This is a genomic window from Cupriavidus sp. HY129 (assembly GCF_059492215.1).
The window spans coordinates 854,769-911,074 of record NZ_CP083254.1 but is presented as its reverse complement, the minus strand read 5'-3'; the positions used below and the strand labels follow the sequence as shown (position 1 = coordinate 911,074).

The window sequence follows — 56,306 nt, the reverse complement described above, 5'->3', positions numbered from 1 at the left end:
CGACTACACCGGCCTGCCGTTACACATGATCGGCAAGCAGCTTGCCGCGGCCGCGAAGAAGGGACTGCTCGACGCCGACCCTACCGTGATCAAGCCGACTGAACTGGGCCGACGCTTCCTCAATGACCTGCAGGAAATGTTCCTGAAGGATTGAGGTTGCCCACATAGAAGGCTCGACGAGAGCGTCAAGCCAGAATGAAAAACGCCACGCGAATGCCGCGTGGCGTTTTCTTTTGCCGATGTATCGAGGTAGCGAGGTATCCGGTGAGCTTAGTACGCCGTCGCCATATCGTTGGCCACTCGCGCGCGATCACCGACGCGCAGGTTGCCGATATTGCTTTGCGTCACCGTCGCCACGCGACCATCGTCCAGTCGGACATTGACGCGATACGCAGTGCTGGTATTCGACCCGGCCCGCTTCTCGATCTGATTGCCCGCCACCGCGCCACCCACCGCGCCGACGATCGTTGCCACGGTCTGGCCAGAACCGCCACCAATCTGGTGTCCAAGCAAACCGCCCGCCGCACCACCAATCACGGTGCCCAGAATGCCCGAACTGCCCTGCGTGCTCTGGATCGGCTCGATCGATTCCACGCGGCCCACGAACACCGAACCGGCAGGCGCCTGATAGGTGTTGGTTCCCGGCTGTTGATAGCCAGTCGGCGGCGGCGCCGTGCTGTAGTTGCCGTAACCGCCATAGCCCGGCTGCGCACAACCGGCCAGTCCGGCCACCAGCGCCAGAGCACCGGCAGCACCAAGAACCTGCCACGGTTTACGTTGTTCTTGCATGAAGTATTCTCCTCAAATCGCCTGTACAAACAGCGAACCTGCAGTATGAGACTGCATTCGCGCCTCTCTTAGGAGGCGCGATGGGCTGACAAGGTTCCGCTGTCTCGGACAACTCGAAGGACGGCTCCAAAACAGCGAACCCACTCCATCATGATACTGCCAGCCCGCGCATCCCTGTATAATGCGCGGCCGGGCATACGCGCTGTCACGCTACAATGCCCGCAAATCTTCCAGACACCGGAAGCGTGGCCGAGTGGTTTAAGGCAGCAGTCTTGAAAACTGCCGATGGGGTGACCCATCCGTGAGTTCGAATCTCACCGCTTCCGCCAGACTCCTCCGTGCGCGAACAGTCGGACGGTCAGACTGCCCTCGGCACATGCCCGCCTCCCGGGCGGCTCCGCCGAATCAGGCCCCCAGGCAGGACTTCGCGATAATGCCCAACTGGACCTCGGCGGCACCGCCGAAGATCGTGTAGGCCCGTGCATTGAGGAAGTCAGGCAGCAAACACGCGCGCAACACCTCGTCTTCGGAAGGCTCCTCATCGTGGGCGTCGTCCGCGCGCCATCGCAAGCTTTCGGCGCCAACAACCGTCGTCCCCATTTCGCTGATTGCCTGCCGCAGCCTGCTGGCGCGGAGCTTCAGGACCGACGCCACCGGACCGGGGCTCTCACCCGGCGCCACCGAGCACATTGTCTTCAATTCGAGCATCTCGAAGGCGTCGAGATCGGCGCGCACCTCTCCGAACCGGAGCCGCCGCAAGGTCGTGACAGTGGTATCGCCATCACACTGTGCCTCTCCTGCCAGCACATCGCCGACCCGCTTGAGTTGCGAGCGCAGGCGAGGACTGAAGATGCCAGCCCCGCGCTCGAACTCGAGCAGATAGCGCGCGCACTGCCAGCCTTCGTTCTCCGCGCCGATGCGGTTGACGACGGGCACGCGCACGTTGTCGAAGAACACTTCGTTGACGTCATGGTCGCCACCTATGGTTGGAATCGGGCGAACCGAGATCCCGGGCGTCTCCATGTCGATAAGAATGAAGCTGATGCCCTCCTGCCGCCGCCCTTCGGTGCTGGTGCGCACGAGTGCGAACATGCGATTCGCGTGGTGGGCGTGGGTCGTCCACAACTTGCTGCCGTTGATGACGTAGTGGTCACCATCGCGCACGGCGCGGGTTCGCAGCGATGCCAGATCGGAGCCGGCGCCCGGCTCCGAGAACCCCTGGCACCAGTAGTCCTGCCCGGAAAGGATGCGCGACAGGTATGTCTGCTTTTGCGCCTCGGTGCCGTATCGCAATATCACCGGCCCGACCAGCCTCACCCCCATCGGGTGGACAAGCGGCGCGCCAGCGAGTGCGCATTCCGTCTCGAAGATAAATCGTTCGATAGCACTCCATCCCGTGCCGCCCCACTCCCTGGGCCACAGCGGGACGAGCCACCCACGCTCACGCAGACGTGCCTGCCACGGGCCCGAGATTTCCGGCTCCGGATACATCGCCGTCGTGAGTTGCTGCCCCCGACGCAGTTCCGCAGGCAGATGCTCGCGCAGGAAAGCGCGTACGGTGTCCCGAAACTCGACAAGTTCGGGTGTCAACAGCAGATCCATCAGTGCGCCTCCGCATATGCCGCCACAGCGTGGCCAATTGTCGCCGGGTCGAGCAAAGTCTGGCTCATGCGCCAGTCGCCGGTGTACATGTCATTCCCCAATTGCATCGAATGCCAGTCGGCATGGCCATCCTGCAACCGGAAGCGCGTCAGCAGTCGGAACAACGCTGCTACGTGAAGCTCCTCCGAAACGCCCATCCCCCCATGCAACTGCACGGCCTGGGCGGCAACATAGCGTGCGGCACGGCCCGTACAGGACTGAGCTAGCGATGCCGCATCGCGCGCCAGTCGCCGGTCCGCAGCGATGCGAAGCGCGGCCAGTTCGCAAGCGGCACCCGCTTCCTCGCAGCAGACCGCCATTTCCGCAAGCCCGTGCTGTACCGATTGCAGGGCGGAGAGCGGCCGACCGAACTGTTCACGCTGCGTGACGTGAGACACGGTTGCTTCCAGTGCCGCTCGCATCGCGCCAGCAGCTTCCCCGCAGGAAGCGACCAACGCCTCTGCAACGATCGTCATGAAGCCCTCGGCAATCTCCTGCTCGGAAGCGTTTTGGCCCAGGCGGGCGTCATCCGGCAGATAAACCTCGTCGAGCACGAGGTCTGCCGCGCGGCTGCCGTCCGCGACCAGGCATGCGCGCGACGTCTTGCCCTCGGCATCCGACGGAACGATGAACAAGCCGGTTCGGGGATGTGCGCCCTCAGCATGAATCGAGGCGCTGACCACCAAAGCATCGGCATCCGCCCCACCCACAACCAATGACTTCTTCCCACGCAGCGTCCATCGCTCGCCGCGCGGATCCCATCTCGCCGTGGTCGCCGGCATCGCCCATGGGTCTTCACGCCCCGGCTCCGTATGAGCCATCGCAAGACAGCGGTCGCCTGTGATCAGCGGCGCCAGCCAGGTATCGCGCTGCTGCATACTTCCCAGTGTCGCGATGAGCTTGCCAGCCATCAGCACGCCACTCCGATAACCGGGCGCTGCCACGCGATACCTGCCGAACGCCCGCATGAGCAACCCCACCTCGATCGGGCCACCGCCGAAGCCGCCATCGGCTTCGGCAAATGGCAGAGCGAGCCAGCCCATTTCCGCGAACGCTGGCCAGTACGCGCGCGCATCCCTGGCCTGCCGGATGTCGTCGGCATTGCCCGCCAGCCAATGCAGCGCACTGCTCTCGAGCAACGTCTGCGTTTCCGTGAATGTCAGCTGCATGACTCAATCCGCCTGCGCGCCAGAAGCCTTGGCGACCTTCGCCCATTTCACGGCATCCTGCTTGACGAAGCCTGCGAACTGCGTGGGCGTGTTGCCGATGATGTCGAGGCCGAGATCACGGAATTGCTGGATCAGCGCCGGGTCCTTGAGCGATTCCTGGACGGCCACGTAGACCCGTTGCACCGCCTCGGGCGACGTGCCCGCCGGCGCCAGCAGCCCCAGCCATGGCATGGCTTCATAGCCGGGCAGACCCGATTCAGCCACGGTGGGAACGTTCGGCAATGTGGCCGATCGCTTCGCCGTGGTCACCGCCAGCGCGCGCACGCTGCCGGCCTTGATGAACGGCGCCGAGGACGCATAGGCGTCCACCATGACCTGGACGTTCCCGCCTACCAGATCCGTCAGCGCCGGGGCGCTGCCCTTGTACGGGATATGCGTCATGTCCACGCCAGCCATCGACTTGAACAGTTCGGCCTCCAGGTGCGTGGACGTGCCGGTGCCGGCGGAGCTGTAGCTGAGTGCCTTGCCGCTCGTCTTCATATAGGCGATCAAGTCCTTCACGCTATGCACGGGCACCGCGGCGTTGACCTCCAGCACGTGGACGACCGAAGCCACTAGCGTGATCGGCGCAAAGTCCCGAACCGGATCGTAGTTGACGTTCTTGTAGATGCTCGGCGCGATGCCCAGCGACGACGCGGCCATCAGCAACGTGTAGCCGTCCGGCGCCTGCTTTGCAACGTAGTCCGACGCAATGACGGTACCGGCGCCAGGCTTGTTCTCGATCACGATTGGCTGGCCAAGCTGCTTGCGCATGCGCTCGCCCAGCGCGCGCGTCATGATGTCGGCGGCACCGCCGGGTGGAAATGGAACGATGATGCGCACTGGCTTGCTCGGATAGGCATCCGCCGCCGCCACGGGCGTGGCGGCAACGGCAGCAAGCATCACCATCGACCCTGCAATCATGCGTTTGATCATGACAGTCTCCTCTTGTAGTTTCGTAGTTTCCGATGAACGTTTCGAATCGCCGGAACGGACTAGCGCGCTGCAGGAAGCACCAGCGCGTCAAGCATCGCCACACCTTGACCACGCTCGCGCACCGTCAGCGGATTGATCTCCGCTTCCCCGGCGGTCTCCCCGAGCGCCACGAACGCATGCCCGAACGCCGCGATCGCCTCGCAAGCACCGTCGAGATCCCGAAGTGGCGTGTTGCGATAGCCATCGAGCAGCGGGAATGCCTTCAACTCTTGCAGCATCTCGCGTGCGCCCGTGGCATCCACCGGTAACAGCCGATGTGTCACGTCCCGGTAGAGTTCGGTAAGCGTGCCGCCCAGCCCCACGGTCAAGGCGGGTCCGAACACGGGGTCTCGCACTGCGCCGACGATCAACTCCACGCCCTGCGCAGCCATCCGTTGCACGATCACGCCGTCGATGCGCGCGGTTGGCACATGACGCTGCACGTTATCCATCACGACGTGAAACGCCTCGCGTACCGCACCGGCGTTTGTGAGCCGTAACTGAACGCCGCCCGCCTCGGTCTTATGCGGCACATCGGCGCTCAGCACCTTCAGCGCCACCGGGAATCCGAGTTCCGCCGCGGCTGCGGCCGCGTCGTCCGCGCTCGTCGCAATGCGCTCGTCGATCGTCGGCACACCGTGCGATGCGAACCACGCGCGCGCTTCGTACTCATTGCCGGGCAGCGATGTCGCGGCTATCGTCGAACCGGCACGTGAAGCGCTGGGCTGCGCCAGCGCGCGCCATGCCTTGCGGGCGCGACGCTCATGCCAGTGGAGAAACGGCGCGAGCGTCTGCATCGTCATGCCGATATCGGTCATGACCGGAATGCCCGCATCGCGCAGAAATTCACGCCGCGTCGAACGGCCAGTGTCGACAGCGACGATAAGCCTGCCGTGCTCCGCCACGACGGTGGCGAGATCGTCGGCCATCCGGTCCAGCAGGTAGCCTGGCGCGTACACGATGATGGTATCGATGGCATCGGAGCTTGCCAGCGCCCCGAGCGCGGTGCGAACGAACCCGGGATCATTGACGACGTTGCCGGTGACGTCGATCGGGTTCGACACCATGCCGTAGTCCGGAATACCAGCCCGCAACGTATCCTGAAGTGCCGCCGGCAGTGTCGGCACCTCGAGCCCGGCGCCGATGCATTTGTCCGCCAGAATCGCCCCCACCGCCCCGGAAATGCTGACGATCGCGACGCGCCGGCCAGCGGAGCGCTGGCGATAACGCGCCAGTTCGGCGATATGCGCCATCTGCGCGAAGTCCTGGCACTCGATCACATTGAGCTGAGAGAATGCGGCACGATAGATCGCCTGGTTGCCGGCCAACGCGGACGTGTGCGAGCGCACGGCTTCGCGCCCCTTGTCTGTTTCGCCAGCCTTATAGATGATCAGCGGCTTGTCCGCCTCCGCGCACGCCGACGCCGCTTCGATGAACCTCGCGCCGTCGCGCAGCTCTTCGATATAGCCGATCACGACATCCGTCTGCGGGTCCTGGGCCAGGTACTCGAGGTACGTCGAGTAGTCCACGCAAGCCTCGTTGCCCGTGTTGATGAATTGGCTGAAGGGCACACCCAGCTCGCGGGCGATGGCGAACACCGCCGCGCAGACATTGCCACTCTGCGTCAACAGGCTCACGCGACCCCGCTCCGTCTGTACCGGCGCGGTCTTGAATACCGATGCAAAGGCCGTATAGGCGTGCGTGTTGAGGTTGGCGAAGCCCATGCAGTTCGGGCCTGCCACCAACATGCCGCTGTCCCTCACATAGGCTTCCATGACGTCCTGCAGGGCCGCGCCGTTTTCTCCGGCTTCGGCGAAGCCTGCCGCATAGACGATCGCCGCGCGGATGCCGCGCGCGTGGCAGCGCTTAAGCATCGCGGTCACATCCTCGGCCGCGATCGCGAGCACCGCCAGGTCGATGCCTTCCGGCAGGTCTTCCACCTGTCGATAGCAGCGCAGGCCGAATACGCTCTCGTACTTGGGATTGACCGGGTAGACGGCACCGGCGTAGCCGAATCGAACCAGCAGGTCTATCGGCATACCGCCGATGCGGCCCGGATTGTCGCTGGCGCCGATGATCGCGATGGAGGCGGGATTCAACAGGGGTTCGAGCATATGCGCCATGTCAGCGGGTTCCTTGCTTGTCGGCGTCCACGGCGACGTTCTTGACGATGGCCTTGGCAAGGCCGGCATCCCGCGCGCGCAGGAACCCCTCCCCGAGATGGGAGAGCTGATGGGTGTCGAAGTGCGCCGACAGCGCCGAACGAAGACCCTGCGCGTCCAGCGTGCGGTTCAGGGAGCGCTTGATCAGATGCAGGCCGAACGGCGGCGCCTTGGCGATACGGGCGGCCAGCGCATCGGTTTGCGCTTCGAGTTCGCCTTCCGCGACCACGCGATTCACCATGCCAATGCGCAACGCTTCAGCTGCATCGATCCGATCCCCGGTGAAGAGCATTTCCTTGGCTTTCCTGAGCCCCATGACCCACGGATGAATCAGCACCTCGGTGGCCGCCGCGCCGAGCGAGTGGCCGACCGGATCGGAGAAGTACGCCGACTCGGAGGCAACCACCAGATCGCACATATTGGCGATCATGAAGCCGCCGGAGACGCAGGCGCCCTGCACTTGCGCGATGGTCGGCTTTGGGAAATCCCAGATGCGCATGCAGTAGTTGAAGTACCGCTCGCTTTCGTACGCCCAGCGCTCCTCCACCGTGAAGTTGGCGCGTTTCTCCTGCGCTTCCTTGAGATCGTGCCCGGCAGAGAAGTGCGCACCGCGACCGCCGATCACCACCACGCGCACCGAGTCGTCGGTGGCCGCTTCGGACATCGCGTGATCCAGTTCGTCCAGCATCCGCTGGCTTTGCGCATTGCGGGCGCTTTCGCGCGCCAGCCAGACGCGACGCACGGCGTCGCGCTGTTCGATTTCGATGGTGGTGTAAGGCATCCCGGCTCCTCTGTTCGATGTGGTTTGACGTCTTGGCTGTGTCGAGTGATTCCAATCGAGTGTAAAAGCAGGTATTTTCACAATACAAACACAAGCAACGGTTTTGACCACTATATGGACACCACGAAAACCCGAAGCACGAACGAGGGAGAGACAGAAATGCGCGATGAGACGGCGGGAAGGAAGACCGCGGGCGCGCAAACATTGCGCCGGGGGCTGGAAATCCTGAGGCTGCTGGCCCGCCATCAGGAAGAAGGCGCGACGTTGGCGGATATCGTCACGGAAAGCGGCCTGGAGCGGCCGACGGCATATCGGCTGCTCTGCTCGCTCGAGGAGGAACGCTTCGTCGAGCGCAACATCCACAGCAAGCGCTATCGGCTCGGTATCGACGCTATGCAGCTTGGTGCCGCCGCCGCGGAGAAGGCACCGATCGTCGATCTGGTCGCGCCTCTGATGAAGAAGCTGGCTCGCGTGTCGGGCGACACGGTCTTCCTGGTGGTGCCACAAGGAGACTTCACGGTCTGCCTGCACCGCGAGGAAGGGCCGTTCCCCGTGCGCGTGTTCACGACGGTGCCGGGCCAACGCCGGCTACTTGGCATCGGCGCTGGCGGCCTCGCGCTGATGTCGGCAATGTCGGACGACGCGATCCGCGAGGTTCACAAGCGCAAGCACGCACTTTATGCCGAAGCCGGAATGCCGATCTCGCGACTACTGGCGGCAGCGGCCAGAAGCCGACGCAAGGACTATGCGGAGATCGTGGATACCATCACCGAAGGCGTCTCCGGCGTGGGATGCGCGTTCCAATTGCCGTTTGGCGCGTCGGCGGCCATCAGCTTCGGCGCGATCAGCAGCCGCATGACCGCAAGCCGCCGAGACGAACTCGGCGCGTTGATGGTGCGGGAGCTATCGACGATGAACCCGGCTGGATAGCGCTACGGCGTCCGGCCCATCACCGTCGACGCATCAATATCGCGCAGCGTCGGCCTGCCGAGCAAGGCCATTGCGGCTTCCAGTTCGGTTTGCAGCAGCGTCAGCATATGGACCACGCCCGGCATCCCGCCGACCGCCAGCGCGTGCAGCACCGGCTGGCCAAGCAGTACCGCGGAGGCACCCAGCGCGATCGCCTTGACGATATCGGTACCGCGCCGCACGCCGCCATCGAGCAGGATCGGCACGGCACCAGCCACGGCGGCGGCAACAGCGGGCAGCACGTCGATCGTGGCGGGAAGCGTGTCGAGCACGCGGCCACCGTGATTCGACACGATGATGCCCGACACCCCCGCATTCAGCGCGGCAGGCACGTCGGCCGGATTGAGCAAGCCCTTGACGAGTACCGGCAACGCGGTCTGTCCGCATAGCCACTCGATGTCAGACCAGGTCGGTGCATGGGCCAACATACCGCGAAAGACCGGACTCCCCACGCTTGCGCGAATCGGCTCGTTTGCGGCAAACCCAGCAAGATTGACCGCACTGACACCATCGGGCAATCGAAACCCCGCGCGCTGCTCGACATTGCGGATGCCGCTGACAGAAGCGTCAATCGTCACCACCAGCGCCTTGTAGCCCGCCTGCTCTGCCCTGCGAACCAGCGCAAGCGTGTCCTCGCGCCGTGGCTGCATGTAGAGCTGGAACCAGAGTGGCGCGGTGGATGCGCGCGCGACCTCTTCCAGCGTGACGCTGGCCTGGGTGCTGACCGTCATCCAGGTGCGGGTGAGGGACGCCCCCTGAACCGTCGCCAGTTCACCGTCGGGATGGACGAGCTTGTGATACGCGGTTGGGGCAATCAGGATCGGATAGTCGAGCGTCTCGCCGAACAGTTCGGACCGGGCCGATGCCTGCGACATGTCGACAAGCGCGCGAGGCATCAGCCTGATGCGCTCGAATGCGGCGCCGTTCTCGCGCTGCGTTACCGCATCCGCCGCCGCGCCCGCGATGTAGGCGCGAATCGCCGGGTCCACCCTTTCGTGAAAGCGATACTCGTAGTCACGCAGCGAAACAGTGTCGGCGGGGATCTGCATGGGAGTCAAAGCTCTGCCCAGCGCCTGAGCAGGTTGTGATAGTGGTTGACCAGCGCGAGCACGGCGTCCTTGTCGTCGCCGAGTTGTCTGCGGACTTCCATGATCGTCAGATCGAGTTCGTAGAGCATTGTCCGCTGGCCGTCGTCCTTGACCATCGATTGCGCCCAGAAGAACGAAGCCCAGCGAGCGCCGCGCGTGACCGGGGTCACGGCGTGCAGCGACGACGCAGGATAGACCACCATGTGCCCGGCCGGCAGCTTCACCGTATGGCTACCGTACAGGTCCTTGATCACGAGTTCTCCGCCGTCGTATTCGTCGGGATCGGTCAGGAAGAGCGTGCTGGATACATCGGCGCGGATGCGCATCCCGCCGGTGCCCGGCACGGTACGGATGGCATTGTCCACGTGCGTGCCGAATGTCATGCCGCCTTCATAGCGATTGAACATTGGCGGCAAGACACGCAGAGGCAACGCGGCGGAGTGATACGAGGCATTGCGACCCAGCGCGGTCAGGATGAACTCGCCAAGCTCTTGTGCCACCTCGCTATCGACGGGAATCTGCAGATTGAGCTTGGACTGGGCCGCGAGATCGCCCGCAGTAGCGCGACCGTCGACCCAGTTCGAACTTTCCAGCCGTTGCCTGCAGTACCGGACTTCCTCCGGTGTGAGGACATTGGGTATCTGAATGAGCATGGCAGTTCAAGGTTTGGCGGAGCGGCGCACGTACGCCGGAAAGCGTATGGTAGCCGCTCCGTAAAGCCCGCGACTTGCGTTAGAACGTCATGCCGACGTTAAACAGGAACGTCCGGCCGGAGGTGGGCACGGCACGCACCGCGTTGAACGACGACTGATAGTTCAGGCGATTCGTCAGGTTGTAGGCATTGAGCGACGCGCGGAACTTGCCCTGTTTATAGCCGATCATCGCATCGAGCGAGAAGTTATCGGGCATACGCGCGGTGTTCGCCGTGTCCGCCCAATAGGCCGACGCGTACTGGAGACCGCCACCCACTGTGAGCCGGCCCGGCAACGGCAGGATCGTGTGCGGAATGTCATAGCTGGTCCAGAGCGTCACATTGTGGCGCGAGACGCCAGGGGCGACATTGCCAATCGAGGTAGGCGCCGTGGCCGAGGTGACGATGCCGTCCAGGTAGGCATATGCCATCGTGGCCGACCAGTTGTTCGTAATCCGCCCGCTCAGGCCAATTTCCGCGCCGCGGATGCGCCGGCCTTCACCGGAATCCGAGAAACCGTTGGTGATGTCTCCGGTGATCGGGTCAACCGTGTACGCGTTGTACTTCTTGGTCTGGAAGATCGCACCGGTCACGCCCAGGCGCTTTTCGAGGAAATCCAGCTTGGCGCCCACTTCGATTGTGTCGGCACGCTCTGGCTCGGTGTTGACACCGTTCTGCGGCACCTCGGACTGCACGCCGCCGACCGCCACCGCGATATCGGTCCCGACCGGACGATAGGTGCGCGAGAACGACGTGTAGAACATGTAGTCCTTGGTCGGCTCCCAGATCGCGCTGATAGCCGGGCTCAGCTTCTTCGAATCGGATACGCCACCGACCGAGGACGCATTGGTCGAGTACTCGCTGCGGAAGTAGTCCCAGCGCAGGCTGCCCATCAACGAGAACTGGTCGTTGAACCAGACGCGGTCGTTGGCGAATACGCCAACGTCGATCGAGTTCGCATCGCGCGTGGTGCCGCCATAACTGACCGTCGCACCCGGGCTGTTATAGAAAATCGGGTTCATGACAGTCTGGTTGTTCATGCGGCCCGTCCAGGTGCCCATGTCGCGATGGTCACGCTGGTAGATCGTATCCAGGCCAACCATGGCCTTGTGACGGAAGCTACCGGTATGAAACTCGCCCTTGGCGCTCAGCACGTTCTGAATGCCCCAACCGCGCTGCAGATAGGTGGAACCGCCGCCCGCGCCGTACGCCAGACTCACGTTGCCGCCCGCCAGCAACCGCTGCAGGCTCGCGTAGTTGAGCGACGCCGGGTTGGTGGAAGAGAAATCACGCTCGTAGAAGCTGAAGCGCGTGTCGTTGTTGATGGTAATGCCGTTGTCGAGCCGTTTCATGAACGACGACGAGACGATATGGGCGTCGGTGATGTCCCGGTCGGTATTACGGACGTAGGACGTCGACGACGCGTAACCCGGTACGTTGTACTCAGGCAGCGGACGGAAGATGCCATCCGCACCCTGCGCCAGCGGCACGCCGTAGTCCGGCGCGCCACTGCGGTGCAGGTAGGAGTAATTCAGGTGCCATTCCGTGCTGGTGCCCAGACCGGTGCCGAAATCGATGGCGAAACCACGACGGTCGTCATCGACATGGTCGCGATCCGCGACACGGCCATTCTGGAACACGCCGTTGATACGGACAGCGGACGTATCGTTCAGGCGGATATTGCTGTCGACCGTCGTGCGGTACGTCGACGCCGAACCAACGCCCTGGTCGATGCTGGTGCTCGTGTTCAGGTTCGCCCGCTTGGTCGACTGGTTGATCAGACCACCGATATTGCCCACGCCGAAGGTCTCACCCGACGGTCCCTTGATCACTTCCACGCTTTCGGTGTTGAAGCTGTCGCGCTTGTATGCACCGAAGTCCCGCAGACCATCGACATAGATGTCGCCCTTGGCGGAAAGGCCGCGAATGCGGAACTGGTCGCCGTTCTGCCCGCCGTTGCCCTCACCCGTGGAAATCGTAATGCCCGGCACGTTCTTCAGGATCTGCTCGAGGGAAGTGGCCTGCTGCTGCTCGATGACCTCCTTGGGCACGACGTTGATCGTCTTGGGCGTTTCCTTGATGGTCTCCGGCAGACGCGAGATCCCTGTCGGTGCGTCATTGGTGTTTGGAACACCCTTGCCCGTTACCGTGACGGACGGCAGCACATTTCTGTCGTCGGCCGATCCAGCCGAACGCTGACCTTCAGGCGCGGTTTGCGCATGTGCGACCAGTGGAACAGCGGACACGGAGATTGCCAGACCGGCTGAGGCCGCGCCAGAAACCAGCACGCGGATGGCACTCGATAGGATTTTTTGCTGCACGGAAGACTCCAGCATGAATGACTTGAAATGACGTTCAGTGCTGCCGCGCCAGTCGAAGTCAGGCCGCGATCCAGCTTCGATCGCGACCACCTCATTGCGGGAATGCGGTGTTGCAAGGCAAAGGGATACCCGCTTGCGTCCGGGTGGGACGCAAGAACGTTTTCAATCTTGTGGAATGGCGGGTCACGGCCAGCCGGAACGACTGGCGCTGGCCTTGGCCCTTGTCAGGCGGGTGTTCGCATTTGCGATTGGATCAAGTGACGGCAGGAAGCACAGACCTGTAAATGTAAATTATTCGCATTTACATTGTCAACCATCAAGCACTCTGGTTGACCTTAGATGTAGACATTTGAAGCCTGAACCGAACGCCGCGCGGCGTCCTTCACCGAACGGCTTCCTGCGTCCCACCCGGACCTCGTCGTGGTCCGGGCGGTTCAAGCCACATCAAATCAATACTGCTGCCAGACGCCCCCGGCGAAGGTCCAGCCGCCGCCGCTGCGATACCAGTGTCCTGGCACCCAGAAAGCGCTGTCGCGCCGCGCTTCCCAATGGCCGGCGACCCATTCATGCCGGCTGCCTGACCACCGCCAGTACCCGCCAATCCAGACATGCCCTGGACCGGGCGGTGGCGGCATGACTTCCACGCGTGGCATTGGCGGCGGCACGTTCACGACGATTGGCGCCACACGGGCCTGCTGCACCAGCTCCACCCAGCGCCCGGGATGGAACACCCATTCGCCATGCTCGTCACTCCAGTGCGCGCGCTGGTACACCATGTTCACGCGCGCCTGCTCCCAATGCCCGCCGTTCCATGCATAGCGGCCGCCCTTCCAGACCCAGTGTCCGGGAATCCAGTAGGCGTCGACATAGGGGGCCGGAGGAATCTCCTCGACGATCGGCGCCGGCGGCGCCTGGGTAATGTGTTGCACTTCGACGCGCTCGACATGACGCGGCGGCTCGACGACACAACCGCTCAGGCCGGCGGCCGCAACGCAAACGGCCGAGAGCAGAACAGTGCCGGGAAGTGAAAGACGAGAAGACATCGGGGCGATCCTCCAGAGTTATGTGCCCATAACGGGAGGCGCCGAAACCACGATGACAGACTTACAAACGGTTGCATCGATGTCAGGCCGCACACCGAAGCCTGAAAGCAAAAAGCCCCGCCATCAAGGCGGGGCAAGCACTTCCATGGAGCTACCTGAATTGACCCCCCACAGATTGCGGAGCCGGGTGTGTGCGGCAAGCACACGGCGATCACTCGGCCGTGATCTTGCCCTGCTCGATCACGGTCTTCCACCGCTTGAGCTCCTGCGTCTCGAAGTCCGCGAATTGCTCGGGAGAGTTCCCCACGACCTCGAAGCCCTGCTCATTGAGCTTCTGCTGCATCTTCGCGTCCTTGAGCGCCGTCACGATGGCGCCATGCAGGCGCGATTTCACATCGGCGGGCAGCCCCTTCGGCGCTGCCACCCCTTGCCACGAGTACACCTCCACGTCCTTCACACCGCCCTCGGCCATGGTCGGCACGTTCGGCAGCACGGCCGACCGCTTGTCTGACGTCACGGCCAGCGCGCGCAGTTTGCCCGAGCGAATGTGCTGAAGCACCGCGTTGATGTTCTGGAAGGACACGTCCACCTGGCCGGCCAGCAGATCCGAGATCGCAGGCGCGCCGCCCTTGTACGGCACATGCAGGCCATCCGTGCCGCTCTTCTGCCAGAACAGCGCCGCGGTCAAATGGTCGGACGAACCGGCCCCCGACGTCGCGAAGCTGACCTTGCCCGGGTTCTTCTTCATGTAGGCCACCAGTTCTTGCAGCGTCTTGGCCGGGAAGTTCGGGTTGGCGACCAGCACATTGGGGGCGCGCACTGCCACGGTGAGCAGGTCGAAATCCTTGGCCGGGTCGTACTGCAGGTTCTTCTGCAGGAACGGATTGACGGCATAGACGCCGATCGACGCCACCATCATCGTGTAGCCATCAGCGGGTGCACGCTTGACGAACGTCGCGCCGATCGCGCCGGTAGCGCCCGGCCGGTTGTCGATCACGAACGGCTGACCAAGCTTCTCGTTGAGCGGGGCCGCCAGCATCCGCGCAATGGTGTCGGTGGAACCGCCAGCCGGGAACGGCACGACCACCGTAACGGCTTTCTGCGGCCACGCGGTTGTCCCGGTGGTGTTAGCCAGCGCGGTGGTGCTTACGATCGCCCCGGCGGCAAATGCGAGGGCCACGCCAAGGCAGCGGCGCAGCAACGTGGACGGGAGGGACACGCGCCGCGTGCCCCCTTGCGCCACAATGGGCGAGAGTGTCTGGAACATCGTTTGTCTCCTGCTTTGACGAAAAGCGTTTGGCTTGTTGTTATCTGTTTGTCGTGGCGAAACACCCACTGCCCCCGCCACGTTGCATGGCGCGTCAGCGCACCATGCAGGGCATCTTGTTGTTGAACTTCCAGCCCGGGATCAGGAACTGCATCGCGATCGCATCGTCACGCGCGCCGAGTCCCTTTTCCTGATAGAGGCGGTTGGCGCGCGCGAGCGCATCCATATCCAGCTCCACGCCCAGGCCAGGTGTCTTCGGTACCTGCACCAGGCCGCCTTCGATCCTGAGCGGGTTGCGTGTGAGGTGCTCGCCGTCCTGCCAGATCCAGTGCGTGTCGATTGCCGTCACGCGGCCCGGCGCGGCGGCGGCCACATGCGTGAACATCGCCAGCGAAATATCGAAGTGATTGTTCGAGTGCGAGCCCCAGGTCAGTCCCCACTCCGCGCACATCTGCGCCACGCGGACCGAGCCCTGCATGGTCCAGAAGTGCGGATCGGCCAGCGGAATGTCGACCGAATGCAGGCGCACCGCGTGACCCATCTGACGCCAGTCGGTGGCGATCATGTTGGTGGCCGTAGGTAATCCGGTGGCGGTGCGGAACTCGGCCATGATCTCGCGGCCCGAGTAGCCGTCCTCGGCGCCACAGGGGTCCTCCGCATAGGCCAGCACGCCATGCTTGTCGCGGCAGAGGCGGATCGCATCGGCCAGCAGCCAGCCGCCGTTCGGGTCGAGCGTGACGCGCGCTTTCGGAAAACGCTCATGCAGCGCGAGGATCGCCTCCATTTCCTCGTCACCGCTCAGCACGCCACCCTTGAGCTTGAAATCGTTGAAGCCGTAGCGTTCGTACGCGGCCTCGGCCAGTCGCACCACGCCTTTCGCATCCATCGCCACTTCATTGCGCAGGCGGAACCATTCGTTGTCCGCATCCGGCTCGGTGCGATAGTCAAGCGTCGTACGCTGGCGATCACCGACGTAGAACAGGTAGCCCAGCATCTCCACCGCGTCGCGCTGCTGGCCTTCGCCGAGCAGGGCCGCCACGGGCACCTGGAGGTGCTTGCCGAGCAGATCGAGCAGCGCGGCTTCGAGCGCGGTCACAGCATGAATCGTGATGCGCAGGTCGAAGGTCTGCAGACCACGTCCCCCGGCATCGCGGCTCGCGAACGTGGCTCGAACCTTGTTCAGCATCGCCTGATACTGGCCGATAGGTTGACCAACCACGAGCGGGCGCGCGTCCTCGAGCGTCTTGCGAATGCCCTCGCCGCCCGGCACTTCGCCAACGCCGGTATTGCCTGCGCTGTCGCGCAGGATCACGATGTTGCGGGTGAAGTACGGGCCGTGGGCCCCCGACAGGTTCATCAGCATGCTGTCGTGGCCGGCGACGGGGACAACGGTCAGGTCAGTGACGACAGGCGTGGCACCAGCGGCGCCTTGAAGGGAAGCGGCATTCATGTCGGTTGTCTCCGGGCCAGCGCTGCCACAACGTGAGGGTAGCTGCAAGCACCTGTGTGTTATCGGTCGTCGTATGACTTATGACGAAGTATAATGAGCGCATCACTACACGGTCAACAACCAGTGATCGCCACTGGCCAAGATCCAAGATATCTGCCCGCCATGTCCAATGCCCCGCTGACTTCGCCCGCTCCCCTGCGCCGCCGTGGCCGCACGCTCGCCGAAGAGGTGGTCGGCAGCCTGACCGAGAACATCCAGCAGGGCCAGCTCAAACCGGGCGACAAACTCCCGACCGAATCCGAAATCATGGCCAGGCTCGGCGTGAGCCGCACGGTGGTGCGCGAGGCGCTGTCGCGGCTGCAGGCCAGCGGCATGGTGGAGACGCGCCACGGCATCGGCACTTTTGTCCTGAATCGCCCTGCGGAAACGCAATCGCCGTTCCGCATCGACCCTTCGGCCATTGTCACGGCGATGGATGTGCTGGCAATGCTGGAATTCCGCGTCAGCCTGGAAGCCGAAGCCGCCAGCCTGGCCGCCACGCGCCGCAGTGACGACCAACTACGGGCAATTCGCCGGGCACTCGACGACATCAAGCACAGCGCGCTGGAGGGCAGCGATGCGGTAGGCGCCGATTTCGAATTTCACCTGTCTATCGCACGCGCCACGGGCAACCGATACTTCAAGGACATCATGGGCCACCTCGGCACGATGGTGATCCCGCGCAGCCGGCTGCAAGTCAGCCAGCCCGAGCGCGAGCAGTATCTGGAACGCGTGAACTTCGAGCACGAAAGCATCTACGACGCCATCGAGCGACGCGACCCGGAAGCCGCCAAGGCTGCCATGCGGATGCACCTAACCAATAGCCGGGAGCGTTTGCGCAAGGCATCTGCAATGGCGGGATCGACGGCCTAAGGCACGCCCGCTATATGTTGCCCGCGGGGGAATCCCTACGGGCGACGCGGTTGCGGCATGCCGCGCCATGTCATATGATGTCTTACGACAAAATCACTTCCAGCCTGATGTGACGGCCACGCTGGCCGCCATGCCAATCCCTCCTCACCCGCAGGACCCAAGATCATGACGATTACCGGCGAAATGCTGATCGGCGCGAGCGCCGTGCGCGGCACAGAAGAGACGTTTTACGGGATCAACCCGGCCACCGGCGAGCAACTCGAACCGGCATTCCACAGCGGCAATGCCAACGACGTCGAGCGCGCCTGCGTGCTGGCGGAGGCGGCCTTCGATGCCTATCGCGCCACCTCGCCCGAACAACGCGCCCGCTTCCTGGAGTCGATTGCCGACGCCATCGAAGCTATTGGCGACGAACTGATCCAGCGCGCGCACGCCGAAACGGCACTGCCGCTCGCCCGCCTCCAGGGCGAGCGCGGCCGAACCACCGGTCAGTTGCGCCTGTTCGCCCGGGTGCTACGCGACGGCCGCTGGCAGGATGCCACGCTCGACAGCGCCCTGCCCGAGCGCGCCCCGCCGCGCCCCGACCTGCGGATGCAGAAGATCGCGGTCGGTCCCGTGGCCGTGTTCGGCGCCAGCAACTTCCCGCTGGCTTTCTCGGTGGCTGGCGGCGACACCGCGTCTGCTCTGGCCGCCGGTTGCCCGGTTGTTGCCAAGGCCCACCCCGCTCACCCCGGCACGTCCGAACTGGTTGGCCGCGCCATCCAGAAGGCCGTGGCCGACAGCGGTCTGCCTGAAGGCGTGTTCTCGCTCGTGATGGGTGTAGGTAATGCGATCGGCACGTCGCTGGTTGCCCACCCTGCCATCCAGGCGGTCGGGTTCACCGGATCGCGCACCGGTGGGCTGGCCTTGGTGAACGTGGCCAACACGCGCCCGCAGCCGATCCCGGTCTATGCCGAGATGAGCAGCATCAACCCCGTATACCTGCTGCCCGAAGCCTTGGCCGCGCGCGGCGAACAGATTGCCCGCGACCTGATCGACTCGCTGGTGCTCGGCGTCGGCCAGTTCTGCACAAACCCCGGCCTGCTGCTGGCCATCGAAGGTCCGGCCCTTGAGGCATTCCGCGCGACTGCCCTCGCCGCGCTGACCGGCAAACCCGCCGCCACCATGCTGACGCCGGGCATCCATCAGGCGTTCGAACGTGGCGTCACGCAACTCTCCGATATCGCCGGGCTCTCGCGTGCGGCCTGCGGACTGGATGCGACGGGCCCGAACCAGGCGCGCCCGGTATTCTTCGAGACCTCGGCGGAGCAGTTCATTGCCGACCACCGCATGCACGTCGAAGTCTTCGGCCCGTCCACGGTACTGGTCACCTGCAAGGATGCCGAGGCACTGCTCGCCGTGACGCGCATCCTGGAAGGCCAGCTCACCGCCACGGTGCAGGCGGATGCCGGCGACCACGCACTGGCGGCCCGCCTGCTCCCCGCGCTGGAGCGCAAGGTCGGTCGTGTGCTGTTCAATGGTTTTCCGACCGGCGTGGAAGTGTCGTTCGCGATGGTCCACGGTGGCCCGTTCCCGGCGACGTCGGACACGCGTACAACCTCGGTGGGCGCTAGCGCGATCGACCGGTTCCTGCGTCCGGTGTGCTACCAGAACGTGCCGGCGGACCTGCTGCCGCAAGCCGTGCAGGACGGCAACCCGCTAAACCTGTGGCGACTGAAGGATGGCGAACTCGGCCGCGCCTGATCTGGCGACTTCGCAATAAAAAACGGCTGCTCACGCAGCCGTTTTTTATTTCCCGAGAAAGGCCTTCCGTTACGGGAGGCCTTCCTCATTGATGCCGACGGGGCTCAGACCTTCGCCGACACCCACTCCGTCACGCCAGCCAGCGCCTTCGGCAGATTTGCCGGATCGGTGCCGCCTGCCTGGGCCATGTCCGGACGGCCACCGCCCTTGCCGCCCACTTGCTGGGCAACGAAGTTGACCAGTTCGCCGGCCTTGACCTTCGACGTAGCATCGGCGGTCACACCCGCGATCAGGCTCACCTTGCCGTCAGCCACAGCTGCCAGCACGATGGCCGCGCTCTGCAGCTTGTCCTTGAGCTTGTCCATCGTTTCGCGCAGCGTCTTCACGTCGGCGCCGTCGAGCTGGGCAGCCAGCACCTTCAGGCCCTTGACGTCCACGGCCTGCGCCGCAAGCTCATCGCCTTGCGACGAAGCCAGCTTGCTCTTGAGCTTTTCCAGTTCCTTCTCGAGCGCGCGAACCTGGTCCTGCACCTGGCCGATGCGCGGCACCAGTTCCGAAGGTTGCGCGCGCAGCGCGGCGGCGGCTTCGTTGAGACGTGCGTCGAGCGATTGCAGGTAGTGCAGCGCGTTGTCGCCGGTGATCGCCTCCACGCGGCGGATGCCAGCGGCCACGCCAGCTTCCACGACGATCTTGAACAGGCCGATATCGCCGGTGCGGGTCACGTGCGTGCCGCCGCACAGTTCCTTCGACGTACCGATTGACAGCACACGCACATCGTCAGCGTACTTCTCGCCGAACAGTGCCATCGCGCCGCTCTTGACCGCGTCGTCGAACGGCATGACCTGTGCCACGGTCGGCGCATTGCTCAGGATCTCGGCATTGACGATCTCTTCGATCTGGCGGATCTGCGCATCGGTCAGCGGCGCGTTGTGCGAGAAGTCGAAGCGGGTCTTGTCCGGATCGACCAGCGAGCCCTTCTGCTGCACGTGGGTGCCCAGCACTTCGCGCAGCGCCTTGTGCATCAGGTGGGTGGCCGAGTGGTTGCGCACGGTGCGCGCGCGGCGGACCGCGTCGACCTGTGCCGCCACGGTATCGCCCACCTTGAGCGCACCATTGGCCAGCGTGCCCTGATGACCGAACACGTCGGACTGGATCTTGGTGGTATCCGCCACGGCGAACACGGCCGGGCCCGACACCAGCGTGCCCTGATCGCCCACCTGACCGCCCGACTCGGCGTAGAACGGCGTGTTGTCCAGCACAACCACACCGCTCTGGCCCGGCTGCATCGTGTCGACCGATGCGCCATCAACGTACAACGCGGTCACACGCACGCCTTCCATCGAAAGCGAGTCGTAGCCGTGGAACACGGTCTTCTCGCCCGAGTATTCGAGGCCTGCGGCCATCTTGAACTTGCCGGCCGCACGGGCCTGTTCGCGCTGGCGGGTCATCGCTGCGTCGAACGCCGCTTCGTCCACCGTGATCTCCTGCTCGCGCGCCACGTCCTGCGTCAGGTCGAGCGGGAAGCCGAACGTATCGTGCAGCTTGAACGCCAGTTCACCGTCGAGCACCTTGCCGCCCTTGGCCTTCAGGTCCGCCACGGCGGCGTCGAGGATCGACATGCCGTTTTCGATGGTTTCGAAGAAGCGTTCTTCCTCGGCCTTCAGCACTTCCACCACGCGCGACTGGGCTTCGGCCAGTTCCGGATAGGCTTCGCCCATCTGCGCGACGAGGTCGCCCACGAGCTTGTGGAAGAACGGCGTCTTCTGACCGAGCTTGTATCCATGACGAATCGCGCGACGCACGATACGGCGCAGCACATAGCCACGGCCTTCGTTGCCCGGAATCACACCGTCGACGATCAGGAACGAGCAGGCGCGGATGTGGTCGGCGATGACCTTCAGCGAATTCTGGTTCAGGTCCGCGATATGCGTTTCACGGCCAGCGCCCTTGATCAGTGCCTGGAACAGATCGATCTCATAGTTGCTATGCACGTGCTGCAGCACGGCGGCAATACGCTCCAGGCCCATGCCGGTGTCCACGCACGGCTTGGGCAGCGGCGTCATGGTGCCCTGCTCGTCGCGGTTGAACTGCATGAACACCAGGTTCCAGATCTCGATGTAGCGGTCGCCGTCTTCTTCCGGCGATCCCGGGGGGCCGCCCCACACGTCCGGGCCGTGGTCGTAGAAGATTTCCGAGCACGGGCCGCACGGGCCGGTATCGGCCATCTGCCAGAAGTTGTCCGACGCGTAGCGCGCGCCCTTGTTGTCGCCGATACGCACGATGCGGTCGGCCGGCACGCCCACTTCCTTGGCCCAGATGTCGTAAGCCTCGTCGTCCTCGGCGTAGACCGTGACCCAGAGCTTATCGGCGGGGAGCTGGTAGACCTTGGTCAGCAGTTCCCACGCGTACTGGATGGCCTCGCGCTTGAAGTAGTCGCCGAACGAGAAATTGCCCAGCATTTCGAAGAACGTGTGGTGACGTGCCGTGTAACCCACATTCTCGAGGTCGTTGTGCTTGCCGCCGGCGCGCACCGAGCGCTGCGACGACGTGGCGCGTACGTAGGGACGCTTGTCAGTGCCGAGGAACACGTCCTTGAACTGCACCATGCCCGAATTGGTAAACAGCAGCGTCGGGTCGTTCGCCGGCACCAGGCTGGACGAGCGGACCACCGTGTGGCCCTTCGACTCGAAGAACTGAAGGAACTTGCTGCGAATGTCGGAGACTTTCATGTTGTGCGGGCGCAGCCGGCGTCGAGGCACGGCGCAGTCAGTCAGGTTGGATTTGCAAACCGTTGATTATACGGGGAAGGCCCGTCCCGGGGCAGTGGTGGGCAGGTGTCCGTCGGCAAGCGCCCTGACAGGCAGACGGCTGTCCGATTATCGCCCAACGATCTTCCTTCGGGATTCCGCGCAGGGACATCGCCCGACTGCCCCGGTGATAGAGTGCTGGCTCTTTCGAACCTGCCTGCCGCCATCGCCATGGGAGCTTTAAGCCATCTTCGCGTCCTCGACCTGACCCGCGTGCTCGCGGGCCCGTGGTGCGCCCAGAATCTTGCCGATTTCGGCGCCGACGTGATCAAGATCGAGCGCCCCGGCGCCGGTGACGACACGCGCATCTGGGGCCCACCCTGGCTCAAGACCCCCGAGGGCGAAGACACGGCCGAGGCCGCCTACTATCTGGCGGCCAACCGCAACAAGCGTTCGGTGACGTGCGACATCAGCACGCCGGAGGGGCAGCAACTCGTGCGCGACCTGGCCGCGCAGAGCGATGTGGTGCTCGAAAACTACAAGGTCGGACAACTCAAGAAGTATGGCCTCGATTATGAATCGCTCAAAGCGATCAAGCCGGACCTGATCTACTGCTCGGTCACTGGTTTCGGCCAGACCGGCCCCTACGCCCAGCGCCCGGGCTACGATTTCATTATCCAGGGCATGGGCGGCTTCATGAGCATCACCGGCGAGCGCGACGACCTGCCCGGCGGCGGCCCGCAGAAAGCCGGCGTGGCGATCTCTGACCTCATGACGGGACAGTACGCCACCATCGCCGTGCTGGCCGCGCTGGCCCACCGCGACCGTACCGGCGAAGGCCAGTACATCGACATGGCGCTGCTGGACGTGCAGGTGTCGATGCTGGCAAACATGAACACCAATTACCTGGCCAGCGGCGTCCCGCCGAAGCGCTGGGGCAACGCGCACCCGAACATCGTCCCTTACCAGACGTTCCAGGCCGCCGATGGATGGCTCATCGTCGCGGTGGGCAACGACGGCCAATTCCGCAAGTTCGTCACCGCCGGCGGCCGCCCCGAGCTGGCCGACGACCCGCGCTTCGCCACCAATCCGCAGCGCGTGGCGCACCGCGACGTGCTGGTACCGATCCTGGCCGAGATGGTGGCGCCGCGCACGCGTGAACAGTGGATTCTGGACCTGGAGCGCGCCAGCGTGCCGTGCGGGCCGATCAACACGCTCGACGAGGTCTTCGAGAACGAGCAGGTGGTGGCGCGTGGCCTGCGCGTGGACCTGCCCCACCCCTCGGCCGGCACGGTCAAGCTGGTGGGCAGCCCGATGAAGATGAGCGCCACGCCGACCGAGGCGCTGCGCCATCCGCCGTTGCTCGGGGAGCACACGGATGTGGTGCTTGGCGAGACACTCGGCTACAGTGCCGAACACATCGCCGCCCTGCGCAACAAGGGCGTGGTCTGACCTTCCCCGCCCACGCTTTCCGCCATTGACTTGACCGCACCCGCTCCGGCGGGTGCGCGCAGCCGGTGATCATGACGTTTCCCCAACCCTGAGGAGAATGCATGCTGACCGACGCCCTGCTCGCGTTCCTGCACTTCACGGCGATTTTCGTCCTTGTCACGCTGATGGCCGCAGAGGCCGTCGTGCTGCGCCCGGACATGCCGCCTTCCGCCGTGCGCCGCCTGTCCCAATACGACTTCTTCTATTTCCTGTCGGCGATGGCAGTGCTGGCCACCGGACTGTTACGCCTGTTCTATGGCGCCAAGGGTGTGGACTTCTATCTGCACAACCCGTGGTTCCACGCCAAGATCACCGTGTTCGTGCTGATCGCGCTGGCCACGCTGCCACCGACGTTTGCCTTTGCGCGGTGGCGCAAGCAGTCGCTGAAGCTGCCCGAGTTCGTGCCGACTCCGGCCGAAATCAAGAAGGTGCGCCGCTGGGTCATGATCGAAGCCCATGCGTTCATCCTGCTACCGCTTTGCGCGGTGATGATGGCGCGCGGCATCGGCATCCACTGAGACCTCGATGGGCCGCGCCCTGCCGCGGCCTCTGGCCAGTCGCACCCGCGCTGGTCATTCGCTTTCCTCCTGTTTATCCACTGACTTATGTTGAAGACCCTGCTCTCCGCCGCGATGGGCGCCGCTATGGCCGCCACGCTGGCCTTTGCCGCGCCGGCCAGTGCCGCCAGCAACTGGCCCACCAAGCCGATCCGCTTCGTCGTGCCCTACCCGGCCGGCGGCCCGCTCGACACCGTAGCGCGCGCCATCGGCGAGAAGCTGCGCGATAGCCTCGGTCAGCCCGTGGTGGTGGAGAACCGGCCCGGCGCGGGCGGAAATCTTGGCGCGGACTTCGTGGCCAAGCAGCCCGCCGACGGCTACACGATCGTGATGGGCGCAGTGGCCACCCATGCGATCAACCCGACGCTGTTCGCCAAGATGCCGTATGACCCGGTCAAGGATTTCACGCCGATCACGCTCGTGGCCGACGTGCCGAACGTACTCGTGATGCACCCTGGCAAGGCCGCCGAACTGCACATCAATAACGTGCGCGATCTGGTCGAATACGCACGCAAGCATCCGGGCAAGCTCGACTACGCGTCGGGTGGCAACGGCAGCGCCGGACACCTGTCGGGCGAGCTGTTCAAGAGCATGGCGCACGTCAGCATGGTTCATATCCCGTACAACGGCGCGGCGCCCGCGCAAATGTCGGTGCTGTCGGGCCAAACCGACCTGATCTTCGACAACCTCGCGTCGGCGTCGGCCAACATCAAGGCGGGCAAGCTCAAGGCGTTCGCGGTCACCACGGCCAGCCGCGCGGCTGCATTCCCGGAACTGCCGACGATTGCCGAAGCCGGCAAGGGACTGGGCCTGGAGACCTTCGATATCTCCACGTGGTTCGGCGTGCTCGCACCGGCCGGCACCCCGCGCGACATCGTCGATCGGCTCAATCGCGACATCGTGGCGATCCTGAAGACCGACGACATGAAGGCGAAGCTGGCACGCATCGGCGCGCAGCCGGCGCCGACCACGCCTGACCAGTTCGCCACCCTGATCCAGCGCGAACTGAGGAAGTACAGCCAGATCGTCAAGGTTTCCGGCGCGAAGGTCGACTGACCTGGTCCAGCCCCGGCCGTGCCCGGTGACGCCGGCGCCAGCGATGGTTAGTGCCATCGCCAGCGCCCGCCGCCACCGGGCGCGGCAGCAGCAATCCCACCTGCACGATGCGGGGCCCGTCCATGCGGGTCACCGTCAGCCGCAAGCCGGCGATCTCCAACGCATCCCCCTCTACCGGCGGCGACCGGAACACCGCCAGCATCGCCTGTTCGAGCGTGCTCAACTGCTCGTGCGGCAGCAGCGCCCGGGTGCCATACAGCGCGGCGACATCCGCCAGACTCGCCTGTCCCGCAAGCAGAAAATCGTAGGTCACCTGGTCCCAGGCAGGCGGCGGTCCTGATGTCAGGAACAGTCGAGAAAGCACCGGCAGAACACCGCCGGGCGCCAGCACCGAGGCGATATCGCCAGCACGCAGGATGGCGCGGTCGAGCGGCACCAGCGCCCCGTCACGCGCCACGGTCATCAGGCGGCTGCGCATTGGCAATTCGAGTTGGTCCGCGCGCAAGCTGTCTACCGGCGAATTTGCCGCCACCTCGAACTGCATCAACTCCAGTGCTGGCGCCTGGGTGCCGCGCATCCGCTCACGCGATAGCGGTTCGTTGTAGAGCGGCCGCAGCACGCGCGCCAGCCGTGCGGCCAGGGCGACCGTGGTGCCCTGGCACAGCAGGCTGGCCAGCACCACCGCGAACGCCACGCGAAACAGCAACCCGGAATCCTTCATGCCCTGCAGCATCGGGAACAGCGACAGCACGATCGGCACCGCGCCGCGCAACCCCATCCACGCCACGAAACCCTTCTCGCGCGCGTTGAACCGGAACGGCAGCAACGAGATCCAGACGGCCACGGGCCGCGCCACGCACATCAGAAACAACGCCACGGCCGCGGCGGGCAGCGCGATGTCCCAGATCCGGTGCGGAGACACCAGCAGGCCAAGCAGCAGGAACATCGCCGACTGCGCCAGCCAGGCCATGCCGTCCATTGCGCGCATCGTGTCGCCGCTGACCGCGTGTTCCCGGTTGCCGACGATCATCCCGGTCAGGTAGACCGCCAGGAAGCCACTGCCGCCGGCAGTCTGCACGATCGCCCAGACCATACAGCCCCCCGAACAGACCAGAATGGCCTGCAGGCCCTCAGCCACGTTGACGCGCTCCATCACATTGGCCAGACAGTAGCCCAGCGCCGCGCCGAGCACCCCACCCACCCCGAACTGCACTACCAGCCGCGTCACCAGCGCACCTGGCGACAGCCCCTGCGGCGCGGTGATCCACTCGATCAACGTCAGGGTCAGGAAGATTGCCATGGGATCGTTGATGCCCGACTCGATCTCGAGCACGCTGGCCACGCGCTCCGTGAGCCGCACGCCGCTACCGTTGAGCAGGGAGAAGACAGCGGCGGCATCGGTCGAGCCAACGATGGCGCCGAGCAACAGCCCGAGCTTCCAGTCGATCCCGAGCAACCAGGAAGCAAACGCGCCGACCAGCACCGCCGTGATGACCACCCCCAGCGTGGCCAGCGACAAGGACGGCCGCAGCGCCACGCGGAAGGTGGCAAGGCGCGTGCGCAACCCCCCATCGAGCAGGATCACGGCCAGCGCGATATTGCCCACCAGGAAGCTGAGCCAGGTGTTGGAGAAGCGGATGCCGCCGGGGCCATCGACCCCGGCCGCCATGCCCACGCCCAGGAAGACCAGCAGGAACGGGACACCGAAGCGCGACGAGAAAACCCCGAGCAGGATGCCCGCCGTCATCACGACGGCGCCGAGCAGAATGGCGTGATCGATGCTTTCCATCCCGTGGCTCCCCGTACCGTCTTAGCGCCGATATACCGACCGGTTCTGTCGATGATAGTGCACGCCGAGGCCGACTCAACGCCCTGCTGCCAGACGTCCAATCTCCCGTTCGCCTCGTGATTTCCCTTGCATCGTCAACGACTTACGTCCGCCTTTCGAACAGCTTTCGGACGTATGCCTAGGGACATACCCTGAGGATGCACCCAAATGCAGACATATGAAAGGTAGCTGAAAGGATGCACTTTTAACTTCCACCCTGCCCGCGACGGGGAGTGTCGCCGGGCCGTGGGTGACGTGCACCCGCGACCCAGTTGACAGGCCGGTTTTCCGGCACGTCGCGTCAAGTTCAAGCAAGTCAATCGAGGAGAATCATTTTGCGCATACGCAGCCAAAAGGACTTTGCCTCCGGCCTGATGTTCATTCTGGTCGGTCTGGGCTTTTCCTTCGTCGCCCGTGGCTATTCCATGGGAACAGCCGCCAAGATGGGACCGGGCTACTTCCCGTTCTGGCTCGGCATCGTGCTCGCCCTGCTGGGCGCGCTGGTACTGTGGGGTTCGCTGTCGTCCAAGGCGGCACAAGACAGCCTGGAACGCTGGGACATCAAGATCCTGCTGTGGATCCTGGGTGCGGTCGTGCTGTTCGGCCTGCTGCTCAAGCCGCTCGGCATGGTGCTGTCGGTCGTGGTGCTGGTGCTGGTTTCCTCGATGGCCAGCCATGAATTCAGCTGGAAGGGTGCCGTTTTGAACGCGATCATCCTCGTGCTGATCAGCATGGGCGCCTTTGTGTACGGCATCAACCTGCAGATGCCGGTGTGGCCGGCTTTCCTGGCAAGCTAAGGAGACGGGCCTCATGGAACTGTTAGACAACCTCGGACTGGGCTTTGCAACCGCCCTGTCACTGCAAAACCTCGCGTACGCATTCCTGGGCTGCGTGCTCGGGACGCTGATCGGCGTGCTGCCGGGCCTCGGGCCTCTGGCAACCATCGCCATGCTGCTGCCGGTGACGTACACGCTGCCGCCGGTGGCCGCGCTGATCATGCTGGCCGGTATCTACTACGGCGCACAGTACGGCGGTTCGACCACCGCTATTCTGGTGAACCTGCCGGGCGAATCGTCGTCGGTGGTGACCACGATCGACGGCTATCAGATGGCACGTCGTGGCCGCGCTGGTGTGGCGCTGGCTACTGCTGGCCTTGGTTCGTTCTTCGCTGGCTGCGTGGCTACCCTGATCCTGGCCGCGTTTGCCGCGCCGCTGTCGGAACTGGCGTTCAAGTTCGGTCCCGCCGAGTACTTCTCGCTGATGGTGCTGGGCCTGATCGGCGCCGTGGTGCTGGCTTCGGGCTCGCTGGTGAAGGCCATCTCGATGATCGTGCTGGGCCTGTTGCTGGGTCTGGTCGGTACCGACGTGAACTCGGGCGCTGCGCGCTTCTCGTTCGACGTGCCTGAACTGACCGACGGCCTGAACTTCGTGTCGGTGGCGATGGGTGTGTTCGGCTTCGCGGAAATCATCGCGAACCTGGAACAGAAGGAAGCCCGCGAAACCTTCACGGACAGCGTGACGAACCTGTTCCCGACCAAGGAAGACTTCAAGCGCATGATTCCGGCGGTGCTGCGTGGCACGGCGCTGGGTTCGGCACTGGGTATCCTGCCGGGTGGCGGTGCCGCGCTGGCTTCGTTCGCCGCGTACTCGCTGGAAAAGAAGACGTCGAAGTTCTCGCACGAGTTCGGCAAGGGTGCGATCGAAGGCGTGGCAGGTCCGGAATCGGCCAACAACGCCGCTGCGCAGACCTCGTTCATCCCGCTGCTGACGCTGGGCATTCCGCCCAACGCCGTGATGGCGCTGATGGTCGGTGCGATGACGATCCACAACATCCAGCCTGGTCCGCAGGTGATGAGCAGCAACCCCGCGCTGTTCTGGGGCCTGATCGCTTCGATGTGGATTGGCAACTTCATGCTGATCATCCTGAACCTGCCGATGATCGGCGTGTGGGTGAAGCTGCTCAAGGTGCCGTACCGCTTCCTGTTCCCGGCGATCCTGACGTTCTGCTGCATCGGCGTGTACTCGGTCCAGAACACCACGTTCGACGTGTTCCAGACCGCGGCCTTCGGCGTGATCGGCTACCTGTTCATCAAGCTGAAGTGCGAACCCGCTCCGCTGCTGCTGGGCTTCGTGCTCGGACCGATGATGGAAGAAAACTTCCGCCGCTCGCTGCTGCTGTCGCGTGGTGACTTCACCGTGTTCGTGACGCGCCCGCTGTCGCTGGGTCTGCTGATCGGCGCGGCAGTGCTGGTACTGATCGTGGCCATGCCGTCGATCAAGGCCAAGCGCGAAGAAGCATTCCAGGAAGAGTAAGGCCTCCGGCCTCAGCTTCCGCCGTACTGGAAGGGCGCCCATTGCGGCGCCCTTTTTTCATTCCGGCGCCGCAGCAATGCGGCATTCAGTTGGGGCTCATGCGGCGTTCAGGTGGCGAACAAATCGGCACACGCGGCGCGGATCGCTTCGGTCACGTGCGCGCGGCCGTGATCGCGCCGCTCCAGCATGCCGATGGTGCGGACCATCGGCTCGCCATCGGCCTGCAGCGGCAGGATGCGCAGCGCCTCGTCTTCCTGCCAGCGGGCACGTTTTAGCAGCGGCACCACGGTCACCCCCACTTCCTGACGCACGAGTTCCACCAGGGCCTCGATCGAATTCAGTTCGAGAAACTCGTTGGTGCGCAAATGGGCGCGGCGGAGCGCGCGCTCCACCAGCACGCCGGTACGCTGGGTGCGATCGAACCGCAGGAACGGATTGGCCGCCAGCGCCTGACGCGCCGTATCGCCGCTGCTGCCCCGCGCGGCGATGGCCACCAGCGGCTCGTTATAGAGGGGCGTCCAGCGCAGCACCCCGGATGGGCGCGCCATGCCTTCGACCAGAAACGCCGCATCGAGCTCGCCGCCCTCCACCATCGTCGCCAATTCGATCGACTTCGCGCCGATAAGCCGGACATCAAGCGCTGCGTGCGTGCGCTTGAGCCGCGCCACGACATGCGACAGCCCACCCATCACCGACACCACCGCGCCGACCGCCACAGCCCCCGCCATCGCATCGGACCCTGAAAGTGGCAGCCGCATCTCCTCATAGAGATCCAGCAGCCGCCGCGCCATGGGCAGCAATTCCCGGCCATCGGCATTGAGCACTGCCACGCGCCCGCTGCGGTCGAACAGTTCGCGCCGCAATTCTTCTTCCAGGGAGCGCATCTGCAGGCTCACTGCCGCCTGGGTCAGCGCCACCTGACCGGCGGCAGCGGCGAACGAGCCATGCTCGGCCACGGCTACGAAGGTCCTTAGAAAGCGGATTGTGCTCATGGGGTGCTCATTGAATGCATATGGGTCGCTGGCCTCCTTGCTCGATTCACAAGTTTTTCTTGTGGATCAGGCAAGGAATATTAACTTTCATTATGTCGACCGGCGCGGAATAATTTTGGGTTGCTGCCCAGAAGAGATGCGCCGTACCCATCCGCACCGGAGAAGAGAAATGAAGACCTGGCTTCGCCTGATTGGCGTCGGCCTCGCCACGAGCCTGACCCTAGCTGCTGCCCCGTCGCACGCAGAGAACTATCCCAGCAAGCCGATCCGGCTGATCGTGCCCTTCCCGGCCAGCGGCGCCACTGATCTGCTGGCGCGCGCCATTGCCCAGAAGGTGGGCACGAGCATGGGCCAGCAGATCGTGGTGGACAACCGGCCCGGCGCCGGCGGCGCGATCGGCTCGGACATGGCGGCCAAGGCGCCCGCCGACGGCTACACACTGCTGATCGCCACGACCAGCACGCACTCTATCGGCCCGTATATCAACACCCATCTGCCGTACAACACCGAGACGGACTTCACGCCGATCGGCCAGGTGGCCACAGCCACCAACGTGCTGGTGGTGCCGAACTCGCTGCCGGTGAAGAACGTCAAGGAACTGATCGACTACGCCAAGAAGCATCCGGGCGAATTGAATTACGCATCGAGTGGCAACGGCACGGTCGTGCATCTGACCGCCGAAGCATTCAAGGCCCAGGCCGGTGTGTTCATCACACATATTCCGTACCGTGGCACGGCGCTGGCGGTACCTGACCTGATCTCGAACAAGGTGCAGATCCTGTTCGACAGCATCGTATCCGGCATGCCGCACGTGAAGGACGGCAAGCTGAAAGCGCTGGCCGTGACCAGCATGAAGCGCTCGCCGCTGGCGCCGGACCTGCCGACGGTCAACGAATCGGGGCTGCCCGGATTCGAATCGGACACATGGTTCGGCATCTATGGCCCCAAGGGCCTGCCGGCAGATATCGTCAACCGCCTGAACAGCGAGTTCAACAAGGCCATCCAGTCGCAGGACGTCAAGGATCGCCTGGCCAAGCTCGGCGCCGAGCCCGTTGGCGGCACACCGGCGCAGTTCGCCGCGATGGTGAAGAAGGACAGCGCCCGCTGGGGCAAGCTGATCAAGGATCGGAAGATCCAGGTGGATTGATTCTTTGATCCCCAATTTTGCTCTGCTCTCCTGCGTGATGGGAGAGCAGAGAAAACACTAGGCATAGCGAGAGACACCATGCAGAACTTCAACTGGACCAACCCCTACCCCACCGTGCGCATTCCGCTGTTCGCGCGCAACGTTGTGTCGACCTCGCATCCGCTGGCGGCCCAGGCCGGCCTGCGGATGCTGCTCAAGGGCGGCAACGCAGTGGACGCCGCGATTGCCGCCGCCGCGGCGATCACGCTGGTGGAACCAGTGTCGTGCGGCCTGGGCAGCGATGCCTTCGCAATCCTGTGGGACGGAAAGCAACTGCACGGCCTGAATTCGTCGGGCGTGGCGCCGGCCGCGTGGAATCCGGACTACTTCAAGAACAAGTACGGCGCCGATGGCAACGGCCTTGCGAACCGGCCCATCCGTGGCTGGGATTCGGTCACCGTGCCTGGTGTCATCGCCGGCTGGGCCGCGCTGCACGAACGCTTCGGCAAGCTGCCGTTCGAAGACCTGATGGAACCCGCGATCGAGATCGCAGAACGTGGCTATGCAGTGCCGCCGGTGGTTGCGCACAAGTGGGCCGCCGCCGTGCCGGACCTCAAGAGCCAGCCCGGCTTTGCCGACACGTTCATGCCGAATGGCCGCGCGCCGGCCGTCGGCGAGAAGTTCTTGTTCAAGGATGCCGCAGACACGCTGCGCAAGATCGGCGCCACTGGCGGCCGTGCGTACTATGAAGGCGAAATCGCCGAGAAAATCGCCGCGTTCAGCAAGGCATGCGGTGGCGCGATGACGCTCGACGATCTGCGCAACTACCGCCCCGAGTGGGTCACGCCGATCAGCAAGTCCTACCGTGGCTACGAAGTGCACGAGATTCCGCCGAACGGCCAGGGCATTGCCGCGCTGATGGCGCTGGGTATCCTCGATCAATTCGACGTCGGCTCGCTGTCGGTGGATTCAGTCGACTCGCAGCACCTGCAGATCGAGGCGATGAAGCTTGCCTTCGCGGACCTGTACCGCTACGTGGCCGATCCGCGCAGCATGGAGGTCACGCCCGAGCAGATGCTGGACGAGGCCTACCTGAAGTCCCGCGCCAAGCTGATCGACATGCAGCGCGCGACGCATTTCAACTTCGGCATGCCCCGCACTGGCGGCACGATCTACCTGACCGCGGCGGACGAGAACGGCATGATGATCTCGTTCATCCAGTCGAACTACATGGGCTTCGGTTCCGGCGTCGTGGTGCCGGGCACCGGCATCAGCCTGCAGAACCGTGGCGTGGGATTCTCGATGGATCCGAAGTCGGCCAACGTGGTGGAAGGCGGCAAGCGCCCGTTCCACACGATTATCCCGGCCTTCCTGACAAAGCAAGGCAAGCCCGTAATGAGCTTCGGCGTCATGGGCGGCGATATGCAACCGCAAGGTCATCTGCAAACCGTCGTGCGCATGCTCGACTACAACCAGCAACCGCAGGCTGCCTGCTGCGCACCGCGCTGGAAGGTCAACCGCGACTTCACGCTGGACGTTGAAGGCACCATGGACCCGAACACCGTGGCCGGGCTCAAGGAGCGCGGCCACAAGCTCAAATCCGTGGAAGACCCGTATATGGACTTCGGCTCCGGCCAGTTCATCTGGCGTTTGTCGGACGATGCCGAGCAAGGCTATGTGGCCGCCAGCGACAGCCGCCGCGACGGTCAGGCCGTGGGCTTCTGAGGCAGAGGTTTAGCTGTACCGCTGTAGGTAGTACGTAGTAGAAGTCCTGCGAGGCGCCATGGGGAAACCCATGGCGCCTATTTTCATTCCGGGATTGCCACGCTCAGTACTCAATACACCGGCAGGCTCAGGAAGCGCCTGATCGCCACGGCATAGACGATATCAATGCAAAAGGCGCCAATCGTAGTTCGCTCAAACGCGCGCGCCGCTTGCATCAGGTCCCGGGCTGCAACTGTTCCGCTGCATTCGCGTGAAACTGTGCATGGCATGGCGTGGAGGCTCCCGTACACTTGCCGAGTCGCTGATTTCTGGAAAGCCGCCCCCATGCCTACTTTTGCCTACCGAATCGTCAACGTATTCGCCGAGTCCACCTTCGGCGGCAATCCCCTGTGTGTGTTCGAGGACGCGCGCGGACTCGATGACGCGACCATGCAGGCGCTGGCCCTGCAGTTCAACCTGTCGGAGACCACCTTCGTGCTCCCATCCGACAACGCCAACGCCGCCGTGCGCATTTTCACGCCGGGATACGAGATGCGCTTCGCGGGCCATCCGACGCTTGGCACGGCGCACGTTGTACGGGACCTGATGAAAACGGGCGACGCGCTTTCGCTGGAGTTCAAGGCCGGCGTGGTCCCGGTCACGGCCAAGGGCGACCGCTGGACACTGACCGCACCGCACACGGGCGCACCAAAGACCGCCCCGGCGGGCCTGCCGGATGCCGAGATGGCATCGTTACTGGGTCTGACCATGGACGATCTTGCCGGATCACCGATGTGGGTCGACACCGGCGCCGACCAATTGTTGGTCCCCGTGAAGACGCCCGACGCAGTACGTCGCGCACAACCGGACAGCAGCCGGCTCGATCGCTGGCCGCAAAGCAGCCTGGGCCGCAAGACCGCCTATGTCTTTGCATTCGACCCGGAACAGCCAGGCAAGGCACTTGTGCGGTATTTCTTCACCAAGCAAGGCGGCGGCGTAGCGGAAGACCCAGGCACCGGCTCCGCTTGCGCCAACCTGGGCGGATGGCTGGTGGCAACCGGCCACCCGTTGCCCGCCAGCTACGAGGTGGACCAGGGCGAGTTCGTCGATCGCCGCTGCCGGCTGGACCTGAACGTGACCACCGAGGGCGCGATTCGCGTGGGCGGCCGCGTGATCGAACTCGGTCGCGGCACCGTGACACTCTGACAAGGACTCTGCCATGCCATCGCACGACATTGCCACACTTGCCGATCTCGAATCGTTGTACGCCGAGCCGTCAGGGGCATCGCTTGCCAAGGAGGTGGACTACCTCCACCCGTATTACCGAGCCTTTGTGGAGGCGTCACCGTTCTGTCTGCTCTCGACGGCCAGCGCAAAGGGAGGCGACTGCTCCCCACGTGGCGACGCGCCCGGATTCGTGCATGTGCTCGACGATCGCACATTGTTGCTGCCGGACCGTCGCGGGAACAATCGCATCGACAGCCTGCGCAATATCATCGCCGACCCGCGGGTCGGACTGCTGTTCCTGATTCCGGGCGTCAACGAAACACTGCGTGTCAGCGGGACGGCAAAGATCTCCACGGATCCGGATCTGATCGCCCGCTGCGTGGTGCAGGACAAAGCGCCGACCTCGGTGCTCGTGATCGCGATCCAGTCGGTGTTCTTCCAGTGCGCCCGCGCGCTGATGCGATCGCACCTGTGGTCCGCCGACGCGCAGATTTCACGTGAGACGCTGCCAAGCAATGGCACGATCGTCGCAACGCTAAGCCAGAATGCGATCGACGCCACCACCTACGATCGCGAACTCCCGGACCGGCTGCGCAATAACCTCTACTAGCGCGGCAGCCACTCGGCCGCGTGGGTACCGAGCGGTTCGGACGGCAACGCCCAATATGCCGGCGTTTCCGATAACCGGGCCGCGTGACGCACCACGGTCAACTCGCCGAAGCCCGACTCCTGCACTTCGAGCAGGTCCGAAATCTCGTCGATGTGCTGGTCGGGCACGCCGAAACCATCCGGCACACGACCTAGCCCGCGCAACCATTGCCCGACCTGGGCCAGCGACACGCGCACATGCCAGCTTCCGCCTTCCACCGCGCGGCGGTGCAGCGCCGCCATCGCGCCAAAGGCCAGCAGGTATCCCGCGGCATGATCCAGCACCTGCGCCGGAAGCGGCTTCGGTTCAGTGCTGCCGGCTGCCCGGGCTTCGTCGTCATTGAAGCCGGTGGCCGTCTGCACGAGCGAATCAAAACCACGCTTACCCGCCCACGGCCCGACATGGCCATAGGCAGATAGCGACACATAGACGATGCCCGGACGCGCGCGCGCCGCGGCTTCGGCGCCGACCCCAAGCTCCGCCAGCCCGTTCGGGCGATATCCCTGCACCACGACATCCGCGCCATGCAGCAGCTTGTGCAGCGCGCGCTTGTCATCCGCGTCGCGCAGATCGAGCTGGCAGGAACGTTTGCCACGGCCGGTATCAATGACGAGCGGCGGAATCGACGGCAGGTGCGCAGCCGAAACCAGCAGCACATCGGCGCCGTGGGCGGCCAGTGTCCGCCCCGCCACCGGGCCGGCGATGATGCGCGTGAAGTCGAGCACGCGGACGCCGGACAGCGGCCTGGCATCGACATTGATTTCGGCCTGGGGTGCAAATGCCGGCAGCGGCATCGGCGGCGCATCGCCGATCCGTTCGATGATGACCGGCGGTAGCCCCCGCAACGCCTGAGCCTGCGGGTGCGCCTGCCATTCGTCATAGGTCCGCATCGCCGCCACGACCATGCCGGCGTCCGAAGCCGCCGCTTCGAAGTCCTCGGCCTTCCACTTGGACAGCGCGGCGCGCACGGCATCCTTGTCGTGCGCGCAATGCAGAAGCTTCAGCACGCCATCCCGATGATGCGGAAAATTCGTATGCAGCCTGACCCAGCGGCCATCGCCGCACGGGTACAGCCCCGCGATCTTGTCCCATAGCTCGGGCGCCGCGCCACCCTTGACGCGCAGATAGCGCTCGCTGCGAAACTCGGCCATGGCATGGCGCATGTCGACCGCGACGCCCTGCCAGTTGCCGGTCCGCTGCGCCCACAACGCGGCGGCAGCCAGCGCCGACGCACCCAGGCTGGCCTGGGCCGCAGTGCCAATGGCGAAGCTGGATGGGAGAACCGGATCGGCGCCGGTCAGCGTCAGATGCCCAAGTGCTTCCGGGGGCATCCCGGCCTCGCGCCAGAGCGCGGCCAGGACATCGGGGGCAGTTTGGGGGGAAACGGTGGCAAAGGAAGCGGAGTTCATGGCTTGTATTCCAGCAGCGGCAAGCCCCGGACTGTGCGACGATTGCGCACCACGGCCCGAGGTCCACCGCACGATGACGACCCTGATATCTCGTGGATTCTGCACCACTTCAGCCCATCGCGCCGTGAGACGATTCGGAAAAAGCCCCGCAGGTGCCGGGTTACCCCGCAGGCACGGTAAAATCGCCCCATTCCACGGAACATCAGGACCGCAAACCGGGTCAATCCAGGCCCGGACCGTCCGCCCAAGCAATCGAGCCGCCCCCGTTGCGGCGACAACATGAGCCACGACACCAAACCCAACGACACGCCCGCCGCCTCCAACTTCCTGCGGAGCATCATCGACCAGGACCTCGCCACCGGCACCTACGCCGGCCGCGCGGACAAGCAAGGCGACCCGCTGCCGACCGTCATCACGCGCTTCCCGCCGGAGCCGAACGGCTACCTGCACATTGGTCACGCCAAGAGCATCTGCGTGAACTTCGGGCTGGCCCGCGACTATGCCGGCCGCTGCCATCTGCGCTTCGATGACACGAACCCGGTGAAGGAAGATACCGAGTACGTCGACTCGATCATCGATGCCGTGCACTGGCTCGGCTTCTCCTGGGACAGCGCCCAGGCTGGCAGCACGCCGCACCTGTACTTCGCGAGCGACTACTTCGACCAGCTCTACAAGTTTGCCGAGACGCTGATCGAGCGCGGCGTGGCCTATGTGGACAGCCAGAGCGCCGAGCAGATCGCCGCCATGCGCGGCAACTTTTCCGAGCCGGGCAAGCCGTCGCCGTTCCGCGACCGCTCGGTCGAGGAGAACCTGAAGCTGTTCCGCGAGATGCGCGACGGCAAGTACGCCGACGGCGAGCACGTGCTGCGCGCGAAGATCGACATGACCGCCCCGAACATCGTGATGCGCGATCCGGTGCTCTACCGCATCCGCCACGCCCATCACCACCGTACCGGCGACAAGTGGTGCATCTACCCGATGTACGACTTCACGCATTGCATCTCGGACGCGATCGAGAACATCACGCATTCGCTGTGCACGCTCGAGTTCGAAAACAACCGCCCGCTCTATGACTGGGTGCTCGAGCACCTGCGCGACGCTGGCGTGTTCGCCAATCCGCTGCCGCATCAGTACGAATTCGCGCGCCTGAACCTGACCTACGCGATCACCAGCAAGCGACGCCTGAAGCAGCTCGTGGACGAGCAGCGCGTGACCGGCTGGGACGATCCGCGGATGCCCACCATCGTCGGTATCCGCCGCCGCGGCTACACGCCCGAGTCGATCCAGCTCTTCTGCGATCGCGTGGGTGTGTCGAAGGCCGATAGCTGGATCGACATGAGCACGCTCGAAGGCGCGGTCCGTGATGACCTCGACGCGCGGGCACCGCGCAGCGTTGCCGTGCTGGACCCGCTCAAGCTGATCCTGGACAACTACCCGGAAGGCCAGAGCGAGGAATGCTCGGCGCCGGTGCACCCGAAGCAGCCTGAAATGGGCCGCCGCGTGTTCCCGCTGTCGCGTGAGCTGTGGATCGAGCGCGAAGACTTCAACGAGAACCCGCCGAAGGGCTACTTCCGTCTGTTCCCAGGCAACAAGGTGCGCCTGCGCTACGGCTATGTGATCGAATGCACCGGCGTCGACAAGGATGCCGACGGCAACGTGATTGCCGTGCATGCGAACTACCTGCCGGAAACCAAGAGCGGCACGCCTGGCGCGGACAGCGTCAAGGTCAAGGGCAACATTCACTGGGTCAGCGCGCCTCACGCGTGTGAAGCCGAAGTCCGCCTGTACGACCGTCTGTTCAACGACCCGAACCCGGATGCCGGTGGCAAGAACTTCCTGGACGCGCTGAATCCGAACTCGAAGAAGGTCGTGACCGCCTATCTGGAGCCGGGCCTGCGCGATGCCAAGCCAGAGGATCGTTTCCAGTTCGAGCGGCACGGTTACTTCGTCGCGGACCGCGTGGATTCGCAGCCGGGCAAGCCGGTGTTCAACCGCACGGTTGGACTCAAGGACAGCTGGGGCAAGTAAGCATGGCGCAAACGATTACTTTTCCGCTTGATCGCGAGTTCATCGCGCTGAATGACCTGCTGAAGCTTGCCGGCGTCTGCGACAGCGGCGGTGCCGGCAAGGCGCTGGTCGCGGCGGGCGAGGTATCGGTGGACGGTGCGCCCGAGTCACGCAAGACCGCGAAGATCCGTGCTGGCCAGGTGGTCGGCGTGGGCGGCACCGGTGGTGTGCGCATCAAGGTGGTGGCAGCCTGAACGCCAGGCAGTGCGATCACGAGGCGGCGGTGCAATACCGTCGCCTCATCAACTTGTCACATGATTGGCCGCATCAAATCGAAGGCGAAGCGGCTTCCAAGGAGCACTAATGCCAATCGCGTTCTGGTGTGTACTCGTGGCTGGCCTGATGCCGGTCCTGACCGTCGCCGTTGCCAAGGCCGGTAGCCGTGGTTACGACAACCATGACCCACGTGCCTGGCTGGAACGACAGAGCGGCCGCGCGCGGCGTGCCGACATGGCCCACCGCAATCATTTCGAGGCATTCCCGTTCTTCGCCGCCGCCGTGCTGATCGCCTCGCATCTGGCCGCACCGCAAGCACGAATCGACGAACTGGCGATTGCTTTCATCGTCATCCGGGTTCTGTACACCATTTGCTACCTGACTGATCGCGCCACGCTGCGCACGTTGTTCTGGACGATTGGGCAACTGACGGTGATCGGCATATTCCTGCTGCCCGTCTTCGTTCACTGAGTCTGTTCACGGATTGCGTCCATGAAGCGGAGGCCCCGAATGCGCGTCGTCCTTCCGATTGCCGCAGCCCTGCTGGCCTCCCCTGCCCTGGCCGCGCCGGCCACCTACACCGTGGACCCGACACACACCGCCGTGTACTTCGGCGCGAGTCACTTTGAACGCACCACGGTTCGTGGCCGCTTCGGCAAGATGGACGGGCGCATTCTTTACGACCCCGACAGCGGCACCGGGTCCATCGACTTCACCGTTGACACCGACTCCGTCGACACGGGCAACCGCAGCCTCGATGGTGTGCTGCGTTCCGCGCAGTTCCTCGACGCCCAGAACTTCCCCGTTGCCCGGCTACAGGCGAACCGCTTTATTGTCGAGAACGGCAAGCTTGTCGCCGTGGAAGGTTCGCTATCGCTCCATGGCGTCAGCCAGCCCTTGCGGCTCGAGGCCGATCGATTCAGTTGCGGGGAGACGGTCCTGTTTGGTGTCAGGCGGAACGTGTGCGGCGGCGACTTCCATGCCAGTTTTCCGCGCAGTGCCTTCGGAATAACACGCTTCCTGCCCGAGGTTGGCGATCTGGTCACACTTCAGGTGTCGGTCGAAGCATCCCCCGCCGGCGCGGCGGAACCCGCGGGAAAATAGCCAGAGGCACAGCCTGTCGAAGGCGACCCGGCGTCACCTTTAGCTGGAAGAAGTTCAGTAAAATCAGCCCTTTGCCAAGACCATCCAGCCGCGTAGCCCCACTGCGAACGGCGATGCGCGAGCCAAGATGAGCATGATTCACCTGAACGACGTCGTTGCGGCGTCGCTAGCTGCTGCCGGCGCCTGCCTGGCGTGCAGCATTCCCGCCGATTTTCTTCGCCGATTTCCACTCTGGGCCTACAAGACCTATGGCCGTGGCGCGCTGTTGCTGCCGCTGCTCGCCGTCATGGTCGGGACGTTGATCGCTGGTGTAGCCGTTGAGGGCGACATCAACAGTGATGGCGGTATTGCCTTGGTGGCGGCCGCCTCGTTCCTGGGCTTGATACTGGCTTCCGCCCTGCTGCGCTTCTGGCTCGCCGACTATCGCAAGCGCTGACCCGGCGCGGGCCAGCCGGGACATTTACCGCCCCGGCTACCCCATTTCCATCGTATCGACGTCCGGATCACGTATGATTCGGCCTTTCGCGCACAGAGCACGATTGCTGGCGCGTGCCGCTTACCTGATCCCATGGCGCTCAAGTCCACCATTTTCAAAGCCGACCTGTCCGTGTCCGACATGGATCGGCCGTACTACGGCAGCCACACGCTGACCATTGCCCAACACCCGTCCGAGAACGACGCACGCATGATGGTCCGCCTGCTGGCCTTTGCCTGCGAAGCCACCGAGACGCTGACCTTCACTCGCGGCCTGGACGAGCCCGACGAACCCGATCTCTGGGACAAGACGCTGACCGGCGACATTTCGCACTGGATCGACCTCGGCCAGCCCGACGAAACCCGGCTGAAGCGTGCGGCCGCACGTGCCGATCACGTCACCGTCTATACCTACCAGAGCGCCAGCGCGCGTGAATGGTGGAAAGGCATGTCAGGCAAGGCCAGCAAGCTGCGCAACGTGACCATCTACAATGTGCCTTCGGATGCCGTGGAAGCGCTGGCACGTATGGCCCAGCGTGCCATGCGCCTGTCCGTGACCATCCAGGATGGCGACATCTGGGTCAGTGACGACGACCACAATGTGCAGATTGCGCGCGAGGTACTCCAGCGCGCGGACGATTGATTCCCAGCCACACTCAAAAAGGAAGACTGCGATGCAAACCACTCCCTCCGGCCTGCAATTCGAAGACACCGTCGTCGGTTCGGGCGACGAAGCCAAGGCAGGCAAGCATGTGACCGTGCACTACACCGGCTGGCTCTTCGAGAACGGCCAGGCTGGCCGCAAGTTCGATTCGAGCAAGGATCGTAACGACCCGTTCGTGTTCCCGCTGGGCGCCGGTCACGTCATTCGCGGTTGGGACGAAGGCGTGCAGGGCATGAAGGTTGGTGGCACGCGCCGCCTGGTCATTCCCGCCGACCTGGGCTACGGTGCCCGTGGCGCCGGTGGTGTGATTCCTCCGAATGCCACGCTGTTGTTCGAAGTGGAACTGCTCGCGGTCTGAGCCAGCACCCGCCAATAAAAAACGGACGCCTTGGCGTCCGTTTTTTATTGCGCATGAAGCACAAGCGAGAATCAGCGGCGCTTCATGTAGAACACAAAGACCTTGTCGACCTCGGCGTGCGACAGCAACTCATTGCCCGTCTGCTTCGCGAATGCCTGGAAATCGCGCGTGGCGCCCGGATCGGTGGCCAGCACCTTGAGCACTTCGCCACTGGCCATGTCAGCCAGCGCCTTCTTGGTCCGCAGGATCGGCAGCGGACAATTCAGGCCGCGGGCGTCCACTTCTTTTTGGAAATCCATTCCTCACACCTTCTATTTCTGATAGATGCCGTATTGTAGCGAAGCGCCGAGCAGGCTGAAGTCGGTCGGGCGACGCGGATCGGGGATGTCGTCACCGGTGGCGCGGTCATAGAATCGCACCGGCATTCCGCGGCGCTCCAGGAAATCGGCCACGGCAAAGCCGGTACCCGCATTCCAGATCCGCATCTTCTCCGGTGCCACTAGTTTGTATTCCGCCAACTCTTCCGACAACCGGATACTCCCGGTCGCCTGAACGTGGTAGGCAATGATCAGCTCGTTCTTACGCATGAAGTCGTAGACACCAATCAGCGATGCCGACACCGTATCGAGATTGGTCTCTTCCTTGAGCTCGCGTGCCACGCCCAGTTCCGGCGTTTCGTCGCGTTCCATAAAGCCGGTCACCAGCGCGAACATCTTCTCGGGCCACACGGCATTGCGTGCCAGCAGCAGCTTGCCCTCGTACTCGACCACGGCCGCCAGCACCGGCAACGGATTGTCCCAATGCACGAATCCGCAGCCATCCCGCAGGCAAACATGGCGATAGCGTCCAGACATTGGCAGATGCTCAAGTTCCGAACCGCATTGCGGGCAAAAACGATAGTTATGCATCGGGGGTCTCCTGTCTTCTGTCTCGTTATTGTTGATGAATGCTGGATGCGTAACTGCCCTTCAACCCGGGCAGGCCGCGCGGATATCGGCGGCAAACGCTTCCACTGTATCTGGCTGCAGGTCCCACGCGCACATCAGCCGGCACCCGCCTGCGCCGATGAAGGTGTAGAACAGCCAGCCCCGGGCGCGCAGCGCCTCGATGGCCGGCAGCGGCAGTTCGGCAAAGACGGCGTTTGCCTCGGTCGGGAACATGATGCGCACGCCAGGAATATCGGCGATGCGCTGGTGAAGCAGCGTCGCCATGGCGTTGGCGTGGCGCGCGTTATTCAGCCACACGTCGTTTTCGAGCATGCCGAGCCATGGCGCCGAAATAAAACGCATCTTCGATGCCAGTTGCCCCGCCTGCTTCACACGGTAGGCAAAGTCCTCCGCCAGCTTGCGGTCGAAGAAAACCACGGCCTCCCCCACGGGCAAGCCATTTTTGGTGCCGCCAAAGCAGAGCACATCGACGCCCGCACGCCAGGTGATTTCTGACGGGTGCACACCGAGCGATGCCACCGCATTGGCGAATCGAGCGCCATCCATATGCACGCGCAACTGGCGCCGCTTGGCGATGGCCGCAATGGCGCGCACTTCCTCCACCGTGTAGACGGTGCCCACCTCGGTGGCCTGCGTCAGCGAGACGACACGCGGCTTCGGATAGTGGATATCGGCGCGGCGCGTGACCAGCGCCTCCACCGCATCGGGCGTCAGCTTGCCGTTCTCGCCGGGGGCGGTGAGCAGCTTCGACCCGTTCGAGAAGAACTCGGGGCCGCCGCACTCGTCCGTTTCGATATGGGCGAGTTCATGACAGATCACCGAGTGGTAAGACTGGCACAGCGACGACAGCGCAAGCGAATTGGCCGCCGTGCCATTGAAGACGAAGAAGACCTCGCAATCGGTCTGGAACAGATCGCGGATGCGATCGCAGACCTTTTGCGTCCAGCTGTCGTCGCCGTAAGCCTTCTCATGGCCGCTGGCGTTGGCCTCGAGAAAATATTTAAGCGATTCCGGGCAGAAACCCGCGTAATTGTCCGAGGCGAACTGCTGCATGGTGGAGACTGCGGAGGTCATCGTTCAGCCTTGCTGGAAGTTACTTCTTGTCGGCCCAGAGTTCGCCACCGGTAGCCCAGTTCTCGCGCTTGACGTCGGTGATGATGATGTCGACCGCGCCCGAGGAGCAGCCAAGCGTCTCGCACGTGACACGGGTAACTTCCTCGACAAACTTGCGCTTCTGCTCGACGGTGCGGCCTTCAAACATTTCTACGTGGAAAGTGGGCATTCGTGACTCCTTTGGAATGTCAGTTCTTGTAAGAGGGATCGATTTTATCGAGTTTGCGCAGCAGTGCGGGCCATTCCATCACGCCCTCGACGGCGCCACCGTCATAAAGCTGCAGAGAGGTCTTGTCCGCAATGGCCGCTGACGGCTGGACGGTAGCGCTGCCGAGCTGCGCGCCGAGCTGGATCTCACACGCCTTGATCAGCGTGGCCATCAACACATAGGCCTCCGCCACCGTGCGGCCCACGGTCAGCGTGCCGTGGTTGCGCAGCAGCATGGCCGGGTGCCCGCCCAGCGACCCGGTAAGCCGCCCGCCCTCAGCCGGCGAGAACGCCAGCCCTTCGTAATCGTGATAGGCAATCCGCCCGTGGAAACGCATCGCATGCTGCGAGAGCGGCAGCAGCCCTTCGGCCTGAGCCGACACCGCGATACCTGCGGTGTTATGCAGGTGCATCACGCAGTGCGCATCGGGGCGGGCCGCATGGACCGCGCCGTGCAGCGCAAAGCCTGTCACGTTGACGGGATGGACGGTTTCGCCGACCACCTCGCCTCGGCTGTTGATCTTGACGAGATCGGACGCACGAATCTCGTCGAAGGCAAAGCCAAACGGATTGATCAGGAAGTGATCGGGCTCACCGGGCACGGTGGCCGAAATATGGGTGTAGATCAAGTCATCCCAGCGCGCCAGCGCGGCCAGCCGGTAGGCGGCGGCAAGGTCCACGCGCACGCGCGCTTCTTCGTCGCTGATCGGGAAAGCCGGGCCCGCGGCACGGCCGGGCTGCAAGGCAAAAGACATGGGGCAAAGGCTCCGCGCCGCCCTGCAACGCCTGCGCGGGTGCGTCCGGTCGAGTGAGCGGCGGAGCCGATACTGTAGCGCAGTCCTCAGGCGCCGGCATGGGCCGGTTTGCCACCCACCGGCATCGCGCGCGACATCCAGACGTAGATCAGTGCGCCCAGCAGCAACGCGCCGGCTGCCACTGCCAGCGACGCCGAAAATCCGCCCGTGCGGGCCACCAGCGCCGTGGCCAGCGGCGGCCCCGCGATCTGGCCGAGCGCGTATGCCGCCGTCATCAGGCCGATCAACTTCGAGGCACGCTGGCCCCACAGGCGCCGCGCTTCACGCATCGCAAACGACACCAGCGCCGTGAACGGCAGGCCCACCAGCAGGCTGCTGAGCGCGAATCCGGCCACCGTCGGCCAGACCGCCGCCACGCCCACGCCGATGGCCTGCATCGTGTACAGGATCGTCATCATGCGGCGGTTGTCGTGGTGCATGCCCACGCGCGTGACCAGATACGCGCCCACCATCACCCCTGCTCCCAGGATCGGCCAGAACAGGTCTGCCCAGACACTGCCCGGCATGGCCTGGCGTGCGATCACCGGCAGGAATGTCGCGGTAATGATGTAGCCGAATCCGGCCAGGCCGTAAGCCAGCGTCAGGGCCCAGGTTTCAAGGTCGAGTCTCGGCGTGGGTGCCGGTGCGAGAGTTGGTGCGCTGCCGCCGCACGGCGCGTGTAACGCTGGAGGCGGCGAACCGAACACACGCCACACCAGCGCCAGCATGACCGCGCCAAGCACCGCGAACGTCATCCATCCCCAATTGGCCAGCCAGTGCGCCGCCACCATGCCGAACGCCGACACCCCTGTGATCACGATGCCGACCCCCGGCCCGCAGAACATCAGGCCGCCAAGGGTCGGATGGTCGAGTTCGGCGAGCCGCTGCATACACCACGCGGTCGCGTAGACCATCACCACCGCGCTGGCGATACCGGCCAGCGTGCGCCAGGCGAGCCACGCCACCATGCCGCCCGGGAGCGCCATGGCCAGCGTCAGCACCACGGTCAGCACCAGCGCGCCGCGCACCATGCGCACCGGGTCGGGCCGGATGAACAGGCATAACAATGCACCCAGCAGGTAGCCGATGTAGTTCAGCGTCGCCAGCGCACTGCCCTCGGCCAGGGTCACGGTGCCGTCGTGCAGCATCATCGGCAGCAGCGGCGTGAAGGCGAAGCGCCCGATGCCCATGGCCAGCGCCAACGAGACGAGCCCGGCCAGCGCCACGGCCCATGGGCCAGCGGTTTGCCGGGTCAACAATCCGGAGGAAACATCGGCGTTTGCGGAAGGCATGTGACGGAATCCGGGCTGGCGCCGCATTCGGCGGATTTGACAATGTCGCCAATGCTACGCCTGAATCGTCATACCTGCCGGCAGCCGGCCGGCCCGCGCCGGCACGCGCCGGCACCAATGCGCGATGGCGGAATGTGGCCGGTCGCCTACACTGGAAGTGGCGCGGCCACGGCATTCACTGCGGGCCGCTCCCCGCCATGACACTCGCACCGATCCGAGGCTGGCTGGCCCGGGTGCGCTGGCTCGCACTGGGGCACGCCCTCGGGCTCACCTTGCTGGCGATTGCAGGCGCGCACGCGCAGTCCGCGTCATCCGCATCCACCGCGCCTGCCGTGCCGCCGGTCTACGTCATCCCCATCCAGGGCGCCATCAGTCCGGCCAGCGCCAGCTTTGCCGTCCGCGGCATCGAGCAGGCCCGCAAGCATGGGGCGCAACTCATCGTGATCGAGATAGATACGCCAGGCGGCCTGGACAAATCGATGCGCGACATCATCCAGGCCATCATCGCATCGCCCGTGCCGGTTGCAACATACGTCTATCCCGGCGGCGCGCGGGCCGCCAGCGCGGGCACCTACATCCTCTACGCCAGCCACATCGCCGCAATGGCGCCCGGCACCAACCTGGGCGCGGCCAGCCCCGTGGCGATCGGCATTGGCGGCCCGAAACCGGAAGCGGGTCCGGCACCCGCATCGGCACCATCCAGCGCCCCGGCGGCCGAGGACACGATGACACGCAAGCAGATGCATGATGCATCCGCCTATATCCGAGGGCTGGCGCAGTTGCGACACCGCAATGCGGACTGGGGCGAGCGCGCGGTAAGAGAGGCGGTGAGCCTATCCGCCGACGAAGCCGTGGCGCAGCATGTGGCGGACTTGATCGCCGTCGACCTTCCGGTACTGCTCAGGCAGGTGGACGGCAAACACATCGAGGCCGCGGGCGCCGTGCGCACCCTGCATACGGCGGGCGCGCCCGTGGTCACGCTGGAACCCGACTGGCGCAGCCGCCTGCTCGCCGTCATCACGGACCCGAGCGTCGCGCTGATCCTGATGATGATCGGCATCTACGGTCTGATCTTCGAGTTCTCCACGCCGGGCATGGTCGTGCCGGGCATTGCCGGCGCGATCTGCCTGCTGCTGGGCCTGTTCGCGCTGCAGATGCTGCCCGTCAACTACGCCGGGCTGGCGCTGATCGCGCTTGGCGTCGGCTGCATGACCGCGGAGCTGTTCCTGCCGACGTTCGGCGCGCTGGGTGTTGGCGGCATCATCGCCTTTGCGTTCGGCGCCGTGATGCTGATCGACACCGACGTGCCTGGCTTCGGCGTGCCGCTATCGCTGATTGCCACCCTGTCCACGGTGTCGGCGGTCTTCCTGTTCGGCATGTCGATGGTGCTGTTGCGCGCGCGCCGGCGGCCAGTTGTCAGCGGCGCAGACGCGCTGGTCGGCAGCATCGGCGTGGTGATCGACGATGCCCCGGCAGACGGATGGGCAACGGTCCATGGCGAACAATGGCGTATCCATAGCGCCGCCCCGCTGGTACGTGGCCAACGCGTGCGCGTGACGGCGCGGCGTGGGCTGGTGCTCGACGTGACGACCGCGGGCGAACGGTCATGAGCATTCCCACTGAAACAAGAACGGAAGGAGTCTGATATGGCTTTCGGATTCAGCTTCGGCGGCTTGATCTTCCTGCTGGTTCTGCTGGTGATCTCCGCATTTCGCGTGCTGCGCGAGTACGAGCGCGGCGTGGTATTCATGCTTGGGCGCTTCTGGCGCGTCAAGGGACCTGGGCTGGTGCTGATCATCCCCGCCATCCAGCAGATGGTGCGCGTGGACCTGCGCACCGTGGTACTGGACGTGCCCCCTCAGGACGTGATCTCGCACGACAACGTATCCGTCAAGGTCAACGCGGTGATCTACTTCCGGGTGGTCGACCCGGAACGCGCGATCATCCAGGTGGCCAACTTCCTCGAGGCCACGAGCCAGCTCGCGCAGACCACGCTACGCTCGGTGCTAGGCAAGCACGAGCTCGACGAAATGCTTGCGGAAAGGGAGAAGCTGAACCTCGACATCCAGAAGGTGCTCGACGCCCAGACGGACGCATGGGGTATCAAGGTATCGAATGTCGAGATCAAGCATGTCGACCTCAACGAGACGATGGTCCGCGCGATCGCACGGCAGGCCGAGGCCGAACGCGAGCGGCGCGCCAAGATCATTCATGCCGAAGGCGAATTGCAGGCATCGGTGAAGCTGCTGGAAGCCGCGCAGATGCTGGCGCGTCAGCCGGAGGCGATGCAACTCCGCTACCTGCAAACGCTCACCCAGATCGCTGGCGACAAGAGTTCGACCATCGTCTTCCCGTTGCCAATGGGCGTGCTGTCAGCACTTGCCGGCGGAGGGTCGAAATAGCACATTTTGATGCGATTGATTGGCCTCAAGAGTTGGCTCTGGGCGCCACAATCGTTCACAACTTCCCTATTGGCATGAGCCGGATCGAGGCCTAGCATCGGCCTCGCCGTCTGCACCTTTGCTGACGGTTTCCTCCACTCATTTCAATGGCACCATGGCAAGGACTATCGAGCTGTTCGGCTGGTTTGTGTTCAACGTCGCGATTCCGTTGCTCGCGCCGTTAGCACTGCTGCCGCTAGCCAAAGTGCCCCACTTCTTCCGGGAAGAAAGTCACGGCATCGTCCGGCGTGCGATCGAAGGCGGACAGCTACTCTGGGCCGCGATCCCGATGAGCGCCAGCGCCTGCTACCTGCTGGCTTCCGCGCTGGATGAGTCCCACTGGAACCGCCAGACCATGTGGATTGGCATTGCGATGCATGTGTTCCTGATCGTCTTCGCAGCCGTGCTGGTACTGCTGGGCGCAATGGAAGCCAGCGCCGCAGTCACGCGTCCACGCAATCGACCTAACTGGGTCTTGAGGATTTCAGTCTGCCTGACGATCGTCAGTGCGGGAGCCTATTTCGGGATCTATGCCGAACTGGTTCGGCCCAACGGCCTTTGAAAACATCGCGAACCATCAGCCAAGGAGCATCAACATGCAGAAAGCCATCATCAGATTCCTGGAAGACAACGAACTTCAGCGCAAGGTGATGACCAGGGTCTTCAAAGGGTACCTCGTCGTCTACGCGTCGTGGGTTGCCTGGGGCATCTATCTGAAACATGCGGCAGCTTGAAGGTGTCGCGAATCCTGACCGTGCCACGCGGCTGCGGTCAGGAGATTCCCTATGCGGCGTGCGCTGTCGATTCCGCGGGCGCGGTGCGCTGAGACAACGCCGAGGCAAGGCCGCCCGCCATACCGCGCGACCGGCCCGAGCTGAGGTAATCCGCAATCGATTCCTGCGTCACATCCCCCAGGTACCCCCCATCGGCATCGAGCACGGGCAGCCAGCTCGTGTTGTGCTGATACATGCGCGACAGCACGATGCGCAGGTGTTCATCGCACGTCGCCGTGACGGTGAGCGGCCGCATGACATCGGCACAGTGCCCGCCAGACGCCATCGCGCCCCGCACATCGCGGCGCGTGACATAGCCAAGCACGTGCTGCGCGTCGTCGACAACGGGAAGGTGGCGCACATCGGCATCGTCCATCACACCAAATGCTTCGGCCAGCGGCATGTCGGGCCGGCTGATCGGCGGCATCGTGGCGGCGTCGCCCGCACGCACCAGCAGCAGGCGCTTGAGCGTGTTGTCGTGACCGACGAAGGCCTGCACGAAATCGTTGGCGGGATGCGCCAGCAACGCATCGGGATGATCGAACTGCACGAGCTTGCCACCACGGAACACGGCAACCTTGTCGCCGAGCTTGATCGCTTCATCGATATCGTGCGACACCATGATCACGGTCTTGCCGAGCTGGCGTTGCATCTGGAAGAACTCGTTCTGAATGCTCTCGCGGTTGATCGGATCGACCGCGCCGAACGGCTCGTCCATCAACAGCACCGGCGCGTCGGCCGCCAGTGCCCGGATCACGCCGATGCGCTGCTGCTGGCCGCCGGAGAGTTCGCGCGGATAGCGCTTGAGCATCTTGTCCGGGTCCAGCTGCACCATCCGGATCAGTTCGCGTGCCCGCTCGCGGCATTGTTTCCTGTTCCATCCGAGCAGGCGCGGCACGACCATGATGTTTTCTTCGATCGTCATGTTAGGAAACAGGCCGATCTGCTGGATCACATAGCCAATCTTGCGCCGCAGGGTCACGCCGTCGAGTCCGGCCGTGTCCTCGCCATCGATGCGAACGGTACCGGAGGTCGGTTCGATCAGGCGGTTGATCATCTTGAGCGTGGTGGTCTTGCCGCAACCAGACGGCCCCAGGAACACACAGATTTCGCCGCGCGGCACCGCCAGGCTGACGGCATCGACGGCACGCACTTCAGTGCCATCCTTTTGGTGGAAGGTCTTGGTAAGCTTGTCGAGTTCTATCATTGACGGATTCCTTTCGGCGTCAGCGCGCGCTGCAGTGCCTGCAGGCACGCGTCCGCCACAATGGCGAGCAGGCTGACGAGAACCGCGCCCACGGCCAGCTTGCTCATGTTGCTCTGGCTGATCGCTTGCAGGATCAGCACGCCCAGGCCACCGGCGCCGATGACCGCCGCGATCGTGGCCACGCCGATGTTCATCACGACGGCGGTACGCACGCCGCCCAGGATCACGGGCACTGCGAGCGGAAGATCCACCAGCCGCATACGCTGCCACGTGGTCATGCCGATGCCGCGGCCGGCTTCCTGGATGCCAGGATCGATATTGGCCAGCGCGGTGTACGTGTTGCGCATGATCGGCAGCAGCGAGTACAGGAACACGGCGGTCACGGCCGGCAGGTAGCCCAACGCGTGGCCGAAGCGCGCGAAGATCGGGATCATCAGCCCGAACAGCGCGATCGACGGCAGCGTCAGCACCACGGTCGCCAATGCCAGCATCGGCCCGGCCAGAAAGCGGTGTCGCGTGATCAGGATGCCGAGCGGCACACCGATGACGATGGCCAACCCGACTGCGGAGCCGACCAGCGCGAGATGCTCGCCAGTCAGCCGCAGCAGCGTCGGCCAGCTATGGTGAAGGTAGGTCAGCAGATCCATGATGGGCTCCTCAGATCAGGCCATGGCTGCGCAGGAAGTCTCCCGCCACCTTGTCCACCGGCTGCTGGTCGATGTCGACCTGATAGTTCATATCGGTCATCGCCGCGTTGTCGAGCTTGGCGGCGAGCGCGTTGAGCAGGTCGGCAAGTTCGGGATGCGCGTCGAGCGCGGCCTTGCGCACCACGGGCACCGCGTTGTACGGCGGGAAGAAATTCAGATCGTCCTCAAGCAGGACCAGATCGAAGCCCTTCACTCGGCCATCGGTCGTGTAGACCAGGCCCAGGTCCACCTGGTTATTCTTCAGCGCCGTATAGACCAGGCCCGGGTCGAGCTGGATCACGTCCTTGCGCGTGAATGGCAAGCCGTAGGCCGCTTTCAGTGGATCGAGTCCGTCAGGGCGCGCGGCGAACTCCATGTCCACCGCCAGCGGGTGCCGCTTGTCCTCGCCGTCGGCACGCATTTTCTCGGCATACGCGGATAGCGTGGTGGCTGTGCCGGCGCGCTCCTTCGGCATCGCCAGCGCGTACGTATTGTTGATGGCCGACGGATCGAGCCAGACCAGCCCCTTGGCCGCGTCGAGCGCCTTCACACGCGCGTAGCTCTGCGGGCCGTCCAGCTTTTCCTCGACCTTGTTGAAGACGATCAACGCGGTGCCCGTGTAGTCCCACACGACGTCGAGCTGACCGGACTCCATGGCCTGGCGCATCAGCGTGCTGCCCAGCCCCGCGGTCAACGTGGTGTCGACACCGTGGGCACGCAGGTACTGCGATGTCATCGACGACAGGATCAGTTGTTCGGTGAAGTTCTTGCCACCGATGCGAACCGGATCGCTGGCGCTCTGCGCGCGTGCCGGGGCGGTAGTCAGCAGGATCGCGGCGAACGCCGCGCCTAGTGCGACGACCAGCCAGTAGAGCCGGCTCTCGGAGAACGGCGCAGGGTGTCGATTCTTGTTGGATCTCATGGATGATTCCTCAGCGTGCCAGCCCGCGGCGGCGCAGGTAGACATGGCCAGCGGTGGCGAACAGCGCGTCCAGCGTGAGGGCCAGCAGCGCGGTGGCGCCGGCACCCAGCAGCAGGAGCGACTGGTTGTTCAGGTAGATGCCCGGGAAGATCAGTTCGCCAAGGCTGTTGGCGCCGATCAGGAACGACAGCGGCACGGTGCCGACGTTGATCACCAGGCTGATACGCACGCCAGCCAGGATCACGGGCAGCGCATTGGGCAGTTCCACACGGATCAGTTGCTGGCACGGCGTCATGCCGATGCCGCGTGCGGCTTCGAGCAAGGCAGGTGACACAGTGCGCAGGCCCTCGTACGTATTGCGCACGATCGGCAGCAGCGATGCCAGCCACAGCGCCAGGATGGCGGGCCGTTCGCCGATGCCGAGCACTGCCAGCGCGAGCGCCAGTACCGCCAGCGAAGGCACGGTGTTGCCGACGTTGAAGATCTGCATCAGCCGGTCGGCCCAGCGGTGCATGCAGGGGCGGCTCAGTCCGATTCCGGCGGGGATGCCGGTAGCCAGCGCGAGCGCCATCGAAATGGCCACGAGGCGCAGGTGATCGACCACATCGTAGAGCAGGCGCTCCTGGTACTGATTGATCACATCGACGCCAATCCAGGCGACGAGTCCCGCCAGTGCGACGGCAACGACGCCACTCCAGGCAAATGCCCGGATGGTTTGCTTTGACATATTCCCTCTCTCCTCTTCCGGAACGAAAAGCGAAAGAGATTTCGCCGCCACTTCCGAAATGCGGAAAACAAAGGGGCCGGCGGAGTTGATTGGGGGTGCCCGCCGGGGCCCGTTTCAGATTGCCTTGCCGCCATGACCGGCACGATTGCCGGCGGACGGACTTTCGGGTGTCACACCACCGATGGCAGTGGCGAATCACCCTGTTGATGGGGTTCGAGCAAGAAGCCAGAACCCGCAGATTGCGGCGCAACCCGGAGGGCTGGCCAGTGGCGGCGACTGATGTCGTGTCAAACGCGCTTCGGTGGAGCGCCGCCAGGTCAATCGGCCGTTGGCGGATAACGCTTCGCGGGGTTCAGGAAAGGTCCGAGCCCATCGAAATTCACGTCAACGGATGACAAAGAGAGCGCTATTATACACATCTTCTGCGATTTCGTCATCTTCACGAATTCTGACGCCTCAACGACCCGATTTCACCGGCATTTTTCGGCCACTGCGGCGTTGCAGAAATACGCCTGACACACCCGCTTTCGTCCCATGCACAGAACAATCTGTTGCCTCCTGCCCCACTACCGCTTTGGCGCCGAAGCCTTACATTGAGTGGGTAGATCCGACGGCCAGAGCGCCGTCCCAATGGAGAGAAATTCATGGACACCACCCGCATCCAGACCGTTCCGGCAACCGCCACGGAGACCGTGCAGCGCTCGCGCAGCGTGGACCGCGTGGTTCGCGGCATTGCCACATCCGACGGCGCCGGCGTCAAGCTGACCCGTGTGCTGACGCAGAACCTGCAGCGTCGGCTCGACCCGTTCCTGATGCTCGATGCCTTTGGCACCGACAACAAGGACGACTACATCGGCGGCTTCCCTGATCACCCGCACCGCGGCTTCGAGACCATCACCTACATGCTGGCCGGCCGTATGCGCCACCGCGACAGCGCCGGCCATGAAGGCCTGCTGGAAAACGGCGGCGCGCAATGGATGGTCGCGGGCGCCGGCGTGGTGCACTCGGAACTGCCCGAGCAGGAGGACGGCCGCATGGAGGGCTTCCAGCTCTGGCTGAACCTGCCGGCTGCGGACAAGATGACGACGCCGTGGTATCGCGATATGCCGGCGTCGGCCATCCCGACCGTGGCGCTGCCATCGGGCGGCACCGTGCGCGTCCTGGCGGGGGCCTCGCATGGGGTGGCAGGCGCGGTGACGCGGCCGGTTACCCAGCCGCTGTACCTCGACGTGCACCTGCCCGCAGGCCAGACGTTCGCGCAGACGCTGACGGCCGGCCATAACGCATTCCTCTACGTCTATCGCGGCGCGGTCACCGTGGGCGACGCCGATGGCGCCGTGGTCGAGGCCCAGCGCATGGGGGTGCTCGACAACGCCACCCGTGCCGACGGGGTCGTGATCAAGGCCAATGAGGACGCGCGCTTCCTGCTGATCGCAGGTCAGCCGCTGAACGAGCCGATCGCGCAGTACGGCCCGTTCGTGATGAATACGCAGGATCAGATCTACCAGACCCTGGCAGACTTCCGCGATGGCCGTTTCGCCACGATTCCGGCGAATCAGGCCAGTTGACCTGACCGTCTGAGCGCGTCGCCCGACGCGCCCGACGTCTACCCAGCCGCCGCTGGGTCGGGGTTTCCCCGGCCCAGCGGCGGTTTTTCTTTGCCACTGTGGTCGGCACGCGACTTGCAACCTTCCTGGAACCGTTGTGGGGCATGGGAAAGAGGTCAAAGTGACCCGCCGAACCCCCACGCACTTATATAATTCATCGCAAATTCCGAGCATCACGCAACCATGATGATGACGGCCTGCCGCGCAGCGATGCTGCGCCACGCACAGCCGCTGTCACGTGCCTGATCTCAACGTTGCTGCCACAACAATTCGAGCCGCCTCAGTGACATTACAAACCCCCTCCAGGCTGGCGCTTGCGCATATCACCAAGCGCTATCCCGGCGTGACCGCCAATGACGACGTTAGCCTTAGCGTCGCGCCCGGCGAAATCCATGCCGTCCTTGGCGAAAACGGCGCCGGCAAATCCACCCTCATGAAAATCATCTTCGGCGCGGTTCGCCCCGACGCCGGCGAGGTGCACTTCAATGGGGCGCCGGTGTCGATCAACAGCCCGCATGACGCCCGCAACCTGGGCATCGCGATGGTCTTCCAGCATTTCTCGCTGTTCGACACGCTGACCGTGACCGAAAACATCGCGCTTGGGCTGCCCCCCAAGGACATCGGCAGCATGAAGCAGCTCGCCGAGCGAATTCGCGCCACGGCCGAACGCTACGGCCTGCCGCTGGAGCCGCACCGGCACGTGCACACGCTCTCCGTGGGCGAACGCCAGCGCGTAGAGATCGTGCGCGCGCTGCTGGCCAATCCCCAGTTGCTGATTCTCGACGAGCCCACTTCGGTCCTGACACCGCAGGCCGTGGAAACGCTCTTCGTCACGCTGCGCCAGTTGGCCGCCGAGGGCACAAGCATTCTCTATATCAGCCACAAGCTCGACGAGATCCGCGCGCTGTGCCATCACGCGACGGTGATGCGAATGGGCAAGGTCACGGGTGTATGCGATCCGCGCGAGCAAAGCGCCGCGTCGCTGTCGCGCATGATGATTGGCGGCGAGCCGCCGCGCGAAGCCCGCGTGACGGCCGAACGTGGCCCGGTCCGGCTTGCCGTACGCGATCTGTCGCTGCCGCCCGCGCACCAGTTCGCCACCGAATTGCAGCACATCTCGCTGGATGTCCATGCGGGCGAGATCGTCGGCATCGCCGGCGTTTCCGGCAATGGCCAGCAGGAGCTGCTGGCCGCGCTGTCCGGCGAAGACGCACGCACGGCCGGTACAGCCGTGCATCTCGACGGCAAGGCGGTTGGCAAGCTTGACGCGCGTGGCCGCCGCCGCGCCGGCCTGGCCTTCGTTCCCGAGGAACGCCTGGGCCGTGGCGCGGTGCCGGGCATGAGCCTGTCGTCGAACACGCTGCTCTCTCACCAGACGCCGCCATTCGTCCGCCATGGCATGGTGTCGCCGAAGGCCGCCGACGGCCTGGCGGCTGGCATCATCAACCGCTTCCGCGTCAAGGCAAGCGGCCCCGCCGCGCTGGCGCGCAGCCTTTCGGGCGGGAACCTGCAGAAGTTCATTGTCGGCCGCGAGATCGAGACCGGCCCGAAGGTGCTGATCGTTGCCCAGCCAACCTGGGGCGTCGACGTCGGCGCCGCCGCCCAGATCCACAACGAGATCCTGGCGCTCAAGGCCACCGGCTGCGCAATTCTCGTCGTCTCCGAAGAACTCGACGAACTGTTCGCGATCTGCGACCGGCTCCACGTCGTCGCCAAGGGCCACCTGTCGCCGTCGATTCCGGTGGAATCGGCCACGCGCGAGCAAGTGGGCCTGTGGATGAGCGGGTTATGGGAAGGTGGGCCGGCCAGCCGGCATGACGGCGTTGCCGCGGAGGTGACCGCGCATGGCTAAGCTCCTCTCCCCCGTCGTGCTCGCGCCGCGCGGTGTCCCCTCGCGCCGCATGGCCTATGCGTCGCCGCTGTTCGCGATCGTGCTGACGCTGTTGTTCGGCGCCATGCTGTTCCTGTTGATCGGCAAGGATCCGATGGCCGCGCTCAAGGTCTTCCTGGTCGATCCGCTCAAGGACAAGCGGGCGATCGGCGAAGTCCTGCTCAAGACCGTGCCGCTCGTGCTGTGCGCGCTTGGCCTCTCCGTCTGCTATCGCGCCAATGTGTGGAATATCGGCGCGGACGGCCAGCTCATTCTCGGCGGCATCTTCGCCGGGGCCACCGTGCTCTGGTTCGACACGCCGGGCAACACCACCAGCGGCTTCGTCGTGCTGGTGCTGGCTTCGCTGGCGGGTGTCGTCGGCGGCATGGTGTGGGCATCCGTCACCGCGCTGCTGAAGGATCGCTTCAATGCCAACGAGATCCTGGTCTCGCTGATGCTGACGTATATCGCGCAGCAACTGCTGCTGTGGGTCGTCAATGGGCCGCTCAAGGACCCGAATGGCATGAACTTCCCGCAGTCGAAGGTGTTCTCCTCGGCATTCCTGCTGCCGAACCTGCTGCCCGGCTCGCGCCTGCACGTGGGCTTCGCGGTGATGCTGGTGCTCGTGGTCATCATGACCGTGTTCGTGTTCCGCAGCTTCGCCGGATACCGCCTGCAGGTGGGCGGCACCGCGCCGC

Annotated in this window: 53 protein-coding genes and 1 tRNA gene (2 of these 54 cut by a window edge); 28 read left to right on the top strand and 26 right to left on the bottom strand. The window is 64.4% G+C overall.

Going from position 1 to position 56,306, the window contains the following annotated elements; translation table 11 throughout:
• Window positions 1-154 carry the 3' end of a radical SAM family heme chaperone HemW gene (gene hemW / locus K6G35_RS04205; RefSeq protein WP_286879806.1) on the top strand. 1,106 nt of this gene lie to the left of the window's left edge, so 154 of the gene's 1,260 nt are visible here — the last part of the coding sequence; its start codon lies off the left edge, out of view; the stop codon is at window positions 152-154.
• Between the two features lie 116 nt (window positions 155-270).
• Here hemW and K6G35_RS04200 read toward each other — a convergent pair whose 3' ends face one another.
• Window positions 271-789, bottom strand: a complete 519-nt coding sequence (locus K6G35_RS04200) for an outer membrane lipoprotein (RefSeq protein WP_286879804.1) — start codon at window positions 787-789, stop codon at window positions 271-273.
• 239 nt (window positions 790-1,028) lie between these two features.
• On the opposite strand from K6G35_RS04200, the gene K6G35_RS04195 reads away from it, so the two are divergent.
• Window positions 1,029-1,118 (top strand) — tRNA-Ser (locus K6G35_RS04195).
• A gap of 76 nt (window positions 1,119-1,194) precedes the next feature.
• On the opposite strand, the gene K6G35_RS04190 is transcribed toward K6G35_RS04195, so the two are convergent.
• The 5 genes from K6G35_RS04190 to K6G35_RS04170 are packed head-to-tail and all read right to left on the bottom strand — an operon-like array spanning window position 1,195 to window position 7,556.
• On the bottom strand, window positions 1,195-2,391 hold the full coding sequence (locus tag K6G35_RS04190) for an acyl-CoA dehydrogenase family protein (protein ID WP_495676129.1): 1,197 nt from the start codon (window positions 2,389-2,391) through the stop codon (window positions 1,195-1,197).
• Entirely contained in the window at window positions 2,391-3,599 is a 1,209-nt protein-coding gene (locus tag K6G35_RS04185; protein ID WP_495676128.1) for an acyl-CoA dehydrogenase family protein, read from the bottom strand. The genes K6G35_RS04190 and K6G35_RS04185 overlap by 1 nt, the downstream gene beginning before the upstream one ends.
• Before the next feature lie 3 nt (window positions 3,600-3,602).
• Window positions 3,603-4,574, bottom strand: coding sequence for a tripartite tricarboxylate transporter substrate binding protein (locus tag K6G35_RS04180; protein ID WP_008646055.1), 972 nt, complete (start codon window positions 4,572-4,574; stop codon window positions 3,603-3,605).
• Between the two features lie 59 nt (window positions 4,575-4,633).
• The gene (locus K6G35_RS04175) at window positions 4,634-6,736 is read right to left on the bottom strand and encodes an acetate--CoA ligase family protein (protein ID WP_495676127.1); all 2,103 of its coding nucleotides are present in this window, start codon (window positions 6,734-6,736) and stop codon (window positions 4,634-4,636) included.
• Window position 6,737: 1 nt separating this feature from the next.
• Complete coding sequence (locus K6G35_RS04170) at window positions 6,738-7,556, bottom strand: enoyl-CoA hydratase (RefSeq protein WP_011515669.1); 819 nt, start codon at window positions 7,554-7,556, stop codon at window positions 6,738-6,740.
• 159 nt (window positions 7,557-7,715) lie between these two features.
• Between K6G35_RS04170 and K6G35_RS04165 the strand changes: the two genes are divergently transcribed.
• Complete coding sequence (locus tag K6G35_RS04165) at window positions 7,716-8,486, top strand: IclR family transcriptional regulator (RefSeq protein WP_495676126.1); 771 nt, start codon at window positions 7,716-7,718, stop codon at window positions 8,484-8,486.
• A 2-nt stretch (window positions 8,487-8,488) separates the two neighbouring features.
• On the opposite strand, the gene K6G35_RS04160 is transcribed toward K6G35_RS04165, so the two are convergent.
• From K6G35_RS04160 to gudD, 6 genes are all read right to left on the bottom strand, one after another.
• Window positions 8,489-9,574 carry an alpha-hydroxy acid oxidase gene (locus K6G35_RS04160; RefSeq protein ID WP_495676125.1) on the bottom strand — a complete coding sequence of 362 codons (1,086 nt, stop codon included), beginning with the start codon at window positions 9,572-9,574 and terminating at the stop codon, window positions 8,489-8,491.
• Between the two features lie 5 nt (window positions 9,575-9,579).
• Window positions 9,580-10,266 carry a Fe2+-dependent dioxygenase gene (locus tag K6G35_RS04155; protein ID WP_035881605.1) on the bottom strand — a complete coding sequence of 229 codons (687 nt, stop codon included), beginning with the start codon at window positions 10,264-10,266 and terminating at the stop codon, window positions 9,580-9,582.
• 79 nt (window positions 10,267-10,345) lie between these two features.
• Window positions 10,346-12,625 (bottom strand): TonB-dependent receptor, encoded by a 2,280-nt coding sequence (locus K6G35_RS04150; protein ID WP_234819095.1) that lies wholly within the window; start codon window positions 12,623-12,625, stop codon window positions 10,346-10,348.
• Between the two features lie 449 nt (window positions 12,626-13,074).
• Window positions 13,075-13,668 carry a YXWGXW repeat-containing protein gene (locus tag K6G35_RS04145; protein ID WP_495676124.1) on the bottom strand — a complete coding sequence of 198 codons (594 nt, stop codon included), beginning with the start codon at window positions 13,666-13,668 and terminating at the stop codon, window positions 13,075-13,077.
• Window positions 13,669-13,879: 211 nt separating this feature from the next.
• Window positions 13,880-14,935 carry a Bug family tripartite tricarboxylate transporter substrate binding protein gene (locus K6G35_RS04140; RefSeq protein ID WP_495676123.1) on the bottom strand — a complete coding sequence of 352 codons (1,056 nt, stop codon included), beginning with the start codon at window positions 14,933-14,935 and terminating at the stop codon, window positions 13,880-13,882.
• A gap of 94 nt (window positions 14,936-15,029) precedes the next feature.
• Window positions 15,030-16,385 (bottom strand): glucarate dehydratase, encoded by a 1,356-nt coding sequence (gene gudD, locus K6G35_RS04135; protein ID WP_495676122.1) that lies wholly within the window; start codon window positions 16,383-16,385, stop codon window positions 15,030-15,032.
• Window positions 16,386-16,547: 162 nt separating this feature from the next.
• Between gudD and K6G35_RS04130 the strand changes: the two genes are divergently transcribed.
• Both K6G35_RS04130 and K6G35_RS04125 read left to right on the top strand, forming a co-directional pair.
• On the top strand, window positions 16,548-17,297 hold the full coding sequence (locus tag K6G35_RS04130; protein ID WP_495676121.1) for a FadR/GntR family transcriptional regulator: 750 nt from the start codon (window positions 16,548-16,550) through the stop codon (window positions 17,295-17,297).
• A gap of 165 nt (window positions 17,298-17,462) precedes the next feature.
• Window positions 17,463-19,040 carry an aldehyde dehydrogenase (NADP(+)) gene (locus K6G35_RS04125; RefSeq protein WP_035881599.1) on the top strand — a complete coding sequence of 526 codons (1,578 nt, stop codon included), beginning with the start codon at window positions 17,463-17,465 and terminating at the stop codon, window positions 19,038-19,040.
• A 104-nt stretch (window positions 19,041-19,144) separates the two neighbouring features.
• Here the strand turns inward: K6G35_RS04125 and alaS are convergent, their stop codons facing one another.
• A complete protein-coding gene (gene alaS, locus K6G35_RS04120; protein WP_008647132.1) occupies window positions 19,145-21,769 on the bottom strand; it encodes an alanine--tRNA ligase in 2,625 nt (874 codons plus the stop codon).
• 249 nt (window positions 21,770-22,018) lie between these two features.
• Here alaS and K6G35_RS04115 point away from each other — a divergent pair, with 249 nt between their 5' ends.
• From K6G35_RS04115 to K6G35_RS04105, 3 genes are all read left to right on the top strand, one after another.
• Window positions 22,019-23,239, top strand: a complete 1,221-nt coding sequence (locus K6G35_RS04115) for a CaiB/BaiF CoA transferase family protein (protein ID WP_008647133.1) — start codon at window positions 22,019-22,021, stop codon at window positions 23,237-23,239.
• Window positions 23,240-23,340: 101 nt separating this feature from the next.
• Window positions 23,341-23,796 carry a DUF2214 family protein gene (locus tag K6G35_RS04110; protein ID WP_035881597.1) on the top strand — a complete coding sequence of 152 codons (456 nt, stop codon included), beginning with the start codon at window positions 23,341-23,343 and terminating at the stop codon, window positions 23,794-23,796.
• Between the two features lie 87 nt (window positions 23,797-23,883).
• Window positions 23,884-24,891, top strand: coding sequence for a tripartite tricarboxylate transporter substrate binding protein (locus K6G35_RS04105; protein ID WP_035881596.1), 1,008 nt, complete (start codon window positions 23,884-23,886; stop codon window positions 24,889-24,891).
• Here K6G35_RS04105 and K6G35_RS04100 read toward each other — a convergent pair.
• Window positions 24,863-26,680 carry a potassium/proton antiporter gene (locus K6G35_RS04100; protein WP_495676120.1) on the bottom strand — a complete coding sequence of 606 codons (1,818 nt, stop codon included), beginning with the start codon at window positions 26,678-26,680 and terminating at the stop codon, window positions 24,863-24,865. The two genes, K6G35_RS04105 and K6G35_RS04100, sit on opposite strands and share 29 nt — an antisense overlap.
• A gap of 374 nt (window positions 26,681-27,054) precedes the next feature.
• Here K6G35_RS04100 and K6G35_RS04095 point away from each other — a divergent pair, with 374 nt between their 5' ends.
• Entirely contained in the window at window positions 27,055-27,516 is a 462-nt protein-coding gene (locus K6G35_RS04095) for a tripartite tricarboxylate transporter TctB family protein (protein WP_008647137.1), read from the top strand.
• Between the two features lie 13 nt (window positions 27,517-27,529).
• Entirely contained in the window at window positions 27,530-29,032 is a 1,503-nt protein-coding gene (locus K6G35_RS04090) for a tripartite tricarboxylate transporter permease (RefSeq protein WP_035881593.1), read from the top strand.
• Between the two features lie 107 nt (window positions 29,033-29,139).
• Here the strand turns inward: K6G35_RS04090 and K6G35_RS04085 are convergent, their stop codons facing one another.
• Window positions 29,140-30,024, bottom strand: a complete 885-nt coding sequence (locus tag K6G35_RS04085; RefSeq protein WP_035881592.1) for a LysR substrate-binding domain-containing protein — start codon at window positions 30,022-30,024, stop codon at window positions 29,140-29,142.
• Window positions 30,025-30,193: 169 nt separating this feature from the next.
• Between K6G35_RS04085 and K6G35_RS04080 the strand changes: the two genes are divergently transcribed.
• From K6G35_RS04080 to K6G35_RS04065, 4 genes are all read left to right on the top strand, one after another.
• Complete coding sequence (locus K6G35_RS04080; RefSeq protein WP_035881591.1) at window positions 30,194-31,171, top strand: Bug family tripartite tricarboxylate transporter substrate binding protein; 978 nt, start codon at window positions 30,194-30,196, stop codon at window positions 31,169-31,171.
• A gap of 78 nt (window positions 31,172-31,249) precedes the next feature.
• Complete coding sequence (ggt, locus tag K6G35_RS04075) at window positions 31,250-32,875, top strand: gamma-glutamyltransferase (RefSeq protein WP_495676119.1); 1,626 nt, start codon at window positions 31,250-31,252, stop codon at window positions 32,873-32,875.
• Between the two features lie 324 nt (window positions 32,876-33,199).
• Entirely contained in the window at window positions 33,200-34,060 is an 861-nt protein-coding gene (locus K6G35_RS04070) for a PhzF family phenazine biosynthesis protein (protein ID WP_495676118.1), read from the top strand.
• A 13-nt stretch (window positions 34,061-34,073) separates the two neighbouring features.
• Window positions 34,074-34,691, top strand: coding sequence for a pyridoxamine 5'-phosphate oxidase family protein (locus K6G35_RS04065; protein WP_008645230.1), 618 nt, complete (start codon window positions 34,074-34,076; stop codon window positions 34,689-34,691).
• On the opposite strand, the gene K6G35_RS04060 is transcribed toward K6G35_RS04065, so the two are convergent.
• Window positions 34,688-36,139 carry a CoA transferase gene (locus K6G35_RS04060; RefSeq protein WP_286879783.1) on the bottom strand — a complete coding sequence of 484 codons (1,452 nt, stop codon included), beginning with the start codon at window positions 36,137-36,139 and terminating at the stop codon, window positions 34,688-34,690. The two genes, K6G35_RS04065 and K6G35_RS04060, sit on opposite strands and share 4 nt — an antisense overlap.
• A gap of 279 nt (window positions 36,140-36,418) precedes the next feature.
• On the opposite strand from K6G35_RS04060, the gene K6G35_RS04055 reads away from it, so the two are divergent.
• From K6G35_RS04055 to K6G35_RS04025, 7 genes are all read left to right on the top strand, one after another.
• Window positions 36,419-38,167 (top strand): glutamine--tRNA ligase/YqeY domain fusion protein, encoded by a 1,749-nt coding sequence (locus K6G35_RS04055; RefSeq protein ID WP_008645226.1) that lies wholly within the window; start codon window positions 36,419-36,421, stop codon window positions 38,165-38,167.
• 2 nt (window positions 38,168-38,169) lie between these two features.
• Window positions 38,170-38,400 carry an RNA-binding S4 domain-containing protein gene (locus K6G35_RS04050; RefSeq protein ID WP_008645224.1) on the top strand — a complete coding sequence of 77 codons (231 nt, stop codon included), beginning with the start codon at window positions 38,170-38,172 and terminating at the stop codon, window positions 38,398-38,400.
• Window positions 38,401-38,509: 109 nt separating this feature from the next.
• Window positions 38,510-38,893, top strand: coding sequence for an MAPEG family protein (locus K6G35_RS04045; RefSeq protein ID WP_008645223.1), 384 nt, complete (start codon window positions 38,510-38,512; stop codon window positions 38,891-38,893).
• A 39-nt stretch (window positions 38,894-38,932) separates the two neighbouring features.
• Window positions 38,933-39,526 carry a YceI family protein gene (locus K6G35_RS04040; RefSeq protein ID WP_035881583.1) on the top strand — a complete coding sequence of 198 codons (594 nt, stop codon included), beginning with the start codon at window positions 38,933-38,935 and terminating at the stop codon, window positions 39,524-39,526.
• A gap of 127 nt (window positions 39,527-39,653) precedes the next feature.
• Complete coding sequence (locus K6G35_RS04035) at window positions 39,654-39,962, top strand: hypothetical protein (RefSeq protein WP_011515645.1); 309 nt, start codon at window positions 39,654-39,656, stop codon at window positions 39,960-39,962.
• A 132-nt stretch (window positions 39,963-40,094) separates the two neighbouring features.
• Entirely contained in the window at window positions 40,095-40,643 is a 549-nt protein-coding gene (locus tag K6G35_RS04030) for a YaeQ family protein (RefSeq protein ID WP_495676117.1), read from the top strand.
• 31 nt (window positions 40,644-40,674) lie between these two features.
• Window positions 40,675-41,022 carry an FKBP-type peptidyl-prolyl cis-trans isomerase gene (locus K6G35_RS04025; protein WP_008645218.1) on the top strand — a complete coding sequence of 116 codons (348 nt, stop codon included), beginning with the start codon at window positions 40,675-40,677 and terminating at the stop codon, window positions 41,020-41,022.
• A gap of 71 nt (window positions 41,023-41,093) precedes the next feature.
• On the opposite strand, the gene K6G35_RS04020 is transcribed toward K6G35_RS04025, so the two are convergent.
• From K6G35_RS04020 to K6G35_RS03995, 6 genes are all read right to left on the bottom strand, one after another.
• Window positions 41,094-41,321, bottom strand: coding sequence for a sulfurtransferase TusA family protein (locus tag K6G35_RS04020; protein WP_008645216.1), 228 nt, complete (start codon window positions 41,319-41,321; stop codon window positions 41,094-41,096).
• 12 nt (window positions 41,322-41,333) lie between these two features.
• Window positions 41,334-41,930, bottom strand: a complete 597-nt coding sequence (locus tag K6G35_RS04015) for an NUDIX domain-containing protein (protein ID WP_029308293.1) — start codon at window positions 41,928-41,930, stop codon at window positions 41,334-41,336.
• A 60-nt stretch (window positions 41,931-41,990) separates the two neighbouring features.
• On the bottom strand, window positions 41,991-43,022 hold the full coding sequence (locus K6G35_RS04010; RefSeq protein ID WP_008645214.1) for a threonine aldolase family protein: 1,032 nt from the start codon (window positions 43,020-43,022) through the stop codon (window positions 41,991-41,993).
• A 40-nt stretch (window positions 43,023-43,062) separates the two neighbouring features.
• Window positions 43,063-43,251 (bottom strand): 4-oxalocrotonate tautomerase, encoded by a 189-nt coding sequence (locus K6G35_RS04005; RefSeq protein WP_008645213.1) that lies wholly within the window; start codon window positions 43,249-43,251, stop codon window positions 43,063-43,065.
• Window positions 43,252-43,270: 19 nt separating this feature from the next.
• Complete coding sequence (locus K6G35_RS04000; RefSeq protein ID WP_008645212.1) at window positions 43,271-44,044, bottom strand: class II aldolase/adducin family protein; 774 nt, start codon at window positions 44,042-44,044, stop codon at window positions 43,271-43,273.
• A gap of 86 nt (window positions 44,045-44,130) precedes the next feature.
• Entirely contained in the window at window positions 44,131-45,375 is a 1,245-nt protein-coding gene (locus K6G35_RS03995; RefSeq protein WP_035881580.1) for a YbfB/YjiJ family MFS transporter, read from the bottom strand.
• Window positions 45,376-45,572: 197 nt separating this feature from the next.
• Between K6G35_RS03995 and K6G35_RS03990 the strand changes: the two genes are divergently transcribed.
• The 4 genes from K6G35_RS03990 (at window position 45,573) to K6G35_RS03975 (ending at window position 48,550) form a co-directional block, all read left to right on the top strand.
• Window positions 45,573-46,985: an NfeD family protein gene (locus tag K6G35_RS03990; RefSeq protein WP_051705322.1), complete on the top strand. Its 1,413-nt coding sequence runs from the start codon at window positions 45,573-45,575 to the stop codon at window positions 46,983-46,985.
• Window positions 46,986-47,021: 36 nt separating this feature from the next.
• Window positions 47,022-47,777 (top strand): slipin family protein, encoded by a 756-nt coding sequence (locus K6G35_RS03985; RefSeq protein ID WP_008645208.1) that lies wholly within the window; start codon window positions 47,022-47,024, stop codon window positions 47,775-47,777.
• A gap of 154 nt (window positions 47,778-47,931) precedes the next feature.
• Window positions 47,932-48,378, top strand: coding sequence for a hypothetical protein (locus tag K6G35_RS03980; protein WP_008645206.1), 447 nt, complete (start codon window positions 47,932-47,934; stop codon window positions 48,376-48,378).
• Between the two features lie 34 nt (window positions 48,379-48,412).
• Window positions 48,413-48,550, top strand: a complete 138-nt coding sequence (locus K6G35_RS03975) for a hypothetical protein (RefSeq protein ID WP_017511209.1) — start codon at window positions 48,413-48,415, stop codon at window positions 48,548-48,550.
• A gap of 49 nt (window positions 48,551-48,599) precedes the next feature.
• Here the strand turns inward: K6G35_RS03975 and K6G35_RS03970 are convergent, their stop codons facing one another.
• The 4 genes from K6G35_RS03970 to K6G35_RS03955 are packed head-to-tail and all read right to left on the bottom strand — an operon-like array spanning window position 48,600 to window position 52,131.
• Entirely contained in the window at window positions 48,600-49,796 is a 1,197-nt protein-coding gene (locus K6G35_RS03970) for an ABC transporter ATP-binding protein (protein ID WP_035881579.1), read from the bottom strand.
• Window positions 49,793-50,443, bottom strand: coding sequence for an ABC transporter permease (locus K6G35_RS03965; RefSeq protein ID WP_008645203.1), 651 nt, complete (start codon window positions 50,441-50,443; stop codon window positions 49,793-49,795). Before K6G35_RS03965 ends, K6G35_RS03970 begins: the two co-directional genes overlap by 4 nt.
• A 10-nt stretch (window positions 50,444-50,453) precedes the next feature.
• Window positions 50,454-51,404 (bottom strand): glycine betaine ABC transporter substrate-binding protein, encoded by a 951-nt coding sequence (locus K6G35_RS03960; protein ID WP_008645201.1) that lies wholly within the window; start codon window positions 51,402-51,404, stop codon window positions 50,454-50,456.
• Window positions 51,405-51,414: 10 nt separating this feature from the next.
• On the bottom strand, window positions 51,415-52,131 hold the full coding sequence (locus tag K6G35_RS03955; protein ID WP_008645200.1) for an ABC transporter permease: 717 nt from the start codon (window positions 52,129-52,131) through the stop codon (window positions 51,415-51,417).
• Window positions 52,132-52,775: 644 nt separating this feature from the next.
• On the opposite strand from K6G35_RS03955, the gene K6G35_RS03950 reads away from it, so the two are divergent.
• The 3 genes from K6G35_RS03950 to K6G35_RS03940 form a co-directional block, all read left to right on the top strand.
• On the top strand, window positions 52,776-53,699 hold the full coding sequence (locus tag K6G35_RS03950) for a pirin family protein (protein WP_008645198.1): 924 nt from the start codon (window positions 52,776-52,778) through the stop codon (window positions 53,697-53,699).
• A gap of 322 nt (window positions 53,700-54,021) precedes the next feature.
• Window positions 54,022-55,590, top strand: a complete 1,569-nt coding sequence (locus K6G35_RS03945; protein ID WP_008645197.1) for an ABC transporter ATP-binding protein — start codon at window positions 54,022-54,024, stop codon at window positions 55,588-55,590.
• Window positions 55,583-56,306, top strand: the 5' portion of a protein-coding gene (locus tag K6G35_RS03940; RefSeq protein ID WP_008645196.1) for an ABC transporter permease. It continues 371 nt past the right edge of the window; 724 of the gene's 1,095 nt are visible here — the first part of the coding sequence; its start codon is at window positions 55,583-55,585; its stop codon lies beyond the right edge, outside the window. The genes K6G35_RS03945 and K6G35_RS03940 overlap by 8 nt, the downstream gene beginning before the upstream one ends.

Coding starts and splice junctions, on each gene's coding strand:
- K6G35_RS04200 (WP_286879804.1), bottom strand. CDS start 789: ATGCAAGAACAACGTAAACCGTGGCAGGTTCTTGGTGCTGCCGGTGCT.
- K6G35_RS04190 (WP_495676129.1), bottom strand. CDS start 2,391: ATGGATCTGCTGTTGACACCCGAACTTGTCGAGTTTCGGGACACCGTA.
- K6G35_RS04185 (WP_495676128.1), bottom strand. CDS start 3,599: ATGCAGCTGACATTCACGGAAACGCAGACGTTGCTCGAGAGCAGTGCG.
- K6G35_RS04180 (WP_008646055.1), bottom strand. CDS start 4,574: ATGATCAAACGCATGATTGCAGGGTCGATGGTGATGCTTGCTGCCGTT.
- K6G35_RS04175 (WP_495676127.1), bottom strand. CDS start 6,736: ATGGCGCATATGCTCGAACCCCTGTTGAATCCCGCCTCCATCGCGATC.
- K6G35_RS04170 (WP_011515669.1), bottom strand. CDS start 7,556: ATGCCTTACACCACCATCGAAATCGAACAGCGCGACGCCGTGCGTCGC.
- K6G35_RS04165 (WP_495676126.1), top strand. CDS start 7,716: ATGCGCGATGAGACGGCGGGAAGGAAGACCGCGGGCGCGCAAACATTG.
- K6G35_RS04160 (WP_495676125.1), bottom strand. CDS start 9,574: ATGCAGATCCCCGCCGACACTGTTTCGCTGCGTGACTACGAGTATCGC.
- K6G35_RS04155 (WP_035881605.1), bottom strand. CDS start 10,266: ATGCTCATTCAGATACCCAATGTCCTCACACCGGAGGAAGTCCGGTAC.
- K6G35_RS04145 (WP_495676124.1), bottom strand. CDS start 13,668: ATGTCTTCTCGTCTTTCACTTCCCGGCACTGTTCTGCTCTCGGCCGTT.
- K6G35_RS04140 (WP_495676123.1), bottom strand. CDS start 14,935: ATGTTCCAGACACTCTCGCCCATTGTGGCGCAAGGGGGCACGCGGCGC.
- gudD (WP_495676122.1), bottom strand. CDS start 16,385: ATGAATGCCGCTTCCCTTCAAGGCGCCGCTGGTGCCACGCCTGTCGTC.
- K6G35_RS04130 (WP_495676121.1), top strand. CDS start 16,548: ATGTCCAATGCCCCGCTGACTTCGCCCGCTCCCCTGCGCCGCCGTGGC.
- K6G35_RS04125 (WP_035881599.1), top strand. CDS start 17,463: ATGACGATTACCGGCGAAATGCTGATCGGCGCGAGCGCCGTGCGCGGC.
- alaS (WP_008647132.1), bottom strand. CDS start 21,769: ATGAAAGTCTCCGACATTCGCAGCAAGTTCCTTCAGTTCTTCGAGTCG.
- K6G35_RS04115 (WP_008647133.1), top strand. CDS start 22,019: ATGGGAGCTTTAAGCCATCTTCGCGTCCTCGACCTGACCCGCGTGCTC.
- K6G35_RS04110 (WP_035881597.1), top strand. CDS start 23,341: ATGCTGACCGACGCCCTGCTCGCGTTCCTGCACTTCACGGCGATTTTC.
- K6G35_RS04105 (WP_035881596.1), top strand. CDS start 23,884: ATGTTGAAGACCCTGCTCTCCGCCGCGATGGGCGCCGCTATGGCCGCC.
- K6G35_RS04100 (WP_495676120.1), bottom strand. CDS start 26,680: ATGGAAAGCATCGATCACGCCATTCTGCTCGGCGCCGTCGTGATGACG.
- K6G35_RS04090 (WP_035881593.1), top strand. CDS start 27,530: ATGGAACTGTTAGACAACCTCGGACTGGGCTTTGCAACCGCCCTGTCA.
- K6G35_RS04085 (WP_035881592.1), bottom strand. CDS start 30,024: ATGAGCACAATCCGCTTTCTAAGGACCTTCGTAGCCGTGGCCGAGCAT.
- K6G35_RS04080 (WP_035881591.1), top strand. CDS start 30,194: ATGAAGACCTGGCTTCGCCTGATTGGCGTCGGCCTCGCCACGAGCCTG.
- ggt (WP_495676119.1), top strand. CDS start 31,250: ATGCAGAACTTCAACTGGACCAACCCCTACCCCACCGTGCGCATTCCG.
- K6G35_RS04070 (WP_495676118.1), top strand. CDS start 33,200: ATGCCTACTTTTGCCTACCGAATCGTCAACGTATTCGCCGAGTCCACC.
- K6G35_RS04065 (WP_008645230.1), top strand. CDS start 34,074: ATGCCATCGCACGACATTGCCACACTTGCCGATCTCGAATCGTTGTAC.
- K6G35_RS04060 (WP_286879783.1), bottom strand. CDS start 36,139: ATGAACTCCGCTTCCTTTGCCACCGTTTCCCCCCAAACTGCCCCCGAT.
- K6G35_RS04055 (WP_008645226.1), top strand. CDS start 36,419: ATGAGCCACGACACCAAACCCAACGACACGCCCGCCGCCTCCAACTTC.
- K6G35_RS04050 (WP_008645224.1), top strand. CDS start 38,170: ATGGCGCAAACGATTACTTTTCCGCTTGATCGCGAGTTCATCGCGCTG.
- K6G35_RS04045 (WP_008645223.1), top strand. CDS start 38,510: ATGCCAATCGCGTTCTGGTGTGTACTCGTGGCTGGCCTGATGCCGGTC.
- K6G35_RS04040 (WP_035881583.1), top strand. CDS start 38,933: ATGCGCGTCGTCCTTCCGATTGCCGCAGCCCTGCTGGCCTCCCCTGCC.
- K6G35_RS04035 (WP_011515645.1), top strand. CDS start 39,654: ATGAGCATGATTCACCTGAACGACGTCGTTGCGGCGTCGCTAGCTGCT.
- K6G35_RS04030 (WP_495676117.1), top strand. CDS start 40,095: ATGGCGCTCAAGTCCACCATTTTCAAAGCCGACCTGTCCGTGTCCGAC.
- K6G35_RS04025 (WP_008645218.1), top strand. CDS start 40,675: ATGCAAACCACTCCCTCCGGCCTGCAATTCGAAGACACCGTCGTCGGT.
- K6G35_RS04020 (WP_008645216.1), bottom strand. CDS start 41,321: ATGGATTTCCAAAAAGAAGTGGACGCCCGCGGCCTGAATTGTCCGCTG.
- K6G35_RS04015 (WP_029308293.1), bottom strand. CDS start 41,930: ATGCATAACTATCGTTTTTGCCCGCAATGCGGTTCGGAACTTGAGCAT.
- K6G35_RS04010 (WP_008645214.1), bottom strand. CDS start 43,022: ATGCAGCAGTTCGCCTCGGACAATTACGCGGGTTTCTGCCCGGAATCG.
- K6G35_RS04005 (WP_008645213.1), bottom strand. CDS start 43,251: ATGCCCACTTTCCACGTAGAAATGTTTGAAGGCCGCACCGTCGAGCAG.
- K6G35_RS04000 (WP_008645212.1), bottom strand. CDS start 44,044: ATGTCTTTTGCCTTGCAGCCCGGCCGTGCCGCGGGCCCGGCTTTCCCG.
- K6G35_RS03995 (WP_035881580.1), bottom strand. CDS start 45,375: ATGCCTTCCGCAAACGCCGATGTTTCCTCCGGATTGTTGACCCGGCAA.
- K6G35_RS03990 (WP_051705322.1), top strand. CDS start 45,573: ATGACACTCGCACCGATCCGAGGCTGGCTGGCCCGGGTGCGCTGGCTC.
- K6G35_RS03985 (WP_008645208.1), top strand. CDS start 47,022: ATGGCTTTCGGATTCAGCTTCGGCGGCTTGATCTTCCTGCTGGTTCTG.
- K6G35_RS03980 (WP_008645206.1), top strand. CDS start 47,932: ATGGCAAGGACTATCGAGCTGTTCGGCTGGTTTGTGTTCAACGTCGCG.
- K6G35_RS03975 (WP_017511209.1), top strand. CDS start 48,413: ATGCAGAAAGCCATCATCAGATTCCTGGAAGACAACGAACTTCAGCGC.
- K6G35_RS03970 (WP_035881579.1), bottom strand. CDS start 49,796: ATGATAGAACTCGACAAGCTTACCAAGACCTTCCACCAAAAGGATGGC.
- K6G35_RS03965 (WP_008645203.1), bottom strand. CDS start 50,443: ATGGATCTGCTGACCTACCTTCACCATAGCTGGCCGACGCTGCTGCGG.
- K6G35_RS03960 (WP_008645201.1), bottom strand. CDS start 51,404: ATGAGATCCAACAAGAATCGACACCCTGCGCCGTTCTCCGAGAGCCGG.
- K6G35_RS03955 (WP_008645200.1), bottom strand. CDS start 52,131: ATGTCAAAGCAAACCATCCGGGCATTTGCCTGGAGTGGCGTCGTTGCC.
- K6G35_RS03950 (WP_008645198.1), top strand. CDS start 52,776: ATGGACACCACCCGCATCCAGACCGTTCCGGCAACCGCCACGGAGACC.